The organism is Streptomyces sp. WM6386 (assembly GCF_000972385.1).
In the GTDB taxonomy this organism is placed as follows: domain Bacteria; phylum Actinomycetota; class Actinomycetes; order Streptomycetales; family Streptomycetaceae; genus Streptomyces.
This window is the reverse complement of sequence record NZ_JXTE01000007.1, coordinates 1-57,671: the sequence shown is the minus strand read 5'-3', so window position 1 is coordinate 57,671 and position 57,671 is coordinate 1. Positions and strand designations below refer to the sequence as shown.

Below are 57,671 nucleotides of genomic sequence, written 5' to 3'. Positions count from 1 at the left end.
TTCGCGCTGCGGCTGCGGGCGGGCGGGGACGTCGTGGTCACGGAGTGGCTGCGGGTCTGAGCCCGCTTGCGAGGGTCGGCCTACCAGGTCACGGGGAGCGTCCGGGGTCCGCGGATCATGGTCCTGCGGCGCCAGAGGACCTGGTCGGCCGGGACCGCGAGGCGCAGACCGGGCAGCCGGTCGAGCAGGGTGTCGACCAGCAGCTCGATCTGCAGCCGGGCGAGAACGGCGCCGGTGCAGTAGTGCGCGCCGTTGCCGAAGGAGAGGTGCGGGTTGGGGTCGCGGTCGGCGTCGATCCGGTCGGGGGACGGGAAGACGTCGGGGTCGCGGTTGGCGGCGAGGTAGGAGACGTAGACCGCCTCGCCCGCCCCGATCCGCACCCCGTGCAGGTCGACGTCCTCCAGGGCGATCCGCGCCAGGCCGACCGAGGAGCGGTGCGGGATGTAGCGGAGCAGTTCGTCGAGGACGGGTCCGCGCTCCCCGGGCCGATCCCGCATCCTCTCCATCAACTCGGGGCGGGTGAGCAGCAGATACAGCATCTGACCGCAGTTGTGGGTGACGGCCTCACCGCCGATCTGCAACGGCGCGGCCAGCCCGACCGCCTCCGCCTCGCTGATCTCGCCCCGCCGCACGGCCGAGCCGATCCGCGAGTACACGTCGTCACCCTCGCTGTGGGCGCGCGCCCGGACGGTGTCCGCGATCCAGCCGAACATGCCCTTCTTGGCCTCCGCGGAAGCCTCGGCCCCGCCCTTGGTGGAGACGATCTGTGCCGCCCAGGCGTGCATCCGCTCCCGGTCGGCGGCGGGCACCCCCATGACCTCGCAGATCACGGCGACCGGGAAGGGCTCCAGCACCCGCTCGACGAGATCGGCGGGCGGACCGTCCCGGAGGACACCCTCCACCAGCGGGTCCAGGATCTCCTGCGCGCGAGGCCGCAGCCGCTTCATGGCGCTCACGGTGAACGCGTCGGCCACCGTCTTGCGCAGCCGGTTGTGATCGGGCTGGTCGGCCCACGCCGGGGAGCCCGGCTGGGGACTGAAGTGCGGGGCGATCCGGGTGACCTGACGGGTCATCCCCGCGGTGCGGCCGAAGCGCGGATCGTTGGTGATGGCCCTGACGTCCTGGTAGCGGGTGGCCAGCCATGCCCAACCCTCGCCGAACGGCAGCCGGATGCGGGTCAGCGGCCCTTCTCGCATGAGGTCGGCAAGGATCGGATCGAACTCGGTGCCGTCGAGGTCGAGGGTGGGCCAGTCCCGTACGTCGGGCAGGTCCTGGCCGGTCAGCGTGCTGGTCTCCTCGGTCATGCCCCCAGCCTCACCGGCCCTGTGGTGCGCTGTCGCGCGGGAGTGCTCCAGCCGGTGGTCAGCGGGTGACGGCGTCGACGAGAGCGGCGAGGGCCGACGCCATAATCCGCAGCCCGGGGCCGGCGGGCCCGCCGGGTTCGCTCATGTAGGTGTCCCGCCGGATCTCCACCATCAGCGCGGACACGCGGGGATCACGGCCGTGGAACTCCAAGGGCACATACGTCCCGCTGAACGGACTGTCCAGCCCGATCCCCCCACAGCCGGCGAACGCCTCCTGAGCGGCTTCGACGAGCTCGGGAGGGGTGTGGAAGGAGTCGGTCCCCAGGCACACCGGCGGCCTCGGCCCCTTGCCGTGCAGTTCGTAGGGGAGCGGTGCGGTGGGGTAGGAGTGCACGTCGACGATCACGGCCCGCCCCGTGGCGGCGAGCCGCTGGGCCACGGCATCGGTCATGGCCTGCGCGTACGGCCGGAAGTACCGCGCGATCAGCGGCTCGGGATCGAAGCCCTCGGGCCGCAGCGGCGCGCGTCGGGTCGTCCGGGTGTACACGGCGCCCATCCCGACGGCGAGCATCTCCTCCCGCTCGTCCGGGAAGCGCTCGGGATCGACGACCAGCCGGGAGAGCCGGTTCACGAACCGCCACGGAGCGAGGCGCGCCGCTCCGGCCGCCTCCGCGGCGAGCTCCGCGGTGTGCGCGTCGACGATGTGGTCCAGCTCCCGCTCCAGCGCGGCGTCCGGCAGAACGATCCCCGCCCGCACCTCGGCCGGTATCTCCCGCGCCGAGTGCGGCACATGCAGGATCACGGGCGATTCCCCGGCTCCGGGCACCAGCTCGAAGGACGGTTCGGCAGAGGTCATGCGGCGGCTCCGGGGGCGTTGTCAGTGGTGTGGTGCACGATCACAGCATGAGCATGAGCATGAGCATGAGCATGAGCAATCCGCAGGTGACCGCCTACCCGTTTCTCAAGGCGCTGTACGCGGACGACTACTACCCCGACCACGTGCTGGACCGGGCCAGGGAGATCCTGCTGCGCCTCTGCGAGCGGATCGAGAGGGAACGGCCCGCCGATCTTGCCGCGCTGTACGTACTGACGCATGCGGCCACCGAGGAGTTCAACGACCTCGAGGCGGCCTTCGACGCGGCGGGCAGCGAGATCGAGACCGTCGCGCGGGAGGAGATAGGCGAGCAGTTCTGGTTCATCGCCCATGCCTACGGCTTCGCGGCGGCGGACTCGGAGGAGCTGATCTCCGGGCGGAACTGGTGAGACGCACTCCGCCCCGGCCGGGCACGTGCCGACCGGGGCGGGATCATGCAGAGGCCCCGAAGGGCCCCGGCGTCAGCTCAGGGACGCCAGCGCGTCGTTCCACGTCGTGGACGGGCGCATGATCTTCGCGGCCTTGGCCGGGTCGGGCTGGTAGTAGCCGCCGATGTCGGCCGGCTTGCCCTGGACGGCGTTCAGCTCGTCGACGATCTTCTGTTCGTTCGAGGCGAGGGTCTCGGCGAGCGGCGCGAAGGCCTTCGCCAGGTCCGGGTCCTCGGTCTGCGCCGCCAGCTCCTGCGCCCAGTACAGGGACAGGAAGAAGTGGCTGCCGCGGTTGTCGATGCCGCCGACGCGACGGGTCGGGGACTTGTCCTCGTTGAGGAAGGTCGCCGTGGCGCGGTCGAGGGTGTCGGCGAGGACCTTGGCCTTCGGGTTGTCGGTGGCCGCCGCGTACTGCTCGAGGGACGGGACCAGCGCGAAGAACTCACCGAGGGAGTCCCAGCGCAGGTAGTTCTCCTTGACCAGCTGCTGGACGTGCTTGGGCGCGGAGCCGCCGGCGCCCGTCTCGAAGAGGCCGCCGCCCGCCATCAGCGGGACGACCGACAGCATCTTGGCGCTGGTGCCCAGCTCCAGGATGGGGAAGAGGTCGGTGAGGTAGTCGCGCAGCACGTTGCCGGTGACCGAGATGGTGTCCTCGCCGCGGCGGATGCGCTCCACCGAGAGCTTCGTCGCGTCGACCGGGGCGAGGATCCGGATGTCCAGGCCCTCGGTGTCGTGCTCCGGCAGGTACGCGTTGACCTTGGCGATCAGGTTGGCGTCGTGCGCGCGGGTCTCGTCCAGCCAGAACACGGCCGGGTCACCGGTGGCGCGGGCGCGGGTGACGGCGAGCTTCACCCAGTCCTTGATCGGCGCGTCCTTGGTCTGGCAGGCACGGAAGATGTCGCCCTCGGCGACCGGCTGCTCGATGAGGACGTTGCCGGCCTGGTCGACCAGACGGACCGTACCGGCCGCCTTGATCTCGAAGGTCTTGTCGTGGGAGCCGTACTCCTCGGCCTTCTGCGCCATGAGGCCGACGTTCGGGACCGAGCCCATCGTCGAGGGGTCGTAGGCGCCGTTGGCGCGGCAGTCGTCGACGACGACCTGGTAGACACCGGCGTAGGAGGAGTCCGGCAGCACCGCGAGGGTGTCGGCCTCCTGGCCGTCCGGGCCCCACATGTGGCCGGAGGTGCGGATCATGGCCGGCATCGAGGCGTCGACGATGACGTCGGACGGCACGTGCAGGTTGGTGATGCCCTTGTCGGAGTCGACCATCGCCAGGGCCGGGCCCTCGGCGAGCTCGGCGTCGAAGGACGCCTTGATCGCGGCACCCTCGGGGAGGGACTCCAGGCCCTTGTAGATGCCGCCCAGACCGTCGTTCGGGGTCAGGCCGGCCGCGGCGAGCGCGGTGCCGTACTGCGCGAAGGTCTTCGGGAAGAACGCGCGCACCACGTGACCGAAGATGATCGGGTCGGAGACCTTCATCATCGTGGCCTTCAGGTGCACGGAGAACAGCACGCCCTGGGCCTTGGCCTCGGCGATCTGCGCGGTGAGGAACTCCCGCAGCGCGGCCACGTGCAGCACGGACGCGTCGACGACCTCACCCTCGAGGACCGGTACCGACTCGCGCAGCACCGTGGTGGCGCCGTCCTCGGCGACCAGCTCGATCCGCAGCGCACCCGCCTCGGAGATCACGACGGACTTCTCGGTGGAGCGGAAGTCGTTCTGCCCCATGGTGGCGACGTTGGTCTTGGACTCCGACGACCAGGCACCCATGCGGTGCGGGTGGTTCTTGGCGTAGTTCTTGACCGAGGCGGGAGCCCGACGGTCGGAGTTGCCCTCACGCAGGACCGGGTTCACCGCGGAACCCTTGATCTTGTCGTAGCGGGCCTGGATGTCCCGCTCCTCGTCGGTCTTCGGGTCGTCGGGGTAGGCCGGCAGCGCGTAGCCCTGCGCCTGCAGCTCGGCGACCGCGGCCTTGAGCTGCGGGATGGACGCCGAGACGTTCGGCAGCTTGATGATGTTCGCCTCGGGCGTCTTCGCCAGCTCGCCCAGCTCGTGCAGGGCGTCCGGGATGCGCTGGTCCTCGGTCAGGTACTCCGGGAACACCGAGATGATGCGCCCGGCCAGCGAGATGTCCCGCGTCTCCACGGCGACACCCGCCTGCGAGGCGTACGCCTGGACCACCGGCAGGAAGGAATACGTCGCCAGGGCCGGGGCCTCGTCAGTGTGCGTATAGATGATGGTCGAGTCAGTCACCGGGTGCTCCGCTCCACGTCTGCAACATTGCTCGACATCAAGATATCTCCTGAACGTCCGAGGCTCGACAGGGGCCCGCGACAGAGGAGGGCGCACCCTGGCGTGAGATATCGCACCAGGTGGGTTCCTGTCTCTGGGGGAGGCGGCTTCGCTGCCTCGGCCGACGACGGCGCCGTCAGTCGAGGCGGGCGGAGGTCACCTCGCCGGTCTCCTCGGCACCCCGCTGCTGCGGGATGACCACGGCGCCCTGCTGAAGTGCCACCGTGCGCGTCGGCGCCGGGATGCGGATGCCCTCCGCGCGGTAGCGCTTGTGCAGGCGCTTGATGAACTCGTGCTTGATACGGAACTGGTCGCTGAACTCGCCGACACCCAGGATGACCGTGAGGCCGATCCGGGAGTCGCCGAAGGTGTGGAAGCGGACCAGCGGTTCGTGGTCGGGGACCGCGCCGGTGATCTCGGTCATCACCTCGGCGACGACCTCGATGGTCACCCGCTCGACGTGGTCCAGGTCGCTGTCGTAGCCGACCCCGACCTGGACCAGGATCGTCAACTGCTGCTCGGGGCGCATGAAGTTGGTCATGTTCGACTTGGCGAGCTCCCCGTTGGGGATGACGACCAGGTTGTTGGAGAGCGCCCGGACTGTCGTCTGACGCCAGTTGATGTCCTCGACATAGCCCTCCTCCCCGCTGCTCAGCCGGATGTAGTCACCGGGCTGGACGGTCTTGGAGGCGAGGATGTGGATGCCCGCGAAGAGGTTGGCGAGGGTGTCCTGCAGGGCGAGCGCGACCGCCAGACCGCCGACGCCGAGGGCGGTGAGCATCGGCGCTATGGAGACACCCAGGGTCTGGAGCACCACCAGGAAGCCGATCGCCAGGACCAGCACACGGGTGATGTTGACGAAGATCGTGGCCGAGCCGGCGACGCCGGGGCGGGACTGGGTGACCGACCGCATCAGGCCGGCCACCAGCCGGGCCGCCGCCACCGTGACCACGAAGATCAGCAGGACGGTCAGGACCTGGTTGGTGGTGCGCTGGGTCGTCTTCGTCAGCGGCAGCGCCGCCGCGGCGACGGCGATGCCGCCCGCGATCGCCGCCGCGGGCACCACCGTCCGCAGCGCGGCCACGATGACGTCGTCGCCGCTCCATTTCGTGCGGTCGGCGTGCTTGCCCAGCCACTTGAGCAGGATCCGCAGCAGGAACGCGGCAACCAGGCCCGCGACCACGGCGATTCCGGGGACGACCAGGTCGTCCATGGTGAGATCCCGTTGAAATGCTGTCACGTTGCCACCTGTTCGAAAGTGCTGGATGAGCGACCGCGCGGGCCGTGAAGGCGCCACGACGGGCGCGACCGCTCATCCTGCCGTATCCGGCACAGGAGTTCGTAGGTGGCACCGGGGGCGGACGGCTCTGCTCAGACGATCCCCTCAGCCAGTTCCGCCTGGTCACGGTCGGAGCCGTACGCCGCCGTGGTGGGCGTCCCGTACGAACGGCGGGCGGCGTACCACCACACGGTGGCGAGGACGAGTACGACCGCGAGGGCGACGGACGCGTAGTTCATCGTGTCGACCGTCACCGGCGAGGACTGCGGCAGACAGAAGAGCACCGTGACGAACGCCACCCACACCACCGCGATCCATCCGACGGGCTTGCTCCACCGGCCCAGGCTCCAGGGGCCCGGCTGGAACCGGTCGCCCGCGCGCAGCCGCAGCAGTACGGGGATGGCGTACGCGGGAGTGATGCCGATGACGTTGATGGCGGTGACCGCGCCGTACGCCGTCGCCGAGTACAGGGACGGCAGGGCGAGGAGGCCGGCCACCGAGACCGACAGCCACACGGCCGCGACCGGGGTCTGGGTGCGGCTGCTGACCTTGCGCCACAGGGCCGAGCCCGGCAGTGCCCCGTCCCGGCTGAACGCGAACACCATCCGGCTGGCCGCGGCGACTTCGGCGTTGCCGCAGAACAGCTGGGCGACGATCACCACGATGAGGAGCGCGCTCGCGCCGTCCGTGCCGAGGCCGTCCAGCAGGATCTGCGCGGGCGGCACCCCGGTGTCGGTGGCCCGGGTGGCGTCGTAGTCCTGGATGGCGAAGGTGAGACCGGCGAGCAGGACGAAGCCCGCTATCCAGGAGACCCAGATGGAGCGGACGATGCCCTTCGCGGCCGACACGGAGGCGTTGGAGGTCTCCTCGGACAGATGGGCGGAGGCGTCGTAGCCGGAGAAGGTGTACTGGGCCAGGAGCAGGCCGACCGCCGCCACGTACAAGGGACTCGACCAGCCGGTGTCGTTGACGAACTCGGTGAAGACGAAGGACGGCGACTGGTGGTGGTCCGGCACGATCGCCAGCGCGCCGACGATGAGGGCGACGCCCGCCAGATGCCACCACACGCTGATGGAGTTGAGCACGCTGACCAGGCGCACACCGAAGAGGTTCAGTACGGCGTGCAGCAGCAGGATGACGGCGAAGATGAGCATCGTCTTCTCCGGCGTCGGCTCGAAGCCCCACTGGAGATTGGCGAACGCGCCCGCGAACAGTGCCGCGCCGTAGTCGATGCCGGCGATCGCACCCAGCAGACCGAGCAGATTCAGCCAACCCGTGTACCAGCCCCAGCGGCGGCCGCCGAGCCGGTCCGCCATGTAGTAGAGCGCGCCGGATGTCGGATACGCGCTGGTGACCTCGGCGAGCGCGAGGCCCACGCACAGGACGAACAGGCCGACCCCGGCCCAGCCCCACAGCATCACCGCGGGACCGCCCGCGCCGAGCCCGAAGCCGTACAGGGTCATGCAGCCGGACAGGATCGAGATCACCGAGAAGCTGATCGCGAAGTTGCCGAAACCGCCCATACGGCGGGCGAGGACCGGCCGGTAGCCGAGTTCGCGCAGACGCTGCTCCTCGTCGTGCGGTGGGCGGCCGTCGGTGGTGCGGGACATACGTACCTCCGGGACTGGTGGTGGATCACGCGGGACGGCAGCGCGCCCGGGCCTGGAGGAAGATCTCCACGGCCTGGGCGGTGTCGCCCTGATCGGGGGTGCGGTACGCCCAGGGCAGGGGCGTCCAGTACGGGCCGAGTGCCTCGAACACCCGCGTCGCGTCGGTGAACTGGAGGGCGCCCCACAGGGCGTGGGCGACATGATTCAGGTCCAGCTGGGAGCGCTCGGCGGTGAAGGTCTGCTCGAACCAGGCGTACAGCGCGCGCTGGGCCTCGCGGGTGGCGTCCTCGGCGACCCAGTGCAGGTCGAGCGCGGCGTCGCGGCCGCCGGAGCGGCGGTAGCGCTCGACCCGGACGTAGAGGGGCAGGACGTGCAGCGCGGAGCCCGGGGGAGCGGTGTCGGCGGCCCAGTGCGCGTAGCCGGCGGCCTCCGCGAGCCGCCCCGAGGTGCCGTGCTCGTAGAGGAACTGGAGCATCCGGTGGTGGGCCTCGCGGTTGTACGGGTCGCGCTTGTCGGCCTCGGCGAGCAGACCCCACGGGCCCGGTGGCAGCATCGGCCCGGGAGGCGCCACCCGGTGCTCGGCCCACTGCCGCTCCCGGTCGAGCCGGGCCAGCGCCAGCAGACACACCCAGGGGACGGGGTCCGGTGGGGCGGCCCGGGTCGCGGTGTGGCTCGCCCGCCAGGCCTCGTGCCACAGGTCGAGGGTGTGGGGGTGGCCCTCGCGGTGTGCCCGCAGCGCCCGTTCCACGGCGACCCTGGCGTGCATCACCGTGGCCGGGACGCTGTGCGGTTCCTCCTCGAGCCAGGCGCGCACCACGTCGGTGCCGGCGGCCGCGGTGGCGAGGACCTGGGTGCGCTGGGTCCACTGCCACCAGGCCGTGGTCTCCGTGAGGAGCCGGCGCATCGACATCCAGCGCCCCGTGCGTAACTCCTGGAGGGTGGCGCGCAGCGCGGTGTCATGGCCTGCGGGATCGTAGGCGGGGCGTGCTCCTTCTCTGGCCATCAGCCTCCCGCCCCGGGCAGCGGGCGGGTTCTGACGGCAGGGTGGAGTAACAACAGCCCTCCTCTGGGCGGCAGTTGAGGAGCTCACGTCGGTCGCGGCGGTCACTATAGAGGCGGAGGTTCCGCATCTTCTCCCGTTTCCCGATCTTTTCGAACTCCTTTGCGGAGCCGGAGGGTTGACTCACAGTCAGCCCCGCTTGACGCGATGTGTCGGGCGACGGCAGGCTGTCGCACGGTGATCGCCGAGAAATGGTCCGAAGGCACGCCCCGGGGAGGGCTCGATGACAGGTCCGGTGCTCGCTGTCGACCAGGGCACATCCGGCACCAAGGCCCTCGTCGTCTGCCCCGAACGCGGTGTCATCGGCGCCGGCTTCGCCGAGGTGCGGCCGCGCCATCTGCCCGGCGGCCTGGTCGAGGTCGACCCCGAGGAGCTGTACGCCTCGGTCGTCGACGCCGGCCACCGCGCCCTGGCCGAGGCGTGCGAACCCGTCGTGGCGCTGGGCCTCGCCAACCAGGGCGAGACCGTGCTCGCCTGGGATCCCGACACCGGCCGCCCGCTCACCGAGGCGCTCGTCTGGCAGGACCGCCGCGCCGAGTCGGTGTGCGAGGAACTCGCCCCGTACGCGGATGAGTTGCGTGAACTGACCGGCCTGCCCCTCGACCCGTACTTCGCCGCCCCCAAGATGGCCTGGATACGCTGCCACCGCACCCGCGAGGGCGTCGTCACCACCACCGACGCCTGGCTCGTCCACCGTCTCACCGGCGCCTACGTCACCGACGCCGCGACCGCCGGCCGCACCCAGCTCCTCGACCTCGACCGCGCCCGCTGGTCACCGCGCGCCCTCGACCTGTACGGACTCGCCGACGAACGGCTCCCCAAGGTCGTCGACAACGCCCAACACATAGCCGTGACCAAGGAGTTCGGGCCCGAGATCCCGCTCACCGGCCTCGCCGTCGACCAGCAGGCCGCCCTGCTCGCCCAGCGCATCACCGCACCCGGCGGCGCCAAGTGCACCTACGGCACCGGCGCCTTCCTCCTCGCCCACACCGGCGACACCCCGAGCCACGGCACCTCCGGGCTGGTCAGCTGTGTCGCCTGGCGGCTCGGCGGAGAGGCGAGCTACTGCCTCGACGGCCAGGTGTACACGGCCGCGTCCGCCGTGCGCTGGCTCGCCGACCTCGGCATCATCAAGGGCGCCGCCGACCTCGACGCCGTCGGCGCCACGGTGCCCGACAGCGCCGGCGTCACCTTCGTCCCCGCACTGGCCGGGCTCGCCGCCCCCTGGTGGCGCGGCGACCTGCGCGGATCGCTCACCGGGCTCGGCCTCGACACGGGTCCCGGCCATATCGTGCGCGCCCTGTGCGAGGGCATCGCCGCCCAGGTCGCCGAGCTCGCCGACGCGGCCGGCACCGACCTCGGCGCGCCCTTCACCGCCCTGCGTGTCGACGGGGGCCTCACCCGCTCCACCCTGCTCATGCAGACCCAGGCCGACCTGCTGCAACGTCCCGTCGAGGTGTCCGCCCTGCCCGACGCGACCGCGCTCGGCGTCGGCGCCCTGGCCCGGCTGGGCGCCGAGCCCGACCTGACGGTCGCCGAAGCGCTGCCCGACTGGAAGCCGGCCGCCGTCTACGAGCCGCGCATCACCCCCGACGAGGCCGCCGAGCGCCGCGCCGGCTTCCGCACCGAGGTCGCCGCACTGCTCGACCGGACACCCGTATGACGGTCACCACGGCCGGACCGCTGCCTTCCACCACCTACGACGTGGCGATCGTCGGCGCCGGAGTCGTCGGCAGCGCGATCGCCCGCGAACTCGCCCGATACCCACGCCTGCGTGTCGCGCTCGTCGAGGCGCAGGACGACGTGGGCCAGGGCACCTCGAAGGCCAACACGGCGATCCTGCACACCGGGTTCGACGCGGTCCCCGGCTCGCTGGAGGCGCGGCTCGTCCGCGAGGGGTCACACCAACTGGCCCGATTCGCCGCCGAGTCGGGCATCCCCGTCGAGCCGGTCGGCGCCCTCCTCGTCGCCTGGGACGAGGAACAGCTCGCCGAACTGCCCCGCCTCGCGGAGAAGGCCGAGCGCAACGACTACAGGGAGTCCCGGCTGCTCGGCGCGGCCGAAGTGTACGAGCGCGAGCCGCACCTGGGCCCCGGTGCGCTGGGGGCTCTGGAGGTCCCGGGCGAGAGCATCATCGACCCCTGGACGACGACCCTGGCCTACGCCACGCAGGCCGTCCGGCACGGAGTGGACCTGCACCTCAACTGCCGGGTGGAACAAGGCGTCCAGGTCACGACGCGGGGCGCCCTCCACGCCGGCTGGGTGATCAACGCGGCCGGTCTCGACGCCGACACCCTCGACCGGCGGCTCGGCCACCACGACTTCACCGTCACCCCGCGCCGCGGCCAGCTCATCGTCTTCGACAAGTTCGCCCGGAGCCTGGTCCGGCACATCCTCCTGCCCGTCCCGACGGCCCTCGGCAAGGGCGTCCTGGTGACACCCACCGTGTACGGCAACGTCCTCCTCGGGCCCACCGCCGAGGACCTCGACGACAAGCGGGCCACGCAGTCCTCCGCCGAAGGCCTGTCCCAGTTGCGTGAGCAGGGCCGCCGCATCCTGCCCGAACTGCTCGACGAGGAGGTCACCGCCGTCTACGCCGGACTGCGCGCCGCCACCGAGCACGACGACTACCGCATCCACGTCCACCCGGAACAGTCCTACGTCACGGTGGGCGGCATCCGCTCGACCGGCCTGACCGCCTCGCTCGCCATCGCGGGACATGTCGTCGAACAACTAGCCAAGAACGGACTTGAGTCGGGGCCTGCGCGCGACCTGGATCCCGTGCACATGCCCAACCTCGGCGAAGCCTTCCCCCGCCCCTACCAGCGCCCCGAACTCATCGCCGCCGACCCGGAGTACGGCACCCTCGTCTGCCACTGCGAACGCGTCTCCCGCGGCGAGATCCGCGACGCCCTCGCCGGTACGGTCCCGCCGGGCAGCCTCGACGGGCTGCGCCGCCGCACCCGGGCCCGGTCGGGGCGCTGCCAGGGGTTCTACTGCGGGGCGACCGTACGGGAGCTGTTCGAGGAGGCCCGGACGTGACGCGTCAGGACGGCGCCCGCGGTGGCGCGGCGGTGCGCGAGTTCTTCGAGGGGGTCCGGGTATGAATCGCGAGGTCGACGTCCTCGTGGTGGGCGCCGGTCCCGCGGGTCTCGCCGCCGCCGCCCGCCTGGCCGTCGGCGGTGCCGGCAAGGTCGAGGTGCTGGACCGGGAGCAGCGGGCCGGGGGAGTGCCACGGCACTGCGCGCACGGCGGCTACGGCACCTGGCTCCATCCGCTGACCGGTCCCGCGTACGCCCGGCTGCTCGTGGACGCGGCGCAGCGGACCGGGGCGGTCGTGAGGACCGGAGTGAGCGTCCTCGACTGGGCGGACCCGGCCCGCGGCGCCCTCGCGCTCGCCACCGTCGGCCGGGACGGCCCCGCGACCATCGAGGCGCGGGCCGTGATCCTGGCCACCGGCGCCCGTGAACGCCCGCGCGCCGCACGCCTGGTGCCGGGGACCCGGCCGGCCGGCGTCTACACCACCGGTGAACTCCAGCAGGCCGTGCACCTGTACGGGCAGCGGATCGGGACGCGGGCGGTGATCATCGGTGCGGAAGGCGTCTCGTACTCGGCCGCCGACACCGTACGGGCCGCCGGAGCCGAGGTCGTCGCCATGGTCACGGAGTCGGACCGGGCACGGACCACCGGACTCCGCGCCCAGGACGCCCGCCTTCGCCGACGCGTCCCCCTGCTCACCGGGACCGCGGTCGTCGAACTCCTCGGCCACGGACGGCTGTCCGGCGTCCGTGTCCGGCACCGAGACGGTCGTACGGCTGTCCTGGCGTGCGACACCGTCGTGTTCACCGGCGACTTCGTGCCCGAGAACGAGCTGGCGCGCAGAGGAGGCCTGACCCTGGCCCCCGAGACCTCACGGCCCGGCGTCTTCGCCGCCGGCACTCTGCTGCACCCGGGAGAGAGCGCGGCCGAGGCCGCTCGTGCCGGTGCGCGGGTGGCCGGCACCGTTCAGGGGTTCTTGAACGACCCGTGCCGCCCCGCCCCGGAGGCGTATCCGGCGGCGCCCTCCAGGCCCTCCGCCAACACGCCCATGCCGTAGCCGAGTTCACCGCGGGCTCCTCGGGGTCAGACGACCCTCGTTCAGATGACCTTCATGCGTACCAGCGCTCCCAGCGTCAACGCCCCCGGAACCAGCGGCAGCCACACGGTGATGATCCGGTACGCCAGCACCACGGCCGTAGCGATCGCCGCCGGACCGCCCGCCGCCACCAGCGCCACGATCAGCGCCGCCTCCACCGAGCCGATCCCGCCGGGCGTCGGCACCAGCGCGACGGCGACCGTCGCCGCGAGATACGCCACCGCGATGTGCAGCGGCGGCACCGGCAGCCCCAACGCCTGCCCCACCGCGGCCAGTCCGGCCGCCTGCAGCGCGGGGAAGGCGAGCGAACCGCCCCACAGGGCGAACGCCCGGGCGGGCCGGGTGTGCACCTCGCGTGCCTCGTGGAGCGCCGTGCACAGGAACGAGGTCACGGTCGTACGCACCCGCCGTACGAACACGAGCACGCCCGCCGCCACGACCAGCACCAGTCCCAGGGCGGGCAGCAGCGCGCCGAGCGTGCCCTCGGGCAGGAGGGCTCCCAGGCTCAGCGCGTCGGGGAAGGCGATCAGCAGCGCGGCCAGCAGGGTCAGCCGGCCGATCGACTCCGCCAGCAGATACAGGGCGAGCGCGGCCGAGGAACGGGCCAGCGGGAGCCCGCACACCGTCATGAACCGGAGATTGACCGCGCTCGCGCCCAGGCCGGTGGGGAGCAGGTGATTGGCCGCGCCGGCCGCGAACTGGGTCGCCAGCAGCCGCCGCTTGGGCAGCCCCTGAACGACCGCGCCCTGGCGGGTGCAGGCGGCGGCGACCCAGGTCAGACAGGTCGCGCAGACCGCGACCAGCAGCCAGGGCCACTCGGCCGACTCCAGATGGCCCAAGCCCTCGGACAGGACCGAGCGGTGCTGCACGGCGACGACCGTGACGAGCAGAAGCGGAAGCAGACACAGGATCTGACGGATCCGGCGGGCGGGGACGCGACGGGGGCTCACGTCCTGAGAGGTTCTCCGTGCCGTGCCAACTGCGGGTTGCGGAAGGGCGGCCGGGGGATTGCGTACGGTCATCGGATCCTTCGAGCGGGGAGAGGTCCTGGTGGACATCCTGGGGACGGACGTCCAGGAAGTGTTGACCTCAACAACGCTTGAGGTCGTACGTTCGCTCCCATGAGCATGGAAACCACAGCCTGGACACAGCTGCAGAGCGTGATGCACGCCGAGCAGGAGACGCGGCCCTTCGCCCGCACGACGCTGCGCCGCATCGGCGCCTTCGCCCGGCCGCACCGCACCCGCATCGCGCAGTTCGTGGCATTGGGGGTGGCGACCGCGCTGCTCGCCGTCGCCACCCCGGTGCTCGCAGGACACGTCGTGGACGCCATCGTGACGGGCGACGACGAGGGCACCGTCGTACGACTCGCCCTGCTCATCGCGCTGATCGCGGTCGCCGAGGCGGCGCTGGGCATCCTCGGCCGACGGCTGTCGTCGACGCTCGGAGAGGGTCTCATCCTCGATCTGCGGACGGCTGTGTTCGATCATGTGCAGCGCATGCCGGTCGCGTTCTTCACACGGACACGTACGGGAGCGCTGGTCTCCCGACTCAACAACGACGTCATCGGTGCACAGAGAGCGTTCAGCAACACACTCTCCGGAGTCGTCAGCAACCTGGTCACCCTGCTGCTCACCCTCGCCGTCATGCTCACCCTGTCCTGGCAGATCACCCTGCTCGCGCTGGTACTGCTGCCGGTCTTCGTGATCCCGGCCCGCCGGATGGGGCGCCGGATGGCCCGCATGCAGCGGGAGGCGGCCGCGCTGAACGCGGCGATGGGCACCCGCATGACCGAGCGCTTCTCCGCGCCCGGCGCCACGCTGATCAAGCTGTTCGGCCGCCCCGAGCAGGAGTCCGAGGAGTTCGCGGCCCGCGCCCGCAGGGTCGCCGACATCGGCGTCCGCACGGCCACCGCCCAGTCGGTGTTCATCACCGCCCTCACCCTGGTCTCCGCCCTGGCGCTGGCCCTCGTCTACGGCCTCGGCGGCTGGTTCGCCCTGCGCGGCACCCTGGAGCCGGGCGCGGTCGTCTCCCTCGCCCTGCTGCTGACCCGGCTGTACGCCCCGCTCACCTCCCTCGCCGGAGCCCGCGTCGAGGTGATGAGCGCCCTGGTCAGCTTCGAGCGGGTCTTCGAGGTGCTCGACCTGAAGCCGCTGATCGAGGAGAAGCCGGACGCACTCGACGCCCCCGACGGGCCGGTCGCGGTCGAGTTCGACGACGTCCGCTTCGGCTACCCGTCCGCCGACAAGGTCTCCCTGGCCTCCCTGGAGGAGGTCGCCTCCCTCGACACCCGGGGCGGCGACGAGGTCCTCAAGGGCATCTCCTTCCGAGCCGAACCGGGCCAGACGATCGCCCTGGTCGGCTCCTCCGGCGCGGGCAAGTCGACGATCGCCGCACTGCTCCCGCGTCTGTACGACGTCGACGAGGGCGCCGTGCGGATCGGCGGAACCGACGTCCGCGACCTCACCGCGGGCTCGCTGCGCGCCACCCTCGGCATGGTCACCCAGGACGGCCACCTCTTCCACGACACGGTCCGCGCCAACCTGTTGCTGGCCCGCCCGGAGGCAGCCGAGGACGAACTCCGTGACGCCCTGCGCCGCTCCCGCCTCGAGGCCCTCGTGGACTCCCTCCCCGACGGCCTCGACACCGTGGTCGGCGAGCGCGGCTACCGCCTCTCCGGCGGCGAACGCCAGCGCATGACCATCGCCCGGCTGCTGCTGGCCCGCCAGCGCGTCGTCATCCTCGACGAGGCCACCGCCCACCTGGACAACACCTCGGAGGCGGCGGTCCAGGAGGCGCTGACCGAGGCTCTGGAAGGACGGACCGCGATCGTCATCGCCCACCGTCTGTCCACGGTCCGGGCGGCCGACCGGATCCTGGTGGTCGAGGGCGGTCGGATCGCCGAACGGGGCACGCACGAGGAGCTGTTGGCGGCCGACGGACGCTACGCCGAGTTGTACCGGACCCAGTTCGAGGAGCGTGGGGGCGAGGTCCCGGAGATCGAGGCGGTGGCGTAGAGCAGTCGCACGGAACGCGTCAACCCCGCAGATTCACACAAAGACCGACAACATCATTGCCTCCCTCGGGTCGACGACCTAGTGTGCGTTCGGTTTCCCAACAGCACCGAACAGGATCTGACGCTCACTCAAGCAGTGCCCCCACACTGTCGTCCCGAGGAAGGCCACGGTCATGTCGCACTTTCCCGTGTCGCCCGTCAGCCGCCGCCGTCTGCTGGAGGGAGGTGCCGCGGTCCTCGGCGCGCTCGCCCTGCCCGGATCGATCACCGCGGCACGGGCCGCCGACGCGGCGGCCACCCCCGAGTGGAACGGCAACATCGCCGTCTTCCGGCTGGGGTCCGAGCCGCCGCACACCACCCTCACGCCGTACGCGGACGTGAGACAGGCCCTGGCCGCGGACCGCACCCGCTCCCCGTACCGGATGAGCCTCGACGGCAAGTGGAAGTTCGCGTACGCCGACCGCCCCGACGACCGCGACACGGACTTCTACCGCACGGACGTCGACGACAGCGACTGGGACACCATCCCCGTCCCGTCCGCCTGGCAACTGCACGGCCACGACCGCCCGATCTACATCAACATCACCTACCCCTGGTGGGGCCCCAACGGCATGGGCGAGGAGGCGCAGCCACCGGCCGCACCGACCCGCCACAACCCCGTGGGCCAGTACCGCCGCACCTTCACGGTCCCGCGCGACTGGAAGGGCCGGCGGACCTTCCTCCACTTCGAGGGGGTCAAGTCCGCCCACTACGTGTGGATCAACGGGGAGTTGGTCGGCTATCACGAGGACTCCTACGACCCCGCCGAGTACGACATCACCCCGCACCTGAAGCCGGGCACCAACCAGATCGCGGTCGAGGTCTACCGCTACTCCGACGGAGACTGGCTCGAGGACCAGGACATGATCCGGCTGAGCGGCATCTTCCGCTCGGTGCACCTGTACTCCACGCCCGCCGTGCACCTGCGCGACTTCAGGCTGGACACCCCGCTGAGCGACGACTACCGGTCCGCCGAACTGTCGGTGACCGCGAGCGTGCGGGACTACGGCGGCCAGGGCGGCGGCCGGTACTCCGTCGAGACCCAGCTGTACGACCCGAGCGGGCATCCGGTCTGGCCCAGGCCGCTGCAGCAGGCCGTCGCGCTGGACTCCGGCAAGGAGCAGACCGTACAGGCAGCGAGGGCCGTGCCCCGGCCGCGCCTGTGGTCGGCCGAACACCCCGACCTCTACACCGCCGTGCTCCGCCTGCGCGACCCGGCGGGCAAGGTGATCGAGACCCTCTCCCACCGCGTCGGCCTGCGCGAGTTCGCGCTCAGGGACGGCCTGATGCGCATCAACGGCAAACCGGTCTCCTTCCGGGGCACCAACCGCCACGAGATGCACCCGGTGCACGGCTCGGCCCTCACCCGCGCGGACATGGTCAAGGACATCGAGATCATCAAGCGGCTGAACATCAACAGCGTCCGCACCTCGCACTACCCCAACAACCCGCAGTGGCTCGAACTCGCCGACGAGTACGGCCTGTACCTCGTCGGCGAGACCAACCTCGAGACCCACGGCATCCGCGGCGAGTACCCCGGCAACCACGCCGACTGGACCGAGGCCTGCGTGGATCGCGCCCGCAACATGGTCCACCGCGACAAGAACCACGCCTCGGTGGTCATCTGGTCGCTCGGCAACGAGGCGGGCGGCGGCAGCACCTTCAACGCCATGTACGACTGGATCAAGTCGTACGACACCACCAGGGTCATCCAGTACGAGGGTGACGACCGCCCGGGCATGAGCGACATCCGCTCCGAGATGTACGACAGCCCCTCCCGCGTCGAGGCGCGCGCCAAGGACACGAACGACACCCGGCCGTACGTGATGATCGAGTACTCGCACGGCATGGGGAACTCCAACGGCAACTTCAAGAAGTACTGGGACATCGTCCGCCGCTACGACGTCCTCCAGGGCGGCTGGATCTGGGACTTCGTCGACCAGGCCCTCGAGTGGCCCACGCCCACGCGCAAGCGGTTCACCGAGTCCGGACCCACCGCACTGCGCGGCGAGCTCCAGGCCCCCGCCGGCACGTTCACCCGCGCCGAGGGCGTCTCCGGCGGCACCGTCTTCGCCCGCGACACCAGCCTCGACCTCACCGGCTCCCTCACCCTGGAGGCCTGGGTCACCCCGCATGTGACCGGCTACCACCAGCCGATCCTCGCCAAGGGCGACACCCAGTACGCCCTCAAGCAGACGGACCGGAACCTGGAGTTCTTCATCTACGGCGGCGGTCAGTGGATCAGCGCGAGCTGGGCGCTGCCGGACGACTGGACCGGCCGCGAGCACCACATCGCGGGCGTCTTCGACGCGGACGCGGGCACCCTGACCCTCCACGTCGACGGCGAGATACGGGCCACCCGCACCACCACCCGGCGCCCCTCGAACAACACCGCGTCCCTGGCCCTGGCCACCGACGTCGACAACCCCACCCGGGAGTTCAGCGGCACCGTCCGCCGGGCCCGTGTGTACGCCCGCGCGCTGAGCGCCGCCGACATCGCCTCCGCCGGCCGGGGACCCGGCGACTACGGTGTCCGGTTCTGGTTCGACGCCGCCACCGTCGACCTCACCGAGCAGCGGCCCCGGGACAGGACGTTCTACGCCTACGGCGGCGACTGGGCCGACAACCCCAACGACGGGGCCTTCTCCGGCGACGGCATCGTCACCGCCGACCGCGGACTCACCGGCAAGTCCGCCGAGGTCAAGCAGATCTACCAGGCGATCGACGCGGCCTGGGCGTCCGGCAATTCGGGGGCGGTGACCCTCACCAACGAGTACCTCTTCACCAACCTCCGCGAGTTCGACGGACGGTGGGAACTCGTCGCCGACGGAAAGGTGGTCCGGCGCGGCAGACTGAGCAGGGCCCAACTGGACCTCGCGCCGCTGTCGAGCAAGGACATCACCGTGCCCTTCGAAGTGCCGGACGACCCGGCGCCGGGCGCGGAGTACTTCCTGCAGTTGTCCTTCACCACCACGGAGACCACGAAGTGGGCCAAGGCCGGCTTCGAGGTGGCCAGGCAGCAACTCGCCGTCGACTCCGACAGCCCCGCCGTGACACCGCTGCCGCCGGCCCGCGTCCCGGCGCTGAGCCACAAGGACGCCGGCGGGGCGATCACCGTCACGGGCAAGGGCTTCTCCGTCACCGTCGACAAGAAGACCGGCGTCATCACCTCGTACCGGGCCGGTCGCGCCGAGCTGATCTCCGCCGGCCCCGCCCCCAACTTCTGGCGGGCCCCCACCGACAACGACCGCGGCAACGGCCAGCACACCCGCAACCAGACCTGGCGCGACGCCGGTACCGACCGCAGGGTCACGGACGTCGTCGTCAGCACCCTGGACGACAAGGCCGTCGTCATCAAGGTCGCCGGCACCCTGCCCACGACCACCGAGTCGACGTACACCACCACGTACACGGTCTTCGGGAACGGCGAGATCAAGGTCGACAACACCCTGCACCCGGGCGCCTCCTCGCTGCCGTACATCCCGGAGGTGGGAACCCTGCTCTTCCTGCCCGCCCGTCTGGAGAAGCTGCACTACTACGGCCGTGGGCCCGAGGAGAACCACTGGGACCGCAACAACGCCACCGACGTGGGCCTGTACTCGGGCACCGTCACCGGCCAGCGGACCTCCTACCTGCGCCCCCAGGAGAGCGGCAACAGGACCGACGTCCGCTGGATCGCCCTCACCGGCGGTGACGGCCCGGGCCTGCTCGTCACCGGCGAACCGCTCCTGGAGGTCAACGCCTCCCACTTCACCCCGGAGGACCTGTCGGTGGGGGCCCGCCACGACTACCAGCTCACCCCGCGCAAGGAGGTCGTCCTGCGTCTGAGCCACCACCAGATGGGCGTCGGCGGCGACAACAGCTGGGGCGCGCACACCCACGACGAGTACAAGCTGTTCGCCGACCGGGACTACGCCTACACCTACCGGCTGCGGCCGCTGACGGACGTGGACGAGGCGATGGCTGCGTCACGGAGGCCCACCGGCCTGGAGTGACCCGGCGCGGCGCACCGCGCCCGGCATGACAAGCTGTGCTTCCCCACCCCGAACCCAGGAGGTCACCATGACCGCAGAGCCCGCATCCCCGGAAGGTTCGGAGCCGGCTGCCGCCGAGACGTCCCCGCTGGCGCCGGACGAGGACGGCAACTACGACCTCAAGGCGAAGTTCCGCGAAGCCCTGGCCCGCAAGCGCGGTGCCCAGGCGGACGCCGCCGATGTCGCCGCCAACCCCGACGCGTCGAAGGTACGCGCGGCACACGGCCCGGCTTCGAGCCAGCGGTCGTTCCGACGCAAGAGCGGCGGCTGAGCCGACCGGAGGGCACGCGGCCGGTGCCGCGTGCCCTCCGTCGTACCGGCTCCTGACGGGCCGCGCGTCCCGTGCGAATGGTTGTACGCTGCGCCCACCGCCCTTGACCTGCACAGCAGGCAGGGAGCAGACAAAACGGGAGCTTCTTCATGTTTCGTACCATGTTCAAGTCCAAGATCCACCGCGCCACCGTCACCCAGGCCGACCTGCACTACGTGGGATCGGTGACCATCGACGCGGACCTCCTCGACGCCGCCGACCTGCTGCCCGGTGAGCTCGTGCACATCGTCGACATCACCAACGGCGCCCGCCTGGAGACGTACGTCATCGAGGGCGAGCGCGGCTCCGGAGTGATCGGTATCAACGGGGCCGCCGCACATCTCGTCCACCCCGGCGACCTGGTGATCATCATCAGTTACGCTCAAGTGACCGATGCCGAGGCGCGGGCGCTGGAGCCGAGGGTCGTGCACGTGGACCACGGCAACCGGATCGTGGCCCTGGGCGCGGACCCGTCGGAGCCGGTGCCGGGCTCGGACCAGGAGCGCGGCCCGCAGTCGGTACCGGTCTGATCCCTGTACGGCTTTCGACCAGGAGCGTGCCCATGAGCGACATCGAGATCCGCGACGACCGCCCGGCCGGCCGCCTGGAGGCCCTCGGCGACGGTGAAGTCGTGGGCCGCATCGAGTACTTCGTCCTCGAATCGCCCGAGCGCGCCCTGGTCCCCGTCCACACGATCGTGGAACCGGCCCACGAGGGAAAGGGCATCGCGGGCTCCCTGGCCCGCGAGCTCTATGCCACCGCCGAGCGCGAGGGCATCGTGGTGGCCCCGCTCTGCCCCTACGTCGTCAAGTGGGCCGAACGCCACCCCGAGGAGGCACCGCCCGCCGACCCCGCGCTGCTCCGCGCGGCGAAGGTCTGGCTGGCGGCCCACCCCGGGCGCTTCTGACGCGGTCCATCCGGGTGACTGGGGCAGCGGACGCCGGGTACGCGGGGGAGTAGTCCAGAGCCGACGTCACCACTGGCTGGAGGACACGATGACCAACCCGTTCCCGGACCCCGTCCACCCGGGCCCGACCCCGGGCCCCTACCCGGACCCCCCACCGCAGCCGACGCCTCCGGCACCCGGCCCGACCCCGACTCCGCCCCCGGACCCCGCGCCGTCCCCGGTCCCCCCGGGACCGGAACCGGTACCGACCCCGGAGCCCGGACCTCCACTGAGCTGAACGCAACAGGTGGGCGGCGTAAGAACGCCGCCCACCTGGATGTGCCCTGGGGGCGCGGGGCTGTATCGATTTGCGGCTCCGCCGCGTGGGCGCGATCAGCCCCCACGCACCCGCACGCGCCCTACTACGCGGACACCTCGGACCGGTCCCCACCCCACAACGTGTGGAACGACCCCTCCTGGTCCACCCTCCGATACGTGTGCGCCCCGAAGAAGTCCCGCTGCCCCTGCGTCAGCGCCGCAGGCAACCGCTCGGAACGCAGCCCGTCGTAGTACGCCAGCGCCGCCGAGAACCCCGGCGTGGGCACCCCCTGCCGGGTCGCCGCGACGATCGCCTCACGCCAGTCGTCCTGCGCGTCGGCGATCTCACGGGCGAACGTCTCGTCGGACAGCAGACTCGGCAGATCGGCCCGCGCGTCGTACGCGGCCCGGATCCGGTCCAGGAACGCGGCGCGAATGATGCACCCACCACGCCAGATGGCAGACACCGCACCGAGGTCGATGTCCCACTCGTACTCCTCACGAGCGGCCGCGATCTCGTGGAAGCCCTGTGTGTACGACACGATCTTCGAGGCGTACAGCGCCTGCTCGACCCGGTCGGCGAACGCGCCGGCCTCCGCCTCGCTCAGCGCGGTCGCCTTGGGCCCCGCCAGCCCCCGCGAGGCGTCCCGCAGTTCGGCGTGGCCGGACAGCGACCGGGCGAAGACCGCCTCGGCGATGCCGGAGACCGGGACGCCGAGGTCGAGGGCGATCTGTACCGTCCACCGCCCCGTGCCCTTCTGCTCCGCCTGGTCCACGACCACGTCCACGAAGGGCTTGCCGGTCGCCGCGTCCACGTGGGACAGCACCTCGGCGGTGATCTCGATCAGGTAGGAGTCCAGCCGGCCCGTGTTCCAGGTCCGGAAGATGTCCGCGATCTGCGCGGGCGAGTATCCGGCGACATCGCGGAGCAGCTGGTACGCCTCGCCGATCAGCTGCATGTCGGCGTACTCGATGCCGTTGTGCACCATCTTCACGAAGTGCCCCGCGCCGTCCGGACCGACGTGCGTCACACAGGGCGCACCGTCGACCGCCTTCGCGGAGATCTTCTCCAGCATGGGTCCGAGCGAGTCGTAGGACTCCTTCGGGCCGCCCGGCATGATGCTCGGCCCGTTGAGCGCGCCTTCCTCGCCGCCGGAGACGCCCATGCCGACGAAATGGATGCCCTGCTCGCGCAGTGCCTTCTCACGGCGGCGGGTGTCCGCGAAGTGCGCGTTGCCACCGTCGATGATCATGTCGCCGGACTCAAGGAGCGGTGCGAACTCGTCGATCACCGCGTCCGTCGGATCGCCCGCCTTGACCATGATGACCAGCCGCCGCGGTCGCTCCAGTGCCGCCACGAACTCCTTGGCGGTCTCCGCCGCGATGAAGTCGCCCTCGTTCCCGAACTCCTCGACCAGGGCGTGCGTACGCGACGCCGTCCGGTTGTGCAACGCGACCGTGTAGCCGTTGCGTGCGAAGTTCCGGGCGAGATTGCGGCCCATGACCGCGAGTCCCGTGACGCCGATCTGGGCTGTATTGCTCATTCGGTTGGCTCCTAAAGGATCCGGTGTCGGTGGTGCCGGTCGTGCACGTCAGTATCGCCCCACCGACCATCCTGGCTTGCCGCTACGCCGAGCGCATGTCCGGGGTGCTCGGCGTGACGTACGCAGATACGGACGACGGCCCCATCCGCCTCAGCCGTGGTGAAAGTCCGGCGCGTTCCTGGTTGTTCGCGGTGCAGGGCGGCCGATTGCCGTCTTGTCATGGCCTGTTCGGGGCGCTTACTTTTGGCCCTCCTGACGAATGTCGAGGGGGAGCTCCATGGCCGTACGCGGTCGGCACCGCCGGTATCAGCCGAACAGGATCAACCGCGCCTCACTCACCGTCACGGCGGGCGGTGCCGGAATGGCGATGCCGCTCATCGGCGCCGGCACGGCCCAGGCGGCCGACGTGGACACCTGGAACAAGGTCGCCGCGTGCGAGTCGACCAACAACTGGAGCATCAACACCGGCAACGGGTACTACGGCGGACTGCAGTTCGCCCAGTCCACCTGGGAGGCGTTCGGCGGCACGCGGTACGCGCCGCGGGCCGATCTCGCCACCAAGGACGAGCAGATCGCCGTGGCGGAGAAGGTGCTGGACGGGCAGGGGCCGGGAGCCTGGCCGGTGTGCTCGGTCGAGGCCGGGCTCACCCGCGGGGGTGACACCCCGGACATCCACCCCGCCGGGTCCGCCAAGAGCTCCGTCCAGGACGTACAGCCGCAGACCACGCCCCAGTCCCGGGCCGGGACGGCCGAGATGTACACCGTGGTCCACGGCGACAGCCTCTCCGGCATCGCCGACCGGGAGGACGTCAAGGGCGGCTGGCAGCGGCTCTACGCCGCGAACCGCAAGACCATCGGGGCCGATCCCGATCTCATCCTGCCGGGGCAGCGGCTCAGTCTGCGCGGCAAGGCGGTCACGACGACCACCCAGACGTCCTCCAAGTCGACGTCGGAGAAGTCCGCTTCGGACACCGAGGAGACGAAGGAGACCGGCCACTCCCTGGTCGCCCCGGTCGACGCCCCCACGGGAACGCCGTACCACAAGGCGGGCTCGTCCTGGTCGAAGGGCTATCACACCGGCGTCGACTTCGCCGTCGCAACGGGCACCTCCGTGAAGGCGGTCGCGGCGGGGCGGGTGGTCAGTTCCGGGTGGGCCGGTTCGTTCGGCTACCAGGTGGTGATCCGGCACGGGGACGGCAGGTACACCCAGTACGCGCATCTGTCCGCGATCTCCGTGAAGAGCGGACAGGGCGTCGGCGCCGGCCAGCGGATCGGCCGCTCCGGGTCCACGGGCAACAGCACGGGCCCGCATCTGCACTTCGAAGTGCGGACGGGGCCCGGCTTCGGCACCGACATCGATCCGGTCGCGTATCTGCGGACGGGCGGTGTCAGGCTCTGAGGTCTGTCGGGGACGTGGTCGCGTGCGGTCAGGATTTGACACGCATGCGATGGCGGTCGGGGACCGGCATCGGGACGAACGACGCGCCGTAGCCGTAGAGCGGGCCGTAGAGAAAGACCGGAGAGTCATCGGGGTCCTGCGGCGCGACGTCCTGGACCGAATCCGGTGCCGGGACCAGGACCTCCTCCCGGACCGCCGACTGCTCGGGGAGGCCGGCGAGCAGTTCCTCGGCGGTCGCGGGCTCGGTCAGACCGGCCAGCAGCTTCTGGGCGGAGGCGGGCTCCGGCACGTTCACCCTGGCGGTCGGCACGCTCACCCTCGCGGTCGGCACGCTCACCCTCGCGGCAGGCTCGGGCTGCGCCGCGGCCGGCTTGGGCAGCGGCTGCGTCTCGGCGCGTGCGAGCCGCTCGGTCGTCAGCAGGATCAGACCGCCCGCCGCCACCACAGCGCAGCCCAGGGCGAGCACGGTGCCCGTGGTGCCGTAGCGGAAGGTCTCGCCGAACATCGTGATGCCGACCGCGGCCGCGGCCACCGGGTTGACGACCGTGAGGGTGGCCAGCGGGGCCGCGAGACCGGCACCGCGGTAGGAGGCCTGGGAGAGCAGCACACCGGCCGTGGCCAGGACGCCGATCACGGCCAGGGAGGGAACGTCCGCCGTCGACACACCGCCGGTCCAGTCGACCGCGACGGTCTTGGTGAACACCGAGGACATGCCGAACGCGATGCCGGAGGCGGTGGCGAGCAGGATGCTGCGCACCGCCGGGTGCCGGTGTGCCGCCCGGCCCGCGATCATCAGCGCGACGACGGCGAGGCCGGTGGCCGTGGCGACGGCCACCCGCTGCGTCGTGTCCAGCGACTGTGCGTCGGACGTGCCGACCAGGGAGAGCAGACCGGCCAGACCCACAGTCGACATGATCGCGCCGCGCCAGGCCGTAGCTCCGGCCTTGCGGTGCACGAACAGCGCCGCCATGGGCAGGGCGAACACGATGGTCAGGGCGCCCAGCGGCTGCACCAGGCTCAGCGGGCCGTACGCCAGCGCCACCACGTGCAGCAGTCCGCCGAGGCCGTTCAGCGCGACCGCCGCCCACCAGCTCGCCCGCCGCAGGGGCGCGAACTGCTGCTCGGGGGAGGACACCGCGACCTGTTCCTGGACGATCGCCCCACCGGCGTACGCGACGGCGGAAACGAGCGACAGGACCACGGACAACGCGAGGGCGCTCATGAGCTGCTCCTCTGCGTGAGGCAGGGGCAATGGCCCCGGCGCGGCGAACGGTCGGCTTCCATGTGCAACACGATGCCGCGAAAAGCCATTCCCGTCGTCGTACCTGAGCAGGCAATGGGTCCTACTGCCGATGGAGTACTACGGAGGGTGGGTCCTCCCCAAGGTGGGTGACACCACGCAGAGCCCTCCTGGGGAGACCCCCTAGGGGCCTTGGTACTACTGCTCCTCGTGGACCTCGACACCGATCTCGCCGCGCTCCGCCCGCTCGGCGGCTTCTTTCTCCTACGCACGGGCGCAGCGCCGCGTTCAACACTGCCGACGCTAGCGCGAACGTACGAGGAAGAAAAGTGTGATGTTTACGGAAATTCCATGACTTTCCGTATTCAAAAGGTCGCCGGCCTGCTGGGCGCCCCCGAGCTGCGCACCGCCGCCTCGATCACCCACCAGGGACTCGCGTCCCGGCTGTGGTCGGCGGCGCTCGGCTGTGCCGTCCTGTACGGCCGTATCCCCGACCTGGACGCCCGGCTCATGCGCTGGGACGCCGACGGCAGCGCCCCCGACGATCTGTGGCTCACCGAGGTCCGCCCGCTGCCCGGGGACGCCGCGAGCCTGGCGGACGCCGTACTGGAGGGCCACCTCGAACCGCTGGCGGAGGCGCTGCGCGCCCGGTACCGGCTCGCGGCCGGTCTGCTGCGCGGCAACGCGGCCTCCGCGCTGGCCGGCGCCGCCCGGCAGCTGGCGGGATGGGCGCGGGCGAACGGCCGTCCCGACGCCGATGCCCGCACCCGCGCCCTGGTCACGGAACTCCTCGCCCACCCCGGTCTCGCCGGCGCGCTCGACGCGGGCACCCTCCGGCGCCGCAGCTGCTGCCTCTACTACCGCGTGCCCGGCGGGGGTGTCTGCGGCGACTGTTGCTTCACACGGCCCCCGCGGTCTTCCCCGGGCGCCGCATCTGGGTGACCATGAGGAGCAACCAGCCGTTGAGAACAGGGGGTTCCGGGTGCGAGTGGGACTGCTGACCCGGGAGTACCCGCCGGACGTGTACGGCGGCGCGGGCGTCCATGTCGAGTTCCTCGCCCGGGAGTTGAGCTCCCTGATCGACCTCGACGTGCACTGCTGGGGCGAGGGTCGCGCGGAGGGCGTCGTACGCCATCGTCCCTGGCCCGTGCTGGACACCGCCAACGACGCGCTGCGCACCTTCTCCGTGGACCTCGCGATGACCGCGGGTCTCGAAGGCCGCGACCTCGTGCACTCGCACACCTGGTACGCCAACCTCGCCGGCCACCTCGGCAAGCTGCTGTACGGCATCCCGCACGTGATGACCGCGCACTCGCTGGAGCCGCTGCGCCCCTGGAAGGCCGAGCAACTCGGCGGCGGGTACGCCCTGTCGAGCTGGGCCGAGCGCACCGCGATCGAGGCCGCCGACGCGGTGATCGCCGTGTCGGGAGCCATGCGCGAGGACATCCTCGCCTGTTATCCGGCCCTGGACCCGGCCCGGGTGCACGTCGTGCACAACGGCATCGACACCGCGCTCTACCGGCCCGACCACGGCACCGAGGCCCTCACCCGCATCGGCGTCGACCCGGACAGGCCCTTCGTGCTCTTCGTGGGCCGCATCACCCGGCAGAAGGGCGTACCCCATCTGCTGCGCGCGGTACGGGACATCGACCCGGCGGCACAGGTCGTGCTGTGCGCCGGAGCCCCCGACACCCCGGAGATCGACCGCGAGTTCCGCGAGCTGTTCCAGGAGCTGAGCAGCGTCCGCGAGGGTGTCCACTGGATCCCGCAGATGCTGCCGCGCCCGGATGTGATCCAACTCCTCACGCACGCCGCCGTGTTCGTCTGCCCTTCGGTGTACGAACCTCTCGGAATCGTCAACCTGGAGGCCATGGCGTGCGGAACTCCCGTGGTGGCCTCGCAGATCGGTGGCATCCCGGAGGTCGTCGACGACGGCAAGACCGGCGTGCTCGTCCCGGTGGACGACGATTTCGAGCCCGCGCTGGCACGTGCGCTGGACTCGGTCCTCGGTGATCCGGAAGGGGCCCGGCGGATGGGCGAGGCCGGACGGGAGCGGGCCGTGGGCGAGTTCGGCTGGGACGCGGTGGCGCGGCGGACGGTGCGGCTCTATGAGGAGATCCTCAAACAGGCGTACTAGACGCCGGTCCAGGGCAGGCATGGGTCAACCAGGGTGAGGGGAGCGGCCATGCGTCGTGGCGGACCTTCGGTGCTCGGCATCGTACTGGCGGGCGGAGAAGGCAAACGCCTGATGCCCCTGACCGCGGACCGCGCGAAACCAGCGGTCACTTTCGGAGGAACGTATCGTCTGGTCGATTTCGTCCTCTCCAATCTCGTGAACGGCGACATCCTGCGCATCTGTGTCCTGACGCAGTACAAGTCGCACTCGCTGGACCGCCACATCACCACCACCTGGCGGATGTCGAGTCTGCTCGGCAACTACGTCACCCCGGTCCCGGCCCAGCAGCGGCTCGGCCCGCGCTGGTATCTGGGCAGCGCCGACGCGATCCTGCAGTCGCTGAACCTCGTGCACGACGAGGAGCCCGAGTACGTCGTGGTGTTCGGTGCCGACCACGTGTACCGGATGGACCCGCGGCAGATGCTCACCCAGCACATCGAGAGCGGGGCGGGTGTGACGGTGGCCGGCATCCGGGTACCGCGCTCGGAGTCCTCGCAGTTCGGTGTGATCACGCCGGGGTCGGACGGGCTGACCGTGGAGCGGTTCCTGGAGAAGCCCGCCGACCCGCCCGGTCTCGCGGACGACCCGGAGTGCGTCTTCGCCTCGATGGGCAACTACATCTTCACCACCAAGGCCCTGATAGAGGCGCTGCAGCGGGACGCCGAGGACAAGCACTCGGTGCACGACATGGGCGGCTCGATCCTGCCTCAGCTCACCGACCGGGGTGAGGCACAGCTGTACGACTTCAGCCTGAACCACGTGCCCGGTGAGACGACCCGAGACCAGGGCTACTGGCGTGACGTCGGCACCCTGGACGCCTACTACGACGCCCATATGGACCTCATCGCCGAGCGTCCCGCGTTCAACCTGTACAACCGGCAGTGGCCCATCTACACCCACTCCGGCCAGCTCTCCCCGGCCCGGTTCAACGCGGGTGGCATGGCCAGCGAGTCGATCATCAGTGCGGGTTGCCTGATCCGCGGTCAGGTCACGCGGTCGATTCTGTCGCCGGGCGTGAGGGTGGACCCGGGGGCCGTGGTCCAGGGCTCGATCCTGCACGACAACGTCCGCATAGGCCGGGGCGCGGTGGTGCGCGGCGCCGTCCTCGACAAGAACGTCGAGGTGCCGCCGGGTGCGACGATCGGGGTGAATCCGGAGCGGGACGCGGAGCTCTACACCGTCTCCAAGGGGGGCGTGATCGCGCTCGGGAAGGGCCGGCAGGTGTCCTGAGACACAGCGAAGGGCGTCCTTGGGGCTGCTGGGGCGCCCAAGGCTGGACTTAATCTGCTGTTAACTGTGAGTAGCTTGATCGTACTTGACCGTAATCGCCTGCGGGCGATTGACTGTTTCCCTCACCCGTCGTCGACGCGAGGCAAGCCATTGACTTCTGACCTGCTCGCCCCTCTCGACCTGGCTTTCTGGAACATCGAGTCCCCGGAACACCCCATGCACCTGGGCGCCCTCGGCGTCTTCTCGGCCCTCTCGCCCGCCGCGGGCGCCCACGCGGCCGACCTGCTCGCCGCGCGGGCGGCGGCGGTGCCGGGCCTGCGGATGCGGATCCGGGACGTCTGGCAGCCGCTGGCCTTCGGGGGCGCCACGCGCGAGCCCGCCCCCGACTTCGACCCGCTGGACCACGTCCGGCTGCACGCGCCCACCACCGACTTCCAGGCCGTGGCCGGTCGGCTCATGGAGCGTCCGCTGGAGCGAGGCCGGCCGCCGTGGGAGGCCCATGTACTCCCCGGGGAGGACGGCTTCTCCTTCGCCGTGCTCTTCAAGTTCCACCACGCCCTGGCCGACGGACTGCGCGCGCTGACCCTCGCGGCCGCCATCCTCGACCCGATGGACCTGCCGGCCCGCAAGCCGCGTCCCGAGGAGCCCGCGAAGGGCTACTTCCCCGACGTACGCAAGCTGCCGGGGTTCATCAGGGGCACCGTCTCCGACGTGGGCCGCGCCCTCGACATCGGCGCGTCCGTCGCCCTGTCCACCGTCGGGGTGCGCTCGTCCTCCGCGCTGACCTCCGAGCCGAGCGGGACCCGCCGTACCGCAGGAGTCGTCGTCGACCTCGACGATGTGCACCGGGTGCGCAAGGCCCAGGGCGGCACCGTCAACGACGTCCTGATCGCGGTCGTCGCCGGCGCCCTGCGCCGCTGGCTGGACGAGCGCGGCGACGGCAGCGAGGGCGTCGCACCCCGCGCCCTGATCCCGGTCTCCAAGCGCCGCCCGCGCACCGCGCACCCACAGGGCAACCGGCTCTCCGGCTACTTGATCAGGCTCCCGGTCGACGACCCCGACCCGCTGGCCCGCCTCGACACGGTCCGCACGGCCATGGACCGCAACAAGGACGCGGGACCCAACCGGGGCGCGGGCGCCGTCGCCCTGCTCGCCGACCACGTCCCCGCGCTGGGCCACCGCCTCGGCGGGCCGCTGGTGAGTCAGGCCGCCCGGCTCTGGTTCGACATCCTCGTCACCAGCGTGCCCCTGCCCAGCATCGGCCTGAAGCTCGGCGGCAACCCGGTCACGGAGGTCTTCCCCTTCGCGCCGCTGGCCCGCGGCCAGTCCCTCGCGGTCGCGGTCTCGACGTACCGGGGGCAGGTCCACTACGGCCTCGTCGCCGACGCCGAGGCGGTACCGGACCTCGACGTCCTGGCCAAGGCCGTCACCGAGGAGGTCGAGACGCTCATCACCGCCTGCGAGGCTTGACCGTCTCCGGTTTTGGAGGACCGGCCCGGCGCTCCGTAGAATTCCCTGTTCGAAAGCGGACGCGGTCGGAGCGCCGCACGGTGAGCCAAGGAAACGGCAGCGCGATGACGGTGACAGACGACGGCCCGGCGACCACGGACGAGGTCGTCCACGAGCCCGGTGACGAGGCCGTGTACGGTCCCGGCATCGACCCGGAGCGACTGGCCGTCTGCCTCGGCGTGCTCGACGAGCTGGACAAGCTGGAGGTCGACCACCCGGACGCGATCGCCGTGCGCCGGGCCACCGCCGGCGTCTACCGCACCGTCAAGCAGCGCCGTCGCCAGGAGCGCCGGGCCGCCAAGACCGCGCACGACAAGACGGTCACCGAATCCACGGCGACCGGCTCCGCCCAGCGCATCGACGACGAGACCGAGGGCATCCTGCCGTCGTCGGTCACCGAGGCCGGGCGGATCGCCGGAATACTCCAGCGCCCGCGCTCCTGCTACACCTGCAAGACCCGGTACGTGGAAGTCGACTACTTCTACCACCAGCTCTGTCCGGACTGCGCAGCCCTGAACCGGGACAAGCGCGACGTCCGCGCCGACCTCACCGGCAAGCGCGCCCTGCTCACCGGCGGCCGCGCCAAGATCGGCATGTACATCGCGCTCAGGCTGCTGCGCGACGGCGCGCACACCACGATCACCACACGCTTCCCCAAGGACGCCATCCGCCGCTTCAAGGCCATGGACGACTCCGCGGACTGGATCCACCGCCTGGACGTCGTCGGCATCGACCTGCGCGACCCGGCCCAGGCCGTGGCCCTCGCCGACCAGGTCGCCGAGGCGGGCCCGCTGGACATCCTGATCAACAACGCCACGCAGACCGTACGCCGCCTGCCCTCCGCGTACGCCGCCCTGGTCGACGGCGAGAGCGCCCCGCTGCCCGCCGGCGAGCTGCCCGCCCACCATGTCATCGGCGCCTTCGGCTCCGGCGCTGTTGACGGCCTCGCCGCGCTCCCGGTCGGCATCAGCGGCCTCGACGCCCAGCAGGTCGCCGACCTCGCCCTGGTCGCCGGCAACGCCAGCGTCGCCCGGCACCTGGACGGCACCGCCATCGACGCCGGAGGTCTCGTCCCGGACGTCGTCGACACCAACACCTGGGTGCAGACCATCGAGCAGATCTCCCCGGTGGAGCTCCTCGAGACCCAGCTGTGCAACTACACGGCGCCGTTCATCCTCATCAGCAAGCTCCGCCCGGCGATGGCCGAAGCGGCGAGGAAGGCGGCGAGCGGCCGCGCCTACGTCGTCAACGTCTCGGCGATGGAAGGCGTCTTCGGCCGCGGCTACAAGGGCGCGGGCCACCCCAACACCAACGCCGCCAAGGCCGCGATGAACATGGTGACCCGGACCAGCGCCCAGGAGATGTTCCAGAGCGACGGCATCCTCATGACGTCCGTCGACACCGGCTGGATCACCGACGAACGCCCCCACTACGACAAGCTGCGCCTCGCGGAGGAGGGCTTCCACGCCCCCCTCGACCTGGTCGACGGCGCGGCCCGCGTCTACGACCCGGTCGTGCGCGGTGAGGCGGGCGATGACCTGTACGGCGTCTTCATGAAGGACTACGCGCCCGGCAAGTGGTAGGCCCTTATCGGCTCGCGGGCCCGGGTGCCGGCGTTCTACCGTGACGGTGGAGCGCCGGTGTGCCCGGTGCGATGGTCACGCGTTCTTCTGGTTCGATCCCATGCAGGCCCACCCGCGGGCCTGTCGCCCAGTCGGAGGGCACCGCGTAACCCCTTTGATCTCGGGCACGCGCACTCAGCCGGCTTCCGGCGCCTGCGAGCGCAGTCGCTCGTGCACCGCGTACGCCCCGGAGGAGTACGCGGCCCGCACCCGTGTCCCCCCGTCCACCAGCAGGTCCGCCCCGGTCACCCACTCCGCCGCGTCCGAGGCCAGCCAGACGACGGCCCGGGCCACGTCCTCCGGTTCCCCGATCCGCCCGAGCGGCAGCCCCGCCGCGAGCGCCTCCTCGCCCGCCTCCCACACGAAACGGGCCATCTCCGTGCGCACGAGACCGGGGGAGACGGAGTTGACCCGCACCCGCGGGGCCAGCTCGCCCGCGAGCTGCCGGGTGAGGTGGAGGAGGGCCGCCTTGCTGGTTCCGTAGGCGCCGACCTGCGGGCCCACATGTCCCGCGCCCTCCGTGCAGATGTTGACGACCGCACCGCCGTGCTCCCGCATCCACGCCCGCCACGCGGCCTGCACCAGCCGCAGCGGCGCCTCCACGTTGACGCGGAACGTCTCGCGCCAGGCCTGCGGATCGGCGTCCATGAGCGGGCCGTACGGCTGGTTGGTCGCCGCGTTGTTGACGACGACGTCGATCCGGCCGAACGCACCCAGGGCGAGCCGGACCACCTCGTCCAGATGCGCCGGATCCGCCACACTCCCCGCCACGCCGACGCCGCCCAGCTCGGCGGCGACCCGCCGCACCTGCGCCGCGTCCCGTGCGGTCACGCACACCAGCGCGCCCGCCGACGCCAGTCGCCCGGCGACCGCCCGCCCGATGCCGCGCGTGCCGCCGGTGACGATCGCGGCCCTGCCCTGGAGTCCGTACGGCGACGTCATCGGCGTACCGTCTCATGACGAACCGTCAGTCGACAGCCCCGAGACGGGAGTTCCGGGCCGCCACAGTTCCAGGACGGTGCGCCAGTCCTCCAGGACCCCGGCGTCGAAGCCCGCGGTCCGGCTCTCCTCGTCCGCCAGCAGCAGGCGCAGCAGGTCGTCGTCGCCGGCGGGACCCCGGCCGCTTACGAGGTGATGGACCCGCTCGCCCAGCAGGGGCCGGACGGCTTCGGCCGCGCGTTCGGCCCGCAAGGTCTCGTCGCCCGGGCACAGCAGCTGCCCGATGCCGTGCACCAGCCCCGCCACCTGGAGCTCCTTGTCGGCGGGCCGGCCGCGGCGCAGCAGTGCGGCGGTCCGCAGCGCGTGCTGATGCCGGCAGGCGTACAGCAGATCCATCAGCTCTTCGACACTGCGCAGCTGGGGGTCCCCCCAGGCCCTTGAGGCACTGGGGGAGCGTCAGTCCTCCCGCCGGACAAGCCGTTGCCGTTCGTCAGCAGATCATGGCCGCCTTGCGATTCGGGCAACGGGACTTGAACTGCGCTGTCGGGGTGCTCGAAGGCGCGATCGCCGACATAGGCCGAACGGGTGATGTCTCGACGGGGCATCAAATGGCAAACCCGCACATAGTAGGACCGAGCACACGTAGGCGACTTGGGAAAGTTACCCCTTGTTTTCAGCCCCATCGAGCGGGCCTCCGCTCATTTGGTTAATCTGTAGCGGACGGACAGCAGTACGGGGTCCCACCCACACCCACGGTCCGTCCTGGGGCAGCCGATCACCACGGCCTGTTCTGACATGAGTGACCGGCGCCACCGCGTCCGAACTGTTCTCGACTCAGACCCGAGCGGGCGTCCGGTGACAGATCGCACACTGACCGGTATGCCCCGAGGGTGACCCGACACATAAGGAGTGCGCGGTGACACCGGAGAAGACGAATCGCGATCAACGGCCCAAGGAACGCCCCGAGCGAGCGGGCCGTCGGCCCGGACAGCTCGGCAGCCTCGACGTGTGGGCGCGGTCCGCCCCCATCCGTCTCGCGGGTTACGAGGACGACCTGGCCGAGCCCCACATCCTGCCCAGCGTGGACTGAGCCCCGTCGCGATCGTCGTCAGCATGGGCGTGCCAGACTCACGCCCATGCTGATCAGAGAAGCCGCGGCCGACGACTGGCCGCGGATCTGGCCTTTCTGGCACCGGATCGTCGCCGCCGGGGAGACCTACGCCTGGGATCCGGACACCTCCGAGGAGGCGGCACGGGCGCTGTGGATGAGCCCGGCCAAGCGGGTGTACGTCGTCGAGGACGAGACCGGCGCAGTCGTCGCCTCCGCCTACACCACTCCCAACTACGGTGGCCCCGCCGCCCGTGTGGCCAACGCGGGCTTCATGGTCGACCCCGACCACACGGGCCGGGGCTTCGGCCGCGCCCTCGCCGAGCATGTCCTGACCGCCGCCAAGTCCGACGGGTACCGCGGCATGGTCTTCAACGCCGTCGTCGAGACGAATCCGGCCGTAGCCTTGTGGACCTCACTCGGCTTCACGGTCCTGGGCACGGTGCCGGACGCGTATGAGCATCCGCGGCAGGGGCTGGTGGGGCTGCACGTGATGTACAAGGCGCTCTAGGTGGAGACACCGCCTCTGAGTACGGCCGAGGTGGCCGCGGCCGAGCGGGAGTTGGGTGTCTCCCTCCCTGCCGAGTACCGCGCGTATCTGCTGGAGGCGGGCGCGGGCGGGACCGTCTCCCGGCCGGCGCGGACGGAACAGGGCTGGTGGTGGGAGAACAACTCCCGTGCCGCGCGCGAGCTGCTCGCCGTCCCCTTTCCGCACCCCGACTCCTACGTCGTCGAGGACGACCGGCTCAGCGACCGTGAGCCGTGTGCCGGCGACTTCGCCGACGACGGCGCCTATCAGGCCGCCTGGCAGGCGTGGGACGACGAGTACGGAGTGTTCGAGGACCGCAAGACGGCGGGCGCGATCGTCGTCCAGGAGCACGGCTGCGGCTTCGCCACGCTCCTGGCGCTGACCGGCCCGCTCGCCGGCACGGTGTGGTGGGACGGGCGGGCCACCTGCGATCTGATCGTGCCGCTCTCCCTCGACCACATGCGCGGCGCCCGACCCGTCACCTTCGGCGAGTGGCTCAGTCGCAGTTCCTGGGACCTCCTGCCGCCCGGCTGGGGCTGACCGCGCTCAGCCCAGCGGTGCCGTCCGCTCCCACGGGTGCAGCTTCTCCAGCTGCTCCGCGACCTCCAGCAGTACCGCCTCCGAGCCCGGCCGTCCCACCAGTTGTACGGCGGTGGGGACGCCGGAGGGGAGCTTACCGAAGGGGACGGACATCGCGGGCCAGCCGGTGAGGTTCCAGGGCGGGGTGAGCGGCGAGTAGTTGGTGTTGGCGAGGACGTTGCGGAGCCAGCCTCGCTCGTGCCAGGGCACCGACTTGGGGGAGCGGCGGGCCAGGGCCGGGGTGAGCAGGACGTCGTACTCCTCGAAGAACGGCTCCAGGCGGCGGCGCAGCGCGTCGCGGCTCGTGCCGGTGCGCACTCCCTTCACGAAGCGGCGGCCCACCGCCGCGTGGACCCGGGTGCGGCGCGTCAGCTGGCGCGGGTCCAGGCCCTGGGCGTCCTCGGAGGTGCCCGCCGTCCAGTGGGCGAGCGAGGTGAAGCTCAGCGACATCGGGTAGGACGGGTCGGCGCGGCGGACCTGGTGACCCGCCTTCATCAGGACTCCGGCGGCCTCCCGGGCGGCGGCCGTGTACGGCTTGGTGACGGCGATGCCGGCGATCGGACTGCGCAGCGAGAGCGCGATCGTGTGCGTCGCGGCCGCGGACGGGGACGCCGGTTCCGTGTCCGCCAGGATGTCCAGCATCAGCCGGGCGTCCTGGACCGTCGTGGCCAGGGGCCCGTTCTCGGACATGCCGAACCAGTCGCCGTCGCTGACGCCCGCCGGGACCACGCCGTGGCCGGGCTTGATGGTGACGAGGCCGCAGTTGGCCGCCGGGATGCGCAGGGAGCCCATGCCGTCGTTGCCCAGCGCGATCGGCACCAGGCCCGCGGCGACCGCGGCCGCGCTGCCGCCCGAGGAGCCGCCCGCGGTGCGCGAGGTGTCCCAGGGGTTGCGGGCGGTGCCGTGCACGCCCTCCGTCGTACCGAAGACGCACAGCTCCGGCACGTTGGTAAGACCCACGACCACCGCGCCCGCCGCCCGCAGCCGGGCCACCGTGACATGGTCCTCGGTGGAGGGGGTGTCCGGCGTGGCCGCGGAGCCGACGCGCTTGGACTCGCCGCGTACGGCGAGGTTGTCCTTGACGGCGATCGGCACGCCCGCCAGGGGCAGCTCGGCCAGGTCGGCGCGGGCACCCACCTCGTCGGCCTCGGCGAGCGCGGCCTCGGCCCGTACCGTCCGGAAGGCCCCGATACGGCCGTCGAGCCGCTCGATCCGGGCGAGGTGCTCGGCCACCACCTCACGGGGCGTGGCCCGCTTCTCCTGCACGGCGGCGGCGATCTCGGCGGCGGTCCGGCCGATCCAGCTGGTCACGGGTGCTCCTCGGGGGGTACTGGCGAGTACGTAGGGAGAACTGTGCCTCTGCTCGGGCGTCACGTCGAGAGGGAGACGGGCCTGGGTCGGGCCTCCGGGCGGGCGGAGGGCCGCCTTGGACATTCGCGCCGGTGTTCTTGGACTTTTCGCGACCGGGCATCCGAAGAAGCCCAGGTCATCCGATCAATGGCTCAACTTGGCTGACTTCTCGTCCCATTGACAGTCCCTGGGGGTCGCCCAATCATCAGTCATCCGATGAATGGGAGTCGCTCGTGAGAACGTTTCCGAGACGTCAGATCCTGGGCGCCGCCGCCGCACTGGCCCTGCTCCTGGCGCCGGTTCCGGCGGTCGCCCAGGAGGAGACCCGGCCGCCGGTCACGGTGCCCGCACTGAGCAACTGGACGCCGGAATCCGGCCGTTACGACTTCGGTCCCGGTGCCCGACTGGTGGCGGACGGCCCGGCCGAGCGCAGGGTCGCCGACACCCTCGCCGACGATCTGCGGGAGGCCGGACACGGCACCGTGCCGGTCGTCGGCGGCGCGGCGCGTACCGGGGACATCGTTGTCGACATCCAGCCGTCCCGGAAGTCGCTCGGAGCCGAGGGCTACGAACTCCGGTCCGGAAAGCGGCTGTCGGTGACCGGAGCGACCGAGAGCGGTGCCTTCTACGGCACCCGGACCCTCCTCCAGCTCCTCGCCCAGGACGACGGGATCCCCGCCGGACGCACGGTCGACGTGCCGCGCTACAAGGAACGCGGAGCCGGCGTCTGCGCCTGCTACATCCACATCTCCCTGCCCTGGCTGGAGAACCTCGTCCGGGAGATGGCGTACAACAAGCTCAACCAGCTGCTCCTCGAACTGAAGGTGAAGAGCGACTCCCACCCCGAGGCGAACACCTGGGGCTACTACACCAAGGACGAGATCCGCCGGCTCGTCGCCCTCGGCGAGAAGTACCACGTCGAGATCATCCCGGAGATCAACTCCCCGGGGCACATGGACCCGTGGATCGAGAACCGCCCCGATCTCCAGCTCACCGACGCCGACGGCAACAAGCAGCCCGCACGGCTCGACATCACCCGGCCCGCCGCCTTCGACTACTACACCGGCCTGATCGACGAGTACGCCCAGGTCTTCAGGGCCCCGGCCTGGCACATGGGCGCCGACGAGTACATGCTCGGCTCCGACTTCGCCAAGTACCCGCAGATCCTCAAGTACGCCCAGGACAGGTACGGTTCCGGCGCCACCCCGCAGGACGCCTTCATCGACTTCGTCAACCGCGTCCACGCCTACGCGGCGAGTAAGGGCAAGAAGCTGCGCATCTGGAACGACGGGCTCACCGGCGCCAACACCGTCCCGGTGACGGCCGGCACGACCGTCGAGCACTGGCTGAACGTGACGGTGAAGCCCAGTCGGATCATCGCCCAGGGCTATCCGCTGATGAACGCGGCGTACGCCCTCTACCTCGTCCGCGGCGGCTTCCACAGCGACACCGAGAGCCTGTACGACCAGAGGTGGGACCCGCGCAGCTTCGAGGGCGAGAAGCTCGCCTCCGCCGCGGGCGTCACCGGCGCCAAGATCAGCCTCTGGCCGGACAACGGGCGCGGGGAGACCGAGAACGAGGTCGCGGTACGGCTCTGGCCCGCCCTGCGCCACATCGCCCAGGCCACCTGGGGCGACCCGCATCCGGACGCCACGTACGCCGAGTTCACCGCGCGCGGCACGGCTGTCGGGCACGCACCGGGATGGCGGGACCTGACGAAGCCGCCGGTGGCCGACGGGACGTACACCTTCGAGGCGGACGGCGTGTCCTTCGACGCCGACGTGGCGCGCACACCGGACGGCTATGTGACCCTGCGCGGCCCGGCCGGCTGCCTCGCCGTGAGCGGCGGCAAGCTCACGCTCAACGTGCCGCTCCAGCCCGGCATCGAGGCCACCTGGGACACCTGCGCCGCCGCGAACACGCTGCAACGCTGGGAGTTGCGGCGCGCCGGGGACGGATACCGCCTCGTCAACGCCATCACGCAGATGGCCATGAGCGTGACGAACGGCCGGATCGTGCAGTACCCGCCCGACCAGCACCCGCCCGCCGTATGGCAATTGATCTGAGGAGCCCCACCTCCATGACCGTCTCCAGACGCACCTTCGTCGCCGGCTCGGTCTCCGCGTTCCTCGCGACCGGCCTCACCCCGACGTCCGCCGCCGGAGCCCCCCTTCCGGCCGAACCCGCCTACCGCATCCCCGTCAGCCCCGACGACACGGCCGAGGACCTGGTGCGCAAGGCGTCCCAAGTCCGGCCCACCCCACGGCAGATCGCCTGGCAGGCCCTGGAGCGCACCGCGTTCCTGCACTTCGGCGTCAACACCTTCACCGGCCTGGAGTGGGGGACGGGGGACGAGGACCCGGACGTCTTCCAGCCCGCCGGACTGGACACCGACCAGTGGGCCAGGGCCCTGCGCGACGGCGGCTTCAAACTGGCCATCCTCACCGTCAAGCACCACGACGGCTTCGTCCTCTACCCGTCCCGCTACTCCGACCACACCGTCGCCTCCAGCAGCTGGCGCGACGGGCAGGGCGACGTACTGCGCTCCTTCGCCGACTCCATGAGACGCCACGGCATCAAGGTCGGCGTCTACATCTCGCCCGCCGACGAGAACCAGTACCTGGACGGCGTCTACGCCAACGGCAGCGCCCGCTCCACACGGACCATCCCCACGCTCGTCGAGGGAGACGACCGCACACCCGCGCAGACGTACACGCTGGACGCCACCGACTACGGCGCCCACATGCTCAACCAGCTCTACGAAGTCCTCACCGAGTACGGTCCAATCGACGAGATGTGGTTCGACGGCGCTCAGGGCCGCATCCCGCCGGACAAAGTGGAGAGCTACGACTGGGACAGCTGGTACACCCTGGTGCGGGCGCTCGCGCCGGACGCGGCGATCGCCGTCACCGGCCCCGACCTGCGCTGGGTCGGCAACGAGAGCGGACTGGCGCGCGAGGACGAGTGGAGCGTCGTGCCGGTCAAGGAGAACCAGTACGGGCGCACCGACTGGGCACTGTCCTACGACACCGCCGACCAGGGCAGCCGTGCCGCGCTGGTGCGGGCGCAGCCCGACACCGACTACCTCCAGTGGTGGCCCGCGGAGTGCGACGTGTCCATCCGGGACGGCTGGTTCTACCATGCCGACCAACAACCCAAGAGCGTGGACCAGTTGACGGACATCTACTTCGGGTCCGTCGGGCGCAACTCGGTGCTCCTGCTCAACATCCCGCCGGACACGGACGGGTTGCTGCCCGCCGCGGACGTGACCCGGCTGCGTGAGTTCCGGGAACGCGTCGACCGGGAGCTGCCCGAGGACCTGGCGCGCGGCGCCCGTACGACCGTGGCTCCCGGCCTGGTGAGCGTCGACCTCGGCACCGCCCGTGAGGTGGACCGGTTCCGGCTGGCCGAGGACATCGCGCACGGTCAGCAGGTCGAGAGCTTCGTGGTGGAGGCGCTGCGCGACGGAGCCTGGAGAGAGGTGACCCGGGCCGGGACGGTCGGGGCGAGCCGGATCCTGCTGCTGCCGGTTCCGGTGCGGGCGCGGCGGTGGCGGGTGCGGGTCACCGGGTCCCGGACCGCCGTACGGATAGCGGAGTTCGCCATGTACAGGTCGCGGCGCTGAGGGTACTCGGACAGGGCGGTCACCAGGGCGTCGGCGACCTGGTGACCGCCCGTCGGGTCACCGCAGATGCCGGGAGAAGAAGTCCATCGTGGCGTCCATGGAGGACGGCCACCGCGGGTAGAAGGTGTGGCCCTCGCCCTGGTACTTGCGGAGCTCGACGGGTTTGCCGGCCGCGCTCAGGGCGGCGGCCATCTGCTCGGACCAGACGATCGGGCAGGTGTCGTCCGCGGTGCCGTGGTGGATCAGCAGCGGCTCGGTCACCCGGTCCACATAGGTGCGGGGCGAGACCTCCCGCCAGAACGTCGGATTCTCCTCGGGCGTGCCGTACTTGGCGTCGATCTCGGCGACGAGCGGGTCGTCGTCCGAGCGCTGGAAGTGGTCGATGTTCTCGTCCGGGCGGGAGCTGACCGGCGCGAAGGCGACCGCCGCGTCGAACAGGCCCGGCGCCACGACCAGGGTGTTGTACACCACGCCACCGCCCATCGACCGGCCGAGCAGCCCGAGCCGGTCCCCGTCGATCTCCGGGCGTCCGGAGTCGCGCAGCGCCAGCGCGGCGCCGATGACGTCCTCGGTGTAGCCGAGGCGCAGGCTGATGTCACTGTCGGGGTCGTCGTCCGAGGCCGCGTGATTGCGGTAGTCGGTGTGCAGGACGACGTAGCCGTTGCGGGCCAGGAGATCCTGCTCCCGGGCGAGCCCCCGGCCGGTCGTGTACACGTCCGGGTCGATGTATCCGTGCGCCAGCACCAGCGCGGGGAAGGGGCCCTTGCCGCGGGGGATGTTCATGAGCCCGGAGATCGTCAGCCCGTCGGACTCGTACGTCACCCGGTAGCTGGTGTAGGCCTCGGTGCGGGCGAGGACGGTGCCGAGGCGGAGATCGGAACCCTGGTGCTTCTCCTGCATCAGGGCGGGGAGGGAGACCGGGTTGACCGGCTCCCGAGTGGGGGAGGGCGTGGGGGGCTGGGCCGATACGGAGGTCTTCCTCGGCGCCGGCGCGGACTCGTTGTCTTCCCCGGTGCAGCCGATCGCGAGGACCAGCGTCAGTCCGGTGGCGGCACAGGCCGTTCCCCGCAACCACATGCCTCCAGTATGTCCCGCACGGCATGCTTCAGACGCCCGGCGGGGTATACGGGTAGGACCAGGGCCGAGGAGGTGCGTTCCGTGGGTGAGGTGCACGTGTCGGCACGGGACCGCGAGGTGCGGGTCGGGCTCGGCGACGATGTGGTGCTGCGGCTGCCGGAGAACGCCACGACCGGCTACCGGTGGCACGTCGAGAGGCTCGACGGCGGCCTGGAGGTCGTGGCCGGCGACTACGTGCCTCCGGGGCCGCTGCTGCCCGGCGCCGGAGGCACGCGCGAACTGCGGCTGCGGCCGTCCAAGGCCGGCCAGGGGCTGCTCGAGCTGGCGCTCAAACAGCCCTGGGGCGAGGACGTGGCAGAGCGGTACACACTGCGCGTCACCGTCGAGTGAGCAGGTCGGCTCAGAACAGGTAGATCTCGTGGACCAGGCCGTCCGCCTCCTCGCGGAAGGAGATCGGCTTGCCCGTCTGGCGGGCTTGGGCGGCCAGCGTCGTCAGCGCGGTGAACGCCCAGTCGCTGCCGTTGTAGATCTTCTTCCAGGAGCCGCCCTTGATGTGCAGGAAGACGTTGCGGGTCTGGTTGATGCACCACATCGCGTCGACGACGGCGTTCTGTGTCCAGGTGCCGGTGATCGCCGTCGCGGCCTGGGCCGCCGCGAACGCCTGGAGATCGCTGCGGAGTTCGGGGGTAATCGTCGGCCGGGCCTCGCCGGCCGCCGTCTGTTCGAACCGGGCCACCATGACGTCACCGGCCGGCTTGGTCTGCGCGCCGAGAGCGCTGCCGTTCAGGCCGATGTCCACACCCGGCGGGAACAGCACGGGCCGGCCGGCCTCGTCCTGGTCGGCCGAGGAGCGGACCTTGTCGGTGCTCGGCGGCTGCTGCTGCGGCTGGTCCGTGCCACCGCTCTTGTGCGGGCTCATCTCGTACTCTCCTCTCCCCGGTGTCACCAGGCGTAGATCTGCTGGACGGAACCGTTGTCCTCGTAGATGCCGACCTTGGCGCCGTTCGCCTTGGACGCGGCGAGCTCGGCGAGCATCGCCGCGTCGGTCGCCCCGACCGTGCCGTTCAGGCTCAGCCAGCCGCGCAGTTCGCCGTACGCCCAGACGTTGGCGTCGGCCTCGTTGCTCCACAGCGCGAGAATGCGCTGGTCGGGCAGCCAGTCGTGGATCACCGTGCCGAGCGCCGCCACGTTGTGCCAGGTCTCGATGCCGCACTCGCCGTAGCCGATGCGGAAGAAGCCCTGCTCGCCCCAGCCCGGACCCCAGCTGTTCTTGCCGATCCAGCACTGCTGGGCGTCGTCGTAGCCGACGAGCGTGACGCAGTGGCCGCCCGCGAGGTCGCCGGTCCGGTGCCGGTAGACCCCGCTGGAGTAGCTGAAGAAGTCCTGGTAGACCAGGAAACAGGCGGTGATCGAGCCGTAGCTCGCGATGTTCTCCTTCATCGCCGCGGGGTTGTTGGTGACGGACTGCCAACTACGGATCTTCACCTGCCGGTTGGGCCAGTCGGCGTTGAGCTTCGAGGCGTCCTGGTCTCCTGCCGTGTAGGGGAAGTACGCCTCGATGGTGATGCCGTTGTCGCGTGCCTTGTCCGCCAGGGGCTCCGGGAACCAGCCGTTGGAGCAGTTCCGCCCGGCCTGCCGGCCGTAGTAGTAGAACGCCTGCGCCTCGGACAGGTCCACCGGGAGCTGGGGCGCCCGGTAGCCGAAGCGTGTGACGTGCTCCATCGTGGCCACGGTGCCGAAGGCCACGCAGGAACCGCACGAGCCCTGGTTCTTCACCGCTGTCGTGTAGTTGACGCCGCCGATGTTGCGCAGGTCGAACGCGGCGGGTGCGCCCACCGAGTCGGCGGTCGCCTCCATGGCGGCCGCGACGGCGCTCTGGCGCGCGCTCTCGATCGCGGTGCGCTCGCGCTCCTCCACGGGGACGCCGAGGCGCACCACGCGCTGCTCCTCGGTGAGCGCCGTCATGCTGGTCGTGGTCATGTGCCACGGATTGCCCGCCTGGTCGAGTTCCGACCTGAGGTGGTCGAGGTCCAGTGGGTCGTGGACAGGCATGGCGAAGTCTCCTTCTGGCCAGGTGTGGGTGAATGCCGGGCCGCCGGGCAGCGGCGGGCAGGGCGGAGCGCCGTCATGGCCCGGCGGGGCGCGGGCGCGTCCGTGACGCCGTGCGGGCATACGGCGCCGCACGGTGGAGCGGTGGAGTCGAACGTGTGGAACTGCGTGAGGGCGCGCGGTGCGGACCACACCGCTCACGGGACGAGCCGTCGGCCCGTCGGCGAGATCACATTCTCTGAGAGGCTTTCACAGCCGTACCCCCGTCGCTGAGTGACAGCGTCGCAACCCCCGATGCTCTGCGGCTGTCCCCAGGCAGCTAAGCAGAGAACTGCGGGGGCGGGAATACGCCGGAATGCGGGTGCCGAAAGGGGGTGACGGCCCTCCTGTTGCACGCCGGGTGCATACGGCTGCTCAGGGCCCCAGTTGGGCTCGCAGCCACTGTTCCACTTCCCCCACATGCGCCGCCGCCGCGGCCCGCGCCGCCTCCGGATCATGGGCCACCAACGCCCGGTGGATCGCGGCATGCTCGCGCCGCGTCCGCTCGAAGGCGCCCTCTTCCTGGTAGCCCCGCCAGACCCGGGCGCGGAACGTCCTCGAGGACAGACCGTCCAGAATCGCCGCCATGGTCTCGTTGCCCGCGGCCGTCGCGATCTCGCGGTGGAAGGCGATGTCGTGGGCGAGGATCTCCTCGGGGTCCTCCGTGGCGTTCATCGCGGTCAGATGCTTCTCCACCTCGGCCAGCTGGTCCGGCGTGATCCGCGCCGCCGCCAGTGCCGTCGCCGTCGACTCCAGGATGCGGCGCACCTCAAGGAGCTCCACCAGACGCGGCCCCCGGGACAGATCGGCCACCACACCGAACGTCTCCAGCAGATCCCCGGCCTCCAGCTGTGTGACGTAGATGCCCGACCCGTGCCGCGCCTCCAGCACTCCCAGCACCGTGAGCGCGCGGATCGCCTCGCGCATCGAGCTGCGGGAGATGCCGAGCTGGACCGCGAGATCCCGCTCGGTGGGCAGCCGCTGCCCCGGCTCCAGGCGTCCCTCGCCGATCATCGCCTTGATCTGGTCGATGGCGCGCTGGGTCACGGTGCCTTTCTGCGGGGCTGTCACGTCGTCCACGCCATTCCTCCACTCACCAGGTGGCGGAAGTCTAGCCACGGATGTGGTCCGACCACTACGGCCCAAACTCCGGAAAATTCGCCGTCGGAGGGTGTTCTTTCGGCCGAGTGGTCTGATAAGTATGCGGTCATCTGCTCGAACACGCTCAACGAGGAGCATCAGATGCCGTGCAGGACAGTGCGAAAGCGGAACAGGTCTCGGATGGTCGGCGCGGTGGCAGCGGCCGCGGTCGCCTCGCTCGTACTCGGCGCGTGCGGGAGCACCAAGGACAGCGCCGACCCGGCCGGCGGCGGGAAGGGGGACGGCACCGGCAAGGTCGGGGTGATCCTGCCCCTGCTCACCTCGCCGTTCTGGCAGTCGTACAACGACTACGTCCCGAAGATGGCGAAGTCCGAGGACGTGGACGCGCTGAAGACCGTCAACTCCAACAGCGACCCCTCGCAGCAGATCACCGACATCAACAACCAGCTCAACCAGGGCGTCGAGGGCCTGGTCGTCGCCCCGCTGGACAGCGCCGCCATCGAGGCCGGCCTCGACCAGGCCGAACGCAAGGGCGTCCCCGTGGTCGCCGTCGACGTCGCGCCCGACAAGGGCAAGGTCGCCATGGTCGTCCGCGCGAACAACGTCGCCTACGGCGAGAAGGCCTGCGAGTACCTCGGCAAGCAGATCCCCTCCGGCAAGGTCGTGCAGATCATGGGCGACCTAGCCTCGGTCAACGGCCGGGACCGCTCGGAGGCGTTCCGCGCCTGTGTGAAGAAGGACTTCCCCAAGCTGAAGGTGCTGGAGATCCCCGCCAAGTGGGAGTCCGACACCGCGGCCTCCAAGCTGGACACCCTCCTCAACGCCAACCCCGACATCAAGGGCATCTACCTGCAGGCCGGCGGCGTCTACCTCGCGCCGACACTGCAGACTCTGAAGTCGAAGGGGATGCTGAAGAAGGCGGGCCAGTCCGGCCACATCACGATCGTCTCCAACGACGGCATCCCGCAGGAGTACGACGCCATCCGCAAGGGCGAGATCGACGCCACGGTCTCCCAGCCCGCCGACCTGTACGCCAAGTACGGCATGTACTACATCAAGGCGGCGATGCAGGGGAAGACGTTCCAGCCCGGCCCGACGGACCACGACTCCACCATCGTCAAGCTGCCCAGCGGCATCCTCGAGGACCAGCTGCCCGCCCCCCTGGTCACCAAGGAGAACGTCGACGACCCCGAGCTGTGGGGCAACACGGTCGAATGAGCAGCCAGGCCAGCACCCCCCTCGTCGAGGCCCGCGGCATCGTCAAGCGCTACGGCCCCACCACCGCGCTCGCCGACGGCAGGCTCACCGTCCTGCCCGGCGAGTCCCACGCCCTCGTCGGCCGCAACGGCGCCGGCAAGTCGACCCTGGTGACCGTGCTCACCGGCCTCCAGGCGCCCGACGAGGGCGAGGTCCGCTTCGACGGCGAGCCCGCACCCGCGCTCGCCGACCGGGACGCCTGGCGCCGCAAGGTCGCCTGCGTCTACCAGAAGCCGACCGTCGTCCCCGAACTCACCGTCGCCGAGAACCTGTTCATCAACCGGCAGCCCCTCAAGGGCCGTTTCATCAGCTGGCGCCGCCTCAGGGAAGAGGCCGCCGCACTCCTCGACACCTGGGACGTGCACGTCGACCCGGAGGCACGCACCGCCGACCTCAAGGTCGAGGACCGCCAAATGGTGGAGATCGCCCGGGCGTTGAGCTTCGGCGCCCGCTTCATCGTCCTCGACGAACCGACCGCCCAGCTCGACAAGCGGGAGATCGAGCGGCTCTTCGCCCGGATGCGGTCCCTGCAGGAGAACGGCGTCACGTTCCTCTTCATCTCCCACCACCTCCAGGAGGTCTACGAGGTCTGCCAGACCGTCACCGTCCTGCGGGACGCCCGCTGGATCACCACGGCCCCCGTGGCCGACATGCCCCGCGCGGCCCTCGTCGAGGCCATGGCCGGAGAGACCATCGCCGAACAGGCCGTACAGATACAGGCCGCACAGGCGAGGAACGTCGACCGCACCGCACCCGTCGTCCTCGAAGCGCGCGGCCTCACCTCGGACGCCTACCGGGACGTCGACCTGAGCGTCCGCCGCGGCGAGGTCGTCGGGCTCGCCGGCATCAGCGGCAGTGGCAAGACCGAGCTCGCCGAGTCGTTCACGGGACTGCACACGCCCACCGGCGGCACGGCCCGACTCGACGGCGAGCAGCTGCCGTTCGGGGATGTGCGCGGATCCCTGGAAGCCGGCGTCGGCTGCGTCCCGCGCGACCGGCACGGCCAGGGCCTGGTGTTCGGCATGACCATCGGCGACAACGCCACCATGACCGTCCTGGACCGGCTCGGCCGCTTCGGCTTCGTCGGCAGCGACCGCAAGCGCGGCTTCGCCGCCGAGCTGATCGAGCGTCTCGACATCCACACCGAGGGCCCCGACCAGCCGGTGTCCGACCTGTCCGGCGGCAACGCGCAGAAGGTCGTCATGGCCCGCGCCCTGGCCTCCGACCCCCGCCTGCTGGTGCTCATCAACCCCACCGCGGGCGTCGACGTGAAGTCCAAGGAATCCCTGCTGGCCCGCGTGGACACCGCCCGCGAGGACGGCACCGCGGTACTCGTCGTCTCCGACGAACTCGACGACCTGCGCCGCTGCGACCGCGTCCTCGTCCTCTTCCACGGCCGCGTGGTCGCCGAGCACCCGGCGGGCTGGCGCGACCACGAGCTGATCGCCTCCATAGAAGGAGTGGACCATGGCTAGTGCGTCTCCCCGGGGGACACTGCGCCGGATAGTCGCTGCGCGACGGGCCGGACCCCCGGCCGGGGAGAGCGGGCCCGGGGTGACTGAGACGCAGGCGCCTACGCGCAAGTCCGCACGGACCCCGGCCCCCCGCTCGGCCCGTACGGTCCTGCTGCGCCGCGCCCGCGAACTGGCCCTCGTACCCGCCCTGTTGGTGCTCATGGTGCTGGGCGCGATCGTCAACGACTCGTTCCTCACCGAACGCAACCTGATCTCGATCCTCGGCGCCTCCGCCGCACTCGCGATGGTCGTGCTGGCCGAGTCGCTGGTGCTGATCACCGGCAAGTTCGACCTGTCCCTCGAGTCCGTCGTCGGAATCGCGCCCGCCGTGGGTGCGCTGCTGGTGCTGCCGGCCGCCCAGTCCGGCTGGGGCACCGAACTCCCGGCCGCGCTCGCCCTGTTCGCGGTTCTCCTGGTGGGCGCCGCCGTCGGTGCCTTCAACGGCATCCTCGTCGTCAAGTTCAAGCTCAACGCGTTCATCGTGACGCTCGCGATGCTGATCGTGCTGCGCGGACTGCTGGTCGGCGCGACCAAGGGCAAGACGCTGTTCGGGATGCCCGACAGCTTCTACTCCCTGGCGACCACCACCTTCCTGACCGTCCCGATGTCCGTGTGGGTCGCGGCGGTCGCCTTCGCGGTCGCCGGACTCGTCCTGAAGTACCACCGCATCGGCCGCGCCCTGTACGCCATCGGCGGCAACGCGGACGCGGCCCGCGCCGCCGGTATCCGCGTCGAACGTGTGATGCTCGGCGTGTTCGTGGTGGCGGGCACGCTGGCCGCGGTCGGCGGGATCATGCAGACCGGGTACGTGGGCGCGATCAGCGCCAACCAGGGCAACAACATGATCTTCACCGTCTTCGCGGCCGCGGTGATCGGCGGCATCAGCCTCGACGGCGGCAAGGGCACCATGTTCGGCGCCCTGACCGGCGTACTCCTCCTCGGCGTCGTCCAGAACCTGCTCACCCTCGCCCAGGTGCCGTCCTTCTGGATCCAGGCCATCTACGGCGGAATCATCCTGCTCGCCCTGATCATCGCCCGTGTGACGACCGGCCGCGCCCAGGACTGATCCGCCCGTTCCCACGACCCCGACCGAGAGGCCCTCAGTGTCACCGACCCCCGGCCCCCCTGTTCGTATCACCGCGCTCGACACCTACGACATCCGCTTCCCGACCTCGCGCGAGCTCGACGGCTCCGACGCGATGAACCCGGACCCCGACTACTCGGCCGCCTACGTCGTCCTGCGCACCGACGGGACCGACGCACACGAGGGGCACGGCTTCAGCTTCACCATCGGGCGGGGCAACGAGGTCCAGGTGGCCGCCGTCCACGCGCTCAGGCACCACGTGATCGGCCGGGACGTCGACGAACTCTGCGCCGACCCGGGGACCCTCAACCGCGACCTGATCGGCGACAGCCAGCTGCGCTGGCTCGGCCCCGAGAAGGGCGTGATGCACATGGCGATCGGCGCCGTCATGAACGCCGTATGGGACCTGGCCGCCAAGCGCGCCGACAAGCCGCTGTGGCGGCTGCTCGCCGACGCCGACCCCAAGTGGCTGGTCGCCCAGATCGACTTCCGCTACCTCACGGACGTCCTCACCCCCCAAGAGGCCCTGGAGATCCTCCGCAAGGGCCGGGAGGGTGCCGAGGAACGCACGGCCGGGCTGCTGGAGCGCGGCTATCCCGCCTACACGACCTCCCCCGGCTGGCTCGGCTACAGCGACGAGAAGCTCACCCGGCTCGCCACCCAGGCCGTCGCCGACGGCTTCCGGCAGATCAAGCTGAAGGTCGGCGCGGACCTCGACGACGACGTACGGCGCTGCCGTGTCGCCCGCCAGGTCGTCGGCCCCGACGTCCGTATCGCCATCGACGCCAACCAGCGCTGGGACGTCGACGAGGCGATCCGCTGGACCAAGGCCCTCGCCGAGTTCGACCCCTACTGGGTCGAGGAGCCCACCAGCCCCGACGACATCCTCGGCCACGCGGCGATCCGCCGGGCCGTCGCCCCGGTGAAGGTGGCCACCGGCGAGCACGTCCACAACCGCGTCGTCTTCAAGCAGCTCCTCCAGGCCGGCGCCCTCGACGTCGTCCAGATCGACGCGGCCCGTGTCGGCGGCGTCCACGAGAACCTCGCGATCCTGCTGCTCGCAGCGAAGTTCGGTGTACCGGTGTGCCCGCACGCGGGCGGCGTCGGTCTGTGCGAACTTGTCCAGCACCTGTCGATGTTCGACTACGTGGCGGTCACCGGCACCACCGAGGACCGGGTCATCGAGTACGTCGATCATCTGCACGACCATTTCCTCGACCCGGTGGTGATCAGTGAAGGCCATTACATGACACCCACCGCACCGGGCTTCTCGGCCACCATGAAGGCCGAGTCGATCGCGCGGTACACATTCCCCAACGGCGCCTTCTGGGCCGCCGACCTCGAGACCTCGGGCAAGAAGGGGCACGCGGCATGAGTGACTTCGAAGGGCTGAAAGCCCTGGTGACCGGCGGCGCCTCCGGCATCGGCCGGTCCACCGCCGAACTCCTGGCCGCGCGCGGTGCCCGGGTCGCCGTCCTCGACCTGGACCCCTCGTCGGTGGCGGAGCCGCTGCTCGGCTTCAAGGCCGACGTCACCGACGACGCCTCGGTGCGCGAGGCGGTCGCCGCCGCCGTCGCGGAGCTCGGCGGCCTCGACATACTGGTCAACAACGCGGGCATCGGCGCCCAGGGCACCGTCGAGGACAACGACGACGCCGAGTGGCACCGCGTCCTGGACGTCAACGTCGTCGGCATGGTCCGCGCCGCCCGTGCCGCCCTGCCCCACCTGCGCCGGTCCACGCATGCGGCCATCGTCAACACCTGCTCCATCGCCGCCACCGCGGGCCTCCCGCAACGCGCCCTCTACAGCGCGACCAAGGGAGCCGTGCACTCCCTCACCCTCGCGATGGCCGCCGACCACGTCCGCGAGGGCATCCGCGTGAACTGCGTCAACCCCGGCACCGCCGACACGCCCTGGATCGGCCGCCTCCTCGACAAGGCCCCCGACCCGGCCGCCGAGCGCGCCGCCCTGGAGGCCCGTCAGCCCACCGGCCGTCTCGTCTCGGCGGACGAGGTCGCGGGCGCCATCGCCTACCTGGCGAGTCCGCTGTCCGGCGCCACCACCGGCACCTCCCTCGCGGTCGACGGCGGCATGCAGGGCCTGCGACTGCGCCCGGCGGGCCAGTGAGGACGCCCCGCACTCCCAGGGGCCTGGGCTTCGGGGCAGCCGGCATCGGCAACCTCTTCACCGAGGTCACCGACGGGCAGGCGCACGAGGCCGTGTCCGCCGCCTGGCAGCGCGGCATCCGCTACTACGACACCGCACCCCACTACGGCATCGGCCTCTCCGAACGCCGCCTCGGCGCGGCCCTGCGCGAGCACCCGCGCGAGGAGTACACGATCTCGACGAAGGTCGGCCGCCGCCTGGAGCCGTGGGCCGGCGGCGGTGACGATCTCGCGGACGGCTTCGCGGTCCCCGCCACGCACCGCCGCGTCTGGGACTTCACCGAGGACGGCATCCGACGCACCCTGGACGCCAGTCTGGAACGGCTCGGTCTCGACCGCGTCGACGTCGTCTACCTCCACGACCCCGACGACCACGCCGAAGCGGCCTTCCGGGAGGGCTACCCGGCCCTGGAGAAGCTCCGCTCGCAGGGTGTGGTCGGTGCGATCGGCGCGGGCATGAACCAGACGGAGATGCTCACCCGCTTCGTGCGTGACACGGACGTGGACGTGGTGCTGTGCGCGGGCCGCTACACACTGCTGGACCACAGCGCGCTGACCGACCTGCTGCCCGCGGCCGTGGCCCGCGGCACCTCCGTCGTCGTCGGCGGCGCCTTCAACTCCGGCCTGCTGGCCGACCCGCGCCCGGGAGCGACGTACGACTACACCAGCGCACCGCCCGAGTTGCTGGACCGGGCCCTGCACCTGAAGTCCGTCGCCGAGCGTCACGGCACGACCCTGCGGGCCGCCGCCCTTGCCTTCTGCGCGGCCCATCCGGCGGTGACCAGCGTCCTCGTCGGCGCCCGCTCGGCCGCCGAAGTCCACGACTGCGCCGACCAGTTCGAGACCGCGGTGCCACCGGAGTTCTGGCAGGAACTCAGGGACACCGGATTCCTGCCGGCGGAGGAGCCGTCATGAGAGTCGCCCTGCACACCAAGGTCCGCGCCGACCGTATCGCCGAGTACGACGCGGCCCACCGCGAGGTCCCGAAGGAACTCACCGACGCGATCCGCGCAGCCGGTGCCACCTCCTGGACCATCTGGCGCAGCGGCACCGACCTCTTCCACGTCCTGGAGTGCGAGGACTACGGCCGGCTCCTCGCCGAACTGGAGAAACTGCCGGTCAACGTCGCCTGGCAGGCCCGCATGGCCGAGCTGCTCGACGTCGTGCACGACTACTCCGACGAAGGCGCGGCCGCCGGCCTGCCCGTCGTATGGGAGCTGCCGTGACGGTCGACGCGCACCACCACGTCTGGGACCTGTCGGTGCGCGACCAGGACTGGATCGCCGAGGGCAGCCCGATCCGGCGGGACTTCACCGTCGCGGACCTGGCCCCCGAGGCAGCCGCCGCCGGAGTGGACCGGACGGTACTCGTCCAGACGGTCACCGTGGCCGAGGAGACCCCGGAGTTCCTGGCGCTGGCCGCCGAACACGACCTGATCGCCGGGGTCGTCGGCTGGACCGACCTCACCCGTCCCGACATCGCCGACGAACTGGCCCGCCTTGGGGAACTCCCCGGCGGCCGATACCTCAAGGGCATCCGCCACCAGGTCCAGGGCGAACCCGACCCGCGGTGGCTGCTGCGGGCGGACGTACGCCGAGGTCTCGCCGCCGTGGCCGGGGCAGGCCTCGTCTACGAGTTTCTCGTCCTGCCCCACCAACTGCCCGCCTGCGTCGAGGCGGCCGCCGCCCTGCCCCAACTCACCTTCGTCCTCGACCACTTGGGCAAGCCCCCCATCGCCGCCGGCACCCTCGAACCCTGGGCCGCCGACCTCCGCGCCCTCGCCGCGCACCCCAACACGGTCTGCAAACTCTCCGGCATGGTCACCGAGGCCGACCCCGCCGGCTGGACCGTCGACGACCTGCGCCCGTACGCCGACGTCGTCCTGGACGCCTTCGGCCCGGACCGTCTGATGTTCGGCTCGGACTGGCCGGTGTGCCGCCTGGCGGCGACATACGCCCAAGTCCTGGACGCGGCACAGGAACTGGTCGGCTCCCATGACCGGCGGATCTTCGAGACGACCGCCACCCGGGTCTACGACCTCTGAGCCACCCCCGCCAGCCTGGTCGGCGGCAGGTACTCCCGCACATACGTCCGCTCCCAGCAGGCGCCCGTCTCCCGCAGCTCGCGCCAGCTCGTGTACTGGTAGCGGAAGAGGCGGGCGCGGATGTAGCGGGGCGGTGCGTCGGGCGGGAACGGGGAGCGGCGCAGCAGCTTGAGGGTGTCGCGGTCGTTCTCCAGGAGCCGTTCCACGAAGGTGCCGAACCAGGAACCGGCGTAGGACGGGGACAGCGCGGCGAACCACATCAGCCAGTCCAGGCGCAGATGGTACGGCGCGAACTGGCGCGGCCAGTGCCGGGGGTCGCCGGGCTTGCCCTTGAACTCGTACTCGCGCCAGTCCGAGTCCTCGCGCGGCACGTCGTCGGCCGTGCCCTCGACCACCACCTCGTACCGGAACCGGCTGACACTGCCGAACGCCCCGTAGGTGTTGACCAGATGGAGCGGGTCGAAGGAGCGGTTCATGATCTGGCGGCGGGAGATCATGTTCGTCACCGGGTGGTAGCTGAGGTACGCGATCAGCGCGGCGACGGTCAGGACCGCGATCTCGTACCAGAGCGGGGCGGCGGGCCGGGAAGGCTGGTCGCCCGGGAGTTCCAGCGCCGAGACCGCGAGCACGATCGTGATCCAGTTCAGCCAGGAGAAGTTGCCCGACAGGACCAGCCACAGCTGGGTGACGATCATCAGGGAGGCGGCCGCCGTGGCGATCGGCTGCGGGGTGAACAGCAGGACGGGGACGACGAGTTGGGTGAAGTGGTTCGCCGCCACCTCGGCCCGGTGCAGCGGGCGGGGGAGATGGTGGAAGAACCAGCTCAGCGGGCCCGGCATCGGCTGCGTCTCATGGTGGTAGTCCAGGCAGGTCAGCTTCCGCCAGCACGCGTCGCCGCGCATCTTGATCAGCCCCGCCCCGAACTCCACCCGGAACAGGATCCAGCGCAGCAGGAACAGCACCAGGATCGGCGGGGCCACCTCGTCGTTGCCGAGGAACACGGCGAGGAAGCCGACCTCGAGGAGCAGGGACTCCCAGCCGAAGCTGTACCAGGTCTGGCCGACGTTGACGATAGACAGATACAGCACCCACGGCAGCAGCCACAGCACCATGCCGCCCCACAGCGGCAGTTGTGAGTCGAGGCCGGCCAGCAGCGCCGCCGAGACCGCGCAGCCCGACCAGGCGCAGGCCGCGAAGAAGCGGTCCGAGTAGTGCAGGTGGAACAGGCTCGGTGCCGCCTTGAAAGGGATCCGCTGGACATGGCTCGGGATGGGCAGCATGCCGCGCGCGCCGAGCAGCGCCCGGAACTGCAGGGCCGCCGTCAGGAACGCGACGAGGTACACGCCGGCCAGGGCCCGCTGGAAGACCAGCCGGCTCAGCCAGTAGTCGGGTGCGGTGAACCAGTCCACGGCGAGTGCTCCTCCGCCCATTGTCGCGCCCGAACCCTATGTCACGCTCCGTGTACCGCGCCTCCGCTTGCGTAACCCAAGTGAGTGAAGCAGACAATAGTGACGAAATGCCCGGCTTGAGGCGGGAGAGCACGGTGCGTCCATCCACCGGAACCTTCGTCACGGCCTGCGCGCTCTCGACGGCACTGATCGTCGTCGGCTGCGTCGGCTCCGGCGACGAGAGCACGAATTCCAGCGGAGAACTCTTTCTCCAGCCCGTCGCGGCCCAGGGCCCCGACCCCTTCACGGACTCGACACAGACCTCGACGGCCACACCCTCGCCCGTCACCCGAACGCAGCAACCGGCACAGCCGGGCGTGCGGTCGATCTCCGGCGGGACGCCCGGCCTGTACGGCGGCACCGTCGGGTCCGGCAGCTGTGACGTGAACCGGCAGATCGGTCATCTCACGGCGAACCGGGCCAAGGGGCGGGCCTTCGCGCAGGTCGAGGGCATCTCCCAGGACTCGATCCCGTCGTATCTGCGCTCGCTGACCTCGGTCGTGCTGCGCGCCGACACCCGGGTCACCAACCACGGTTATCGGGACCGGCGCACCACCACCTACCAGTCCGTCCTCCAGAGCGGCACCGCGGTCCTCGTCGACACCCGGGGCGTGCCACGCGTCCGCTGTGCCTGCGGCAACCCGCTCACACCGGCGCGGGCGACGAGCGGCGGCACGGTCACCAGCGGGCGGCCGTGGTCCGGCTACCGGCACGGCCAGGTCGTCGTGGTGGCCCCGGCACCCCGGGTGATCACCCACATCACGATCATCGACATCGTCGACAACACCTGGATCGAGCGGCGCTGCGGACGCGACCCCCGGCACGACCACGTCGTACCGCGTCCGCAGCCGGTGGCGCCGACATCGACTCATACGCCGAGCGCCTCCGAGAGCGAGTCCAGCGCGCCGCCGAGCTGGTCCGACGCGAGTCCGAACGCGGACGCGAGTGCGGACCTCAGTGCCGCCCCGAGCGCCGGTGAGAGCGCCTCCCCGGACGAGGAGAGCTCCGCGCCGGACAGGCCGGCGACCGACTGCGTCACCCCGACCGTCACCGCCACACCCGGCGCCCCCGTCACCGGAACCCCCGCCGCACAGGACCCCACCTGCCCCGCCGCCACGGTCACGGCGACGCCTCCGACCGCGATCTCGCCCGACGAGCCCACGGTCGAGGACCCGTCGGGCGAGGAGGAGGTCGGTCCGCAGGCCGTCCCGGACACCCCCGACGTCCCCGACGGCGGCGGCCTGATCCCCGACAGCCCCGACGAGCCGACGGCGACCGACAGCATCTTCGACAGCCCCACCGGCGTATTCGGAGGCTGACCCCTACACGTCGGTCCCTACCGGTCGAAGAATCAGACAAACCCTGGCAAGGTGGGCCCATGGTTGATCGGGGAGCGAGCGCCCTGTCACTCCCGGACGACTGGCCCGCCCACCCGGACCCGATCCTGGCGCTCAACCGCATGGGCAGCTTCGACTGGGACCTGGACACCGGTCTGTTCCACATGGACGCCCAGGCCCACGAGGTCTTCGACCTGCGTCCCGACGAATACAACGGCCACCCCGAGACCCTCGCGATCCGGGTCCCGGCCCCGGAGGCCTACCGGCTCGACGCCCTGGTCTCCCAGGCCATGAAGGACGGCAGCGAGAACTACGGCACCTACTTCCGCATCCGCTGCCGCAACGGCGCACTGCGCTGGACCCACACCCAGGGCTACATCCGGCGCGACGAGACGGGCCGGCCGCGGCGCATCGTCGGCATCGTCCGTGACGCCACCCAGGAAGTCCAGGACCTCGAGGACCGCCGCAGACAGGTCAGCCGGGACGAGGCCCGCCAGGAGCAGACCAACGTCGTCCAGCTCACCACGGCGGCCCTCGCGTACGCCCGCACCGTCGACGACGTCATCGACGTCCTCAAGGACACCCACGGCCTCACCCACCTCGGCGCCACCAGCCTGGTCATGGGTCTGGTCGAGGCCGGCCGGATCCGGCTGGTCGCGGAGGGCCCCGCGGGCAGCTTCGTCCCCGGCACCGACGTCACCCGCATCGACGAGCCGTACCCGATGAGCGAGGTCGTGCGCACCCTCACCCCGCGCTTCATCGAGTCGCCGCAGGAGTTCGCCGAGAGCTATCCGCTGCTGTGGCCGCACCTCTCCGACCTGAGCATCACCTCGGCCGCCTACCTTCCGCTGATCGCCCAGGCCCGGCCCATCGGCGCCATGGGACTGCTCTACAGCGACCGGCGCGGCTTCTCGCCCGAGGACCGCAACGTCCTCGTCGCGCTGGGCTCCAGCATCGCGCAGAGCTTGCAACGGGCCATGTTCTACGAGCAGGAGAAGGACCTCGCCAGCGGGCTCCAGCAGGCCATGCTGCCGCGCACCATCCCCAGCGTGCGCGGCGCCGACGTCGCCGTCCGCTACCGCTCGGCCGCCTTCGGCCGGGACATCGGCGGCGACTGGTACGACCTCATCCCGCTGCCCGGCGGCCGGGTCGGCGCCGTCATCGGTGACGTCCAGGGCCACGACACCCACGCCGCCGCCGTCATGGGCCAGCTGCGGATCGTCCTGCGCGCCTACGCCGCCGAGGGGCACACCCCCGCCACCGTGATGGCCCGCGCCTCCGTCTTCCTGCACGAACTGGACACCGACCGCTTCGCGACCTGTCTGTACGCCGAGGCGGACCTCGCCACCGGAGTCGTCCAGGTCGTCCGGGCCGGGCATATCGACCCCCTCGTACGGCAGGCCGACGGCAGCTGCCGCCGCGTCCCCGTCGAGGGCGGGCTGCCGCTCGGTCTGTCCGCCGAGTTCGGGCGCCTGGAGTACCCCGTCGGCACGGTCGAGCTCGACCCCGGCAACACGCTGATGCTGTGCACCGACGGCCTGGTCGAGACGCCCGGCGCCGACCTCGACGACGGCATGCGGACCCTCACCGCCCTCATCGCCTCCGGCCCCGCGGACGTCCGCGACCTCGCCGACCGGCTGATCGACGTGGCCGAGGAACGCGGCGGCGACGACGACGTGGCCCTGCTCCTGCTGCGCCGCCGGGGCCTGGACGCCCCGCAGTCCGGCGGCCGGCTCCAGCAGCACGTCGCCTCGGGCGATCCGGAGGCGCTGGCCGAGGCCCGGCACATGATCCGCGCGGCGGTCCGGGCCTGGGGCGCCCGGGACCGGGCCGACGAGATCGAGCTGGTCGCCGACGAGCTGATCACCAACGCCCTCATGCACACCGAGGGCGCCGCCGTCGTGACCCTGCGGGTCCTGGCCGGCTCCGACCGCCGCATCCGCGTCGAGGTCGAGGACTCCTCCAGCGCCCTGCCGCGCCGCCGCGAGGCGGGGGGGTCGGGGGTCTCGGGGCGGGGCCTGCTCCTGGTCGACCTGCTCACCGACGTGTGGGGCGGGGAGGCGCGGGGCGGCGGCAAGTGGGGGTGGGGCGAGTTCGTGGTGCGGGAACGGGGCTGAGCCC

47 protein-coding genes and 3 pseudogenes (1 of these 50 running past the window's edge) are annotated in these 57,671 nt (G+C 71.1%); 32 read left to right on the top strand and 18 right to left on the bottom strand.

Features of this window, described 5'->3' with window-relative positions:
- Window positions 1-60, top strand: partial view of a hypothetical protein gene (locus TN53_RS06220; protein WP_095046328.1) — the 3' portion only. It extends 423 nt beyond the left edge of the window; only the last 60 of its 483 coding nucleotides appear in the window; the start codon falls outside the window, past its left edge; its stop codon occupies window positions 58-60.
- 20 nt (window positions 61-80) lie between these two features.
- Here TN53_RS06220 and TN53_RS06215 read toward each other — a convergent pair whose 3' ends face one another.
- Together TN53_RS06215 and TN53_RS06210 are read right to left on the bottom strand one after the other, a co-directional pair.
- A complete protein-coding gene (locus tag TN53_RS06215; protein WP_046257358.1) occupies window positions 81-1,304 on the bottom strand; it encodes a cytochrome P450 in 1,224 nt (407 codons plus the stop codon).
- Window positions 1,305-1,362: 58 nt separating this feature from the next.
- Window positions 1,363-2,160, bottom strand: coding sequence for an N-formylglutamate amidohydrolase (locus TN53_RS06210; RefSeq protein ID WP_046257357.1), 798 nt, complete (start codon window positions 2,158-2,160; stop codon window positions 1,363-1,365).
- A 65-nt stretch (window positions 2,161-2,225) separates the two neighbouring features.
- On the opposite strand from TN53_RS06210, the gene TN53_RS06205 reads away from it, so the two are divergent.
- Window positions 2,226-2,567 carry a DUF5713 family protein gene (locus tag TN53_RS06205; RefSeq protein ID WP_046257450.1) on the top strand — a complete coding sequence of 114 codons (342 nt, stop codon included), beginning with the start codon at window positions 2,226-2,228 and terminating at the stop codon, window positions 2,565-2,567.
- Between the two features lie 72 nt (window positions 2,568-2,639).
- Here the strand turns inward: TN53_RS06205 and TN53_RS06200 are convergent, their stop codons facing one another.
- From TN53_RS06200 to TN53_RS06185, 4 genes are all read right to left on the bottom strand, one after another.
- A complete protein-coding gene (locus TN53_RS06200) occupies window positions 2,640-4,859 on the bottom strand; it encodes an NADP-dependent isocitrate dehydrogenase (protein WP_046257356.1) in 2,220 nt (739 codons plus the stop codon).
- Between the two features lie 175 nt (window positions 4,860-5,034).
- The gene (locus TN53_RS06195) at window positions 5,035-6,111 is read right to left on the bottom strand and encodes a mechanosensitive ion channel family protein (RefSeq protein ID WP_046257355.1); all 1,077 of its coding nucleotides are present in this window, start codon (window positions 6,109-6,111) and stop codon (window positions 5,035-5,037) included.
- A gap of 158 nt (window positions 6,112-6,269) precedes the next feature.
- On the bottom strand, window positions 6,270-7,787 hold the full coding sequence (locus tag TN53_RS06190; RefSeq protein ID WP_046257354.1) for an amino acid permease: 1,518 nt from the start codon (window positions 7,785-7,787) through the stop codon (window positions 6,270-6,272).
- A 25-nt stretch (window positions 7,788-7,812) separates the two neighbouring features.
- Entirely contained in the window at window positions 7,813-8,790 is a 978-nt protein-coding gene (locus tag TN53_RS06185) for a hypothetical protein (protein ID WP_046257353.1), read from the bottom strand.
- A gap of 280 nt (window positions 8,791-9,070) precedes the next feature.
- Here TN53_RS06185 and TN53_RS06180 point away from each other — a divergent pair, with 280 nt between their 5' ends.
- From TN53_RS06180 to TN53_RS06170, 3 genes and pseudogenes are all read left to right on the top strand, one after another.
- Window positions 9,071-10,510: an FGGY family carbohydrate kinase gene (locus TN53_RS06180; protein ID WP_046257352.1), complete on the top strand. Its 1,440-nt coding sequence runs from the start codon at window positions 9,071-9,073 to the stop codon at window positions 10,508-10,510.
- Entirely contained in the window at window positions 10,507-11,889 is a 1,383-nt protein-coding gene (locus tag TN53_RS06175) for an FAD-dependent oxidoreductase (protein WP_046257351.1), read from the top strand. The genes TN53_RS06180 and TN53_RS06175 overlap by 4 nt, the downstream gene beginning before the upstream one ends.
- A gap of 61 nt (window positions 11,890-11,950) precedes the next feature.
- A pseudogene (locus TN53_RS06170) lies at window positions 11,951-12,901 on the top strand (NAD(P)/FAD-dependent oxidoreductase); the annotation flags it as partial.
- Here TN53_RS06170 and TN53_RS49475 read toward each other — a convergent pair.
- Window positions 12,853-12,957 (bottom strand): annotated as a pseudogene (locus tag TN53_RS49475) (enoyl-CoA hydratase); the annotation flags it as partial. The pseudogenes TN53_RS06170 and TN53_RS49475 overlap by 49 nt on opposite strands.
- Before the next feature lie 27 nt (window positions 12,958-12,984).
- Window positions 12,985-14,004 carry a lysylphosphatidylglycerol synthase transmembrane domain-containing protein gene (locus TN53_RS06165; protein WP_095046326.1) on the bottom strand — a complete coding sequence of 340 codons (1,020 nt, stop codon included), beginning with the start codon at window positions 14,002-14,004 and terminating at the stop codon, window positions 12,985-12,987.
- Window positions 14,005-14,103: 99 nt separating this feature from the next.
- Between TN53_RS06165 and TN53_RS06160 the strand changes: the two genes are divergently transcribed.
- The 5 genes from TN53_RS06160 to TN53_RS06140 all read left to right on the top strand — a co-directional run bounded on the left by TN53_RS06160 (window position 14,104) and on the right by TN53_RS06140 (window position 21,288).
- Window positions 14,104-15,999, top strand: coding sequence for an ABC transporter ATP-binding protein (locus tag TN53_RS06160; RefSeq protein WP_199924520.1), 1,896 nt, complete (start codon window positions 14,104-14,106; stop codon window positions 15,997-15,999).
- A gap of 172 nt (window positions 16,000-16,171) precedes the next feature.
- Window positions 16,172-20,032 carry a glycoside hydrolase family 2 TIM barrel-domain containing protein gene (locus tag TN53_RS06155; protein ID WP_046257349.1) on the top strand — a complete coding sequence of 1,287 codons (3,861 nt, stop codon included), beginning with the start codon at window positions 16,172-16,174 and terminating at the stop codon, window positions 20,030-20,032.
- A 67-nt stretch (window positions 20,033-20,099) separates the two neighbouring features.
- Window positions 20,100-20,342, top strand: a complete 243-nt coding sequence (locus TN53_RS06150; RefSeq protein ID WP_046257348.1) for a DUF5302 domain-containing protein — start codon at window positions 20,100-20,102, stop codon at window positions 20,340-20,342.
- A gap of 149 nt (window positions 20,343-20,491) precedes the next feature.
- A complete protein-coding gene (gene panD / locus TN53_RS06145) occupies window positions 20,492-20,911 on the top strand; it encodes an aspartate 1-decarboxylase (RefSeq protein WP_046257347.1) in 420 nt (139 codons plus the stop codon).
- A gap of 32 nt (window positions 20,912-20,943) precedes the next feature.
- Window positions 20,944-21,288, top strand: a complete 345-nt coding sequence (locus TN53_RS06140; protein WP_046257346.1) for a GNAT family N-acetyltransferase — start codon at window positions 20,944-20,946, stop codon at window positions 21,286-21,288.
- 401 nt (window positions 21,289-21,689) lie between these two features.
- Here TN53_RS06140 and gndA read toward each other — a convergent pair whose 3' ends face one another.
- Window positions 21,690-23,129 carry an NADP-dependent phosphogluconate dehydrogenase gene (gene gndA / locus TN53_RS06135; RefSeq protein WP_046257345.1) on the bottom strand — a complete coding sequence of 480 codons (1,440 nt, stop codon included), beginning with the start codon at window positions 23,127-23,129 and terminating at the stop codon, window positions 21,690-21,692.
- A 277-nt stretch (window positions 23,130-23,406) separates the two neighbouring features.
- On the opposite strand from gndA, the gene TN53_RS06130 reads away from it, so the two are divergent.
- Complete coding sequence (locus tag TN53_RS06130) at window positions 23,407-24,528, top strand: transglycosylase family protein (RefSeq protein ID WP_046257344.1); 1,122 nt, start codon at window positions 23,407-23,409, stop codon at window positions 24,526-24,528.
- A 28-nt stretch (window positions 24,529-24,556) separates the two neighbouring features.
- On the opposite strand, the gene TN53_RS06125 is transcribed toward TN53_RS06130, so the two are convergent.
- Window positions 24,557-25,750 carry a DMT family transporter gene (locus TN53_RS06125; RefSeq protein ID WP_046257343.1) on the bottom strand — a complete coding sequence of 398 codons (1,194 nt, stop codon included), beginning with the start codon at window positions 25,748-25,750 and terminating at the stop codon, window positions 24,557-24,559.
- A gap of 210 nt (window positions 25,751-25,960) precedes the next feature.
- Between TN53_RS06125 and TN53_RS06120 the strand changes: the two genes are divergently transcribed.
- The 5 genes from TN53_RS06120 to TN53_RS06100 all read left to right on the top strand — a co-directional run bounded on the left by TN53_RS06120 (window position 25,961) and on the right by TN53_RS06100 (window position 32,266).
- Entirely contained in the window at window positions 25,961-26,710 is a 750-nt protein-coding gene (locus TN53_RS06120; RefSeq protein WP_095046323.1) for a (2Fe-2S)-binding protein, read from the top strand.
- Window positions 26,711-26,750: 40 nt separating this feature from the next.
- A complete protein-coding gene (gene glgA, locus TN53_RS06115; protein ID WP_046257341.1) occupies window positions 26,751-27,905 on the top strand; it encodes a glycogen synthase in 1,155 nt (384 codons plus the stop codon).
- A 48-nt stretch (window positions 27,906-27,953) separates the two neighbouring features.
- Complete coding sequence (glgC, locus tag TN53_RS06110; protein ID WP_046257340.1) at window positions 27,954-29,174, top strand: glucose-1-phosphate adenylyltransferase; 1,221 nt, start codon at window positions 27,954-27,956, stop codon at window positions 29,172-29,174.
- A gap of 150 nt (window positions 29,175-29,324) precedes the next feature.
- Window positions 29,325-30,644: a wax ester/triacylglycerol synthase family O-acyltransferase gene (locus TN53_RS06105; protein WP_046257339.1), complete on the top strand. Its 1,320-nt coding sequence runs from the start codon at window positions 29,325-29,327 to the stop codon at window positions 30,642-30,644.
- Window positions 30,645-30,748: 104 nt separating this feature from the next.
- Window positions 30,749-32,266 (top strand): SDR family NAD(P)-dependent oxidoreductase, encoded by a 1,518-nt coding sequence (locus TN53_RS06100; RefSeq protein WP_046257338.1) that lies wholly within the window; start codon window positions 30,749-30,751, stop codon window positions 32,264-32,266.
- A gap of 174 nt (window positions 32,267-32,440) precedes the next feature.
- Here TN53_RS06100 and TN53_RS06095 read toward each other — a convergent pair whose 3' ends face one another.
- On the bottom strand, window positions 32,441-33,247 hold the full coding sequence (locus TN53_RS06095) for an SDR family oxidoreductase (protein ID WP_046257337.1): 807 nt from the start codon (window positions 33,245-33,247) through the stop codon (window positions 32,441-32,443).
- A 25-nt stretch (window positions 33,248-33,272) separates the two neighbouring features.
- A pseudogene (locus TN53_RS06090) lies at window positions 33,273-33,640 on the bottom strand (hypothetical protein).
- Between the two features lie 520 nt (window positions 33,641-34,160).
- Here TN53_RS06090 and TN53_RS46735 point away from each other — a divergent pair.
- The 3 genes from TN53_RS46735 to TN53_RS06080 are packed head-to-tail and all read left to right on the top strand — an operon-like array spanning window position 34,161 to window position 35,421.
- Entirely contained in the window at window positions 34,161-34,334 is a 174-nt protein-coding gene (locus tag TN53_RS46735; protein ID WP_107080540.1) for a hypothetical protein, read from the top strand.
- 46 nt (window positions 34,335-34,380) lie between these two features.
- Window positions 34,381-34,863, top strand: coding sequence for a GNAT family N-acetyltransferase (locus TN53_RS06085; protein ID WP_046257336.1), 483 nt, complete (start codon window positions 34,381-34,383; stop codon window positions 34,861-34,863).
- Entirely contained in the window at window positions 34,864-35,421 is a 558-nt protein-coding gene (locus TN53_RS06080; RefSeq protein WP_234441518.1) for an SMI1/KNR4 family protein, read from the top strand.
- Between the two features lie 6 nt (window positions 35,422-35,427).
- On the opposite strand, the gene TN53_RS06075 is transcribed toward TN53_RS06080, so the two are convergent.
- Window positions 35,428-36,771, bottom strand: a complete 1,344-nt coding sequence (locus TN53_RS06075) for an amidase (RefSeq protein ID WP_046257335.1) — start codon at window positions 36,769-36,771, stop codon at window positions 35,428-35,430.
- Between the two features lie 272 nt (window positions 36,772-37,043).
- Between TN53_RS06075 and TN53_RS06070 the strand changes: the two genes are divergently transcribed.
- Together TN53_RS06070 and TN53_RS06065 are read left to right on the top strand one after the other, a co-directional pair.
- Window positions 37,044-38,876: a family 20 glycosylhydrolase gene (locus TN53_RS06070; protein ID WP_046257334.1), complete on the top strand. Its 1,833-nt coding sequence runs from the start codon at window positions 37,044-37,046 to the stop codon at window positions 38,874-38,876.
- A 14-nt stretch (window positions 38,877-38,890) separates the two neighbouring features.
- The gene (locus TN53_RS06065) at window positions 38,891-40,435 is read left to right on the top strand and encodes an alpha-L-fucosidase (RefSeq protein ID WP_046257333.1); all 1,545 of its coding nucleotides are present in this window, start codon (window positions 38,891-38,893) and stop codon (window positions 40,433-40,435) included.
- 57 nt (window positions 40,436-40,492) lie between these two features.
- Here TN53_RS06065 and TN53_RS06060 read toward each other — a convergent pair whose 3' ends face one another.
- Window positions 40,493-41,512, bottom strand: a complete 1,020-nt coding sequence (locus tag TN53_RS06060) for an alpha/beta hydrolase family protein (RefSeq protein ID WP_095046322.1) — start codon at window positions 41,510-41,512, stop codon at window positions 40,493-40,495.
- 81 nt (window positions 41,513-41,593) lie between these two features.
- Here TN53_RS06060 and TN53_RS06055 point away from each other — a divergent pair, with 81 nt between their 5' ends.
- Window positions 41,594-41,902: a protease inhibitor I42 family protein gene (locus tag TN53_RS06055; RefSeq protein WP_046257332.1), complete on the top strand. Its 309-nt coding sequence runs from the start codon at window positions 41,594-41,596 to the stop codon at window positions 41,900-41,902.
- A 10-nt stretch (window positions 41,903-41,912) separates the two neighbouring features.
- Here TN53_RS06055 and TN53_RS06050 read toward each other — a convergent pair whose 3' ends face one another.
- The 3 genes from TN53_RS06050 to TN53_RS06040 all read right to left on the bottom strand — a co-directional run bounded on the left by TN53_RS06050 (window position 41,913) and on the right by TN53_RS06040 (window position 44,680).
- Window positions 41,913-42,431 (bottom strand): hypothetical protein, encoded by a 519-nt coding sequence (locus TN53_RS06050; RefSeq protein ID WP_046257331.1) that lies wholly within the window; start codon window positions 42,429-42,431, stop codon window positions 41,913-41,915.
- Between the two features lie 23 nt (window positions 42,432-42,454).
- Window positions 42,455-43,564: a C1 family peptidase gene (locus TN53_RS06045; RefSeq protein WP_046257330.1), complete on the bottom strand. Its 1,110-nt coding sequence runs from the start codon at window positions 43,562-43,564 to the stop codon at window positions 42,455-42,457.
- 411 nt (window positions 43,565-43,975) lie between these two features.
- Window positions 43,976-44,680 carry a FadR/GntR family transcriptional regulator gene (locus TN53_RS06040; RefSeq protein ID WP_046257329.1) on the bottom strand — a complete coding sequence of 235 codons (705 nt, stop codon included), beginning with the start codon at window positions 44,678-44,680 and terminating at the stop codon, window positions 43,976-43,978.
- 162 nt (window positions 44,681-44,842) lie between these two features.
- On the opposite strand from TN53_RS06040, the gene TN53_RS06035 reads away from it, so the two are divergent.
- The 8 genes from TN53_RS06035 to TN53_RS06000 all read left to right on the top strand — a co-directional run bounded on the left by TN53_RS06035 (window position 44,843) and on the right by TN53_RS06000 (window position 52,765).
- The gene (locus TN53_RS06035; protein ID WP_046257328.1) at window positions 44,843-45,919 is read left to right on the top strand and encodes a sugar ABC transporter substrate-binding protein; all 1,077 of its coding nucleotides are present in this window, start codon (window positions 44,843-44,845) and stop codon (window positions 45,917-45,919) included.
- On the top strand, window positions 45,916-47,433 hold the full coding sequence (locus TN53_RS06030) for a sugar ABC transporter ATP-binding protein (RefSeq protein ID WP_046257327.1): 1,518 nt from the start codon (window positions 45,916-45,918) through the stop codon (window positions 47,431-47,433). The genes TN53_RS06035 and TN53_RS06030 overlap by 4 nt, the downstream gene beginning before the upstream one ends.
- Window positions 47,434-47,512: 79 nt before the next feature.
- Window positions 47,513-48,538 carry an ABC transporter permease gene (locus TN53_RS06025; protein ID WP_046257326.1) on the top strand — a complete coding sequence of 342 codons (1,026 nt, stop codon included), beginning with the start codon at window positions 47,513-47,515 and terminating at the stop codon, window positions 48,536-48,538.
- Window positions 48,539-48,575: 37 nt separating this feature from the next.
- Window positions 48,576-49,931, top strand: a complete 1,356-nt coding sequence (locus TN53_RS06020) for an L-fuconate dehydratase (protein ID WP_046257325.1) — start codon at window positions 48,576-48,578, stop codon at window positions 49,929-49,931.
- On the top strand, window positions 49,928-50,683 hold the full coding sequence (locus TN53_RS06015; RefSeq protein WP_046257324.1) for an SDR family NAD(P)-dependent oxidoreductase: 756 nt from the start codon (window positions 49,928-49,930) through the stop codon (window positions 50,681-50,683). The genes TN53_RS06020 and TN53_RS06015 overlap by 4 nt, the downstream gene beginning before the upstream one ends.
- Window positions 50,680-51,636: an aldo/keto reductase gene (locus TN53_RS06010; protein WP_046257323.1), complete on the top strand. Its 957-nt coding sequence runs from the start codon at window positions 50,680-50,682 to the stop codon at window positions 51,634-51,636. Before TN53_RS06015 ends, TN53_RS06010 begins: the two co-directional genes overlap by 4 nt.
- The gene (locus tag TN53_RS06005; RefSeq protein ID WP_046257322.1) at window positions 51,633-51,947 is read left to right on the top strand and encodes an L-rhamnose mutarotase; all 315 of its coding nucleotides are present in this window, start codon (window positions 51,633-51,635) and stop codon (window positions 51,945-51,947) included. Before TN53_RS06010 ends, TN53_RS06005 begins: the two co-directional genes overlap by 4 nt.
- Window positions 51,944-52,765, top strand: a complete 822-nt coding sequence (locus tag TN53_RS06000; protein ID WP_046257321.1) for an amidohydrolase family protein — start codon at window positions 51,944-51,946, stop codon at window positions 52,763-52,765. The genes TN53_RS06005 and TN53_RS06000 overlap by 4 nt, the downstream gene beginning before the upstream one ends.
- On the opposite strand, the gene TN53_RS05995 is transcribed toward TN53_RS06000, so the two are convergent.
- Window positions 52,753-54,174: a lipase maturation factor family protein gene (locus TN53_RS05995; RefSeq protein WP_046257320.1), complete on the bottom strand. Its 1,422-nt coding sequence runs from the start codon at window positions 54,172-54,174 to the stop codon at window positions 52,753-52,755. The two genes, TN53_RS06000 and TN53_RS05995, sit on opposite strands and share 13 nt — an antisense overlap.
- 134 nt (window positions 54,175-54,308) lie before the next feature.
- Between TN53_RS05995 and TN53_RS05990 the strand changes: the two genes are divergently transcribed.
- Both TN53_RS05990 and TN53_RS05985 read left to right on the top strand, forming a co-directional pair.
- Complete coding sequence (locus TN53_RS05990) at window positions 54,309-55,532, top strand: DUF6777 domain-containing protein (RefSeq protein WP_046257319.1); 1,224 nt, start codon at window positions 54,309-54,311, stop codon at window positions 55,530-55,532.
- A 59-nt stretch (window positions 55,533-55,591) separates the two neighbouring features.
- Window positions 55,592-57,667 (top strand): SpoIIE family protein phosphatase, encoded by a 2,076-nt coding sequence (locus TN53_RS05985; protein WP_046257318.1) that lies wholly within the window; start codon window positions 55,592-55,594, stop codon window positions 57,665-57,667.
- Window positions 57,668-57,671: the final 4 nt, after the last annotated feature.

Bases quoted from the DNA above. Each gene is read 5' to 3' on its own strand.
- TN53_RS06130 (WP_046257344.1), top strand. From the start codon at position 23,407: ATGGCCGTACGCGGTCGGCACCGCCGGTATCAGCCGAACAGGATCAAC.
- TN53_RS06015 (WP_046257324.1), top strand. From the start codon at position 49,928: ATGAGTGACTTCGAAGGGCTGAAAGCCCTGGTGACCGGCGGCGCCTCC.
- TN53_RS06195 (WP_046257355.1), bottom strand. From the start codon at position 6,111: ATGGACGACCTGGTCGTCCCCGGAATCGCCGTGGTCGCGGGCCTGGTT.
- TN53_RS06035 (WP_046257328.1), top strand. From the start codon at position 44,843: ATGCCGTGCAGGACAGTGCGAAAGCGGAACAGGTCTCGGATGGTCGGC.
- TN53_RS06210 (WP_046257357.1), bottom strand. From the start codon at position 2,160: ATGACCTCTGCCGAACCGTCCTTCGAGCTGGTGCCCGGAGCCGGGGAA.
- TN53_RS06065 (WP_046257333.1), top strand. From the start codon at position 38,891: ATGACCGTCTCCAGACGCACCTTCGTCGCCGGCTCGGTCTCCGCGTTC.
- TN53_RS06140 (WP_046257346.1), top strand. From the start codon at position 20,944: ATGAGCGACATCGAGATCCGCGACGACCGCCCGGCCGGCCGCCTGGAG.
- gndA (WP_046257345.1), bottom strand. From the start codon at position 23,129: ATGAGCAATACAGCCCAGATCGGCGTCACGGGACTCGCGGTCATGGGC.
- TN53_RS06095 (WP_046257337.1), bottom strand. From the start codon at position 33,247: ATGACGTCGCCGTACGGACTCCAGGGCAGGGCCGCGATCGTCACCGGC.
- TN53_RS05985 (WP_046257318.1), top strand. From the start codon at position 55,592: ATGGTTGATCGGGGAGCGAGCGCCCTGTCACTCCCGGACGACTGGCCC.
- TN53_RS06060 (WP_095046322.1), bottom strand. From the start codon at position 41,512: ATGTGGTTGCGGGGAACGGCCTGTGCCGCCACCGGACTGACGCTGGTC.
- TN53_RS06085 (WP_046257336.1), top strand. From the start codon at position 34,381: ATGCTGATCAGAGAAGCCGCGGCCGACGACTGGCCGCGGATCTGGCCT.
- TN53_RS06180 (WP_046257352.1), top strand. From the start codon at position 9,071: ATGACAGGTCCGGTGCTCGCTGTCGACCAGGGCACATCCGGCACCAAG.
- TN53_RS06045 (WP_046257330.1), bottom strand. From the start codon at position 43,564: ATGCCTGTCCACGACCCACTGGACCTCGACCACCTCAGGTCGGAACTC.
- TN53_RS06005 (WP_046257322.1), top strand. From the start codon at position 51,633: ATGAGAGTCGCCCTGCACACCAAGGTCCGCGCCGACCGTATCGCCGAG.
- TN53_RS06155 (WP_046257349.1), top strand. From the start codon at position 16,172: ATGTCGCACTTTCCCGTGTCGCCCGTCAGCCGCCGCCGTCTGCTGGAG.
- TN53_RS06165 (WP_095046326.1), bottom strand. From the start codon at position 14,004: ATGACCGTACGCAATCCCCCGGCCGCCCTTCCGCAACCCGCAGTTGGC.
- TN53_RS06215 (WP_046257358.1), bottom strand. From the start codon at position 1,304: ATGACCGAGGAGACCAGCACGCTGACCGGCCAGGACCTGCCCGACGTA.
- TN53_RS06050 (WP_046257331.1), bottom strand. From the start codon at position 42,431: ATGAGCCCGCACAAGAGCGGTGGCACGGACCAGCCGCAGCAGCAGCCG.
- TN53_RS06100 (WP_046257338.1), top strand. From the start codon at position 30,749: ATGACGGTGACAGACGACGGCCCGGCGACCACGGACGAGGTCGTCCAC.
- TN53_RS06175 (WP_046257351.1), top strand. From the start codon at position 10,507: ATGACGGTCACCACGGCCGGACCGCTGCCTTCCACCACCTACGACGTG.
- TN53_RS06125 (WP_046257343.1), bottom strand. From the start codon at position 25,750: ATGAGCGCCCTCGCGTTGTCCGTGGTCCTGTCGCTCGTTTCCGCCGTC.
- TN53_RS06185 (WP_046257353.1), bottom strand. From the start codon at position 8,790: ATGGCCAGAGAAGGAGCACGCCCCGCCTACGATCCCGCAGGCCATGAC.
- TN53_RS06160 (WP_199924520.1), top strand. From the start codon at position 14,104: ATGAGCATGGAAACCACAGCCTGGACACAGCTGCAGAGCGTGATGCAC.
- panD (WP_046257347.1), top strand. From the start codon at position 20,492: ATGTTTCGTACCATGTTCAAGTCCAAGATCCACCGCGCCACCGTCACC.
- TN53_RS06030 (WP_046257327.1), top strand. From the start codon at position 45,916: ATGAGCAGCCAGGCCAGCACCCCCCTCGTCGAGGCCCGCGGCATCGTC.
- glgC (WP_046257340.1), top strand. From the start codon at position 27,954: ATGCGTCGTGGCGGACCTTCGGTGCTCGGCATCGTACTGGCGGGCGGA.
- TN53_RS06205 (WP_046257450.1), top strand. From the start codon at position 2,226: ATGAGCATGAGCAATCCGCAGGTGACCGCCTACCCGTTTCTCAAGGCG.
- TN53_RS06150 (WP_046257348.1), top strand. From the start codon at position 20,100: ATGACCGCAGAGCCCGCATCCCCGGAAGGTTCGGAGCCGGCTGCCGCC.
- TN53_RS06190 (WP_046257354.1), bottom strand. From the start codon at position 7,787: ATGTCCCGCACCACCGACGGCCGCCCACCGCACGACGAGGAGCAGCGT.